50 protein-coding genes and 1 other annotated feature are annotated in these 55,302 nt (G+C 46.0%); of the genes, 12 read left to right on the top strand and 38 right to left on the bottom strand.

The annotated features are described in order from the left end of the window. From B4F99_RS00255 to infC, 4 genes are all read right to left on the bottom strand, one after another. Nucleotides 1-111: dUTP diphosphatase (locus B4F99_RS00255; RefSeq protein ID WP_290754646.1), on the bottom strand; the 111-nt coding region annotated here is incomplete at its 3' end. Between the two features lie 118 nt (nucleotides 112-229). Continuing rightward, on the bottom strand, nucleotides 230-589 hold the full coding sequence (rplT, locus tag B4F99_RS00250; RefSeq protein ID WP_012371057.1) for a 50S ribosomal protein L20: 360 nt from the start codon (nucleotides 587-589) through the stop codon (nucleotides 230-232). Nucleotides 590-626: 37 nt separating this feature from the next. Continuing rightward, nucleotides 627-821, bottom strand: coding sequence for a 50S ribosomal protein L35 (rpmI, locus tag B4F99_RS00245; RefSeq protein WP_023469015.1), 195 nt, complete (start codon nucleotides 819-821; stop codon nucleotides 627-629). A gap of 27 nt (nucleotides 822-848) precedes the next feature. Then, nucleotides 849-1,379, bottom strand: a complete 531-nt coding sequence (infC, locus tag B4F99_RS00240) for a translation initiation factor IF-3 (RefSeq protein ID WP_029342318.1) — start codon at nucleotides 1,377-1,379, stop codon at nucleotides 849-851. 432 nt (nucleotides 1,380-1,811) lie between these two features. On the opposite strand from infC, the gene B4F99_RS00235 reads away from it, so the two are divergent. Then, nucleotides 1,812-3,281 carry a catalase gene (locus B4F99_RS00235; protein ID WP_035406325.1) on the top strand — a complete coding sequence of 490 codons (1,470 nt, stop codon included), beginning with the start codon at nucleotides 1,812-1,814 and terminating at the stop codon, nucleotides 3,279-3,281. Nucleotides 3,282-3,328: 47 nt separating this feature from the next. Here B4F99_RS00235 and B4F99_RS00230 read toward each other — a convergent pair whose 3' ends face one another. From B4F99_RS00230 to B4F99_RS00170, 13 genes are all read right to left on the bottom strand, one after another. Further along, nucleotides 3,329-4,534 (bottom strand): right-handed parallel beta-helix repeat-containing protein, encoded by a 1,206-nt coding sequence (locus B4F99_RS00230; RefSeq protein ID WP_214852893.1) that lies wholly within the window; start codon nucleotides 4,532-4,534, stop codon nucleotides 3,329-3,331. A 220-nt stretch (nucleotides 4,535-4,754) separates the two neighbouring features. Beyond that, complete coding sequence (gene thrS / locus B4F99_RS00225; RefSeq protein ID WP_290754641.1) at nucleotides 4,755-6,695, bottom strand: threonine--tRNA ligase; 1,941 nt, start codon at nucleotides 6,693-6,695, stop codon at nucleotides 4,755-4,757. 312 nt (nucleotides 6,696-7,007) lie between these two features. Continuing rightward, nucleotides 7,008-7,925, bottom strand: coding sequence for a primosomal protein DnaI (gene dnaI / locus B4F99_RS00220; RefSeq protein ID WP_035406319.1), 918 nt, complete (start codon nucleotides 7,923-7,925; stop codon nucleotides 7,008-7,010). 12 nt (nucleotides 7,926-7,937) lie between these two features. Further along, nucleotides 7,938-9,299: a replication initiation and membrane attachment family protein gene (locus B4F99_RS00215; protein ID WP_290754639.1), complete on the bottom strand. Its 1,362-nt coding sequence runs from the start codon at nucleotides 9,297-9,299 to the stop codon at nucleotides 7,938-7,940. Between the two features lie 72 nt (nucleotides 9,300-9,371). After that, nucleotides 9,372-9,848, bottom strand: coding sequence for a transcriptional regulator NrdR (gene nrdR / locus B4F99_RS00210; RefSeq protein WP_035406313.1), 477 nt, complete (start codon nucleotides 9,846-9,848; stop codon nucleotides 9,372-9,374). Nucleotides 9,849-9,861: 13 nt separating this feature from the next. Continuing rightward, nucleotides 9,862-10,230, bottom strand: a complete 369-nt coding sequence (locus B4F99_RS00205) for a hypothetical protein (protein ID WP_214852878.1) — start codon at nucleotides 10,228-10,230, stop codon at nucleotides 9,862-9,864. A gap of 107 nt (nucleotides 10,231-10,337) precedes the next feature. Then, nucleotides 10,338-10,724, bottom strand: a complete 387-nt coding sequence (gene speD, locus B4F99_RS00200) for an adenosylmethionine decarboxylase (RefSeq protein ID WP_023469024.1) — start codon at nucleotides 10,722-10,724, stop codon at nucleotides 10,338-10,340. 258 nt (nucleotides 10,725-10,982) lie between these two features. After that, nucleotides 10,983-12,026, bottom strand: a complete 1,044-nt coding sequence (locus B4F99_RS00195; protein WP_035406310.1) for a glyceraldehyde-3-phosphate dehydrogenase — start codon at nucleotides 12,024-12,026, stop codon at nucleotides 10,983-10,985. A 154-nt stretch (nucleotides 12,027-12,180) separates the two neighbouring features. Further along, nucleotides 12,181-12,765 (bottom strand): dephospho-CoA kinase, encoded by a 585-nt coding sequence (gene coaE / locus B4F99_RS00190; RefSeq protein ID WP_214852872.1) that lies wholly within the window; start codon nucleotides 12,763-12,765, stop codon nucleotides 12,181-12,183. Continuing rightward, nucleotides 12,762-13,592, bottom strand: coding sequence for a DNA-formamidopyrimidine glycosylase (gene mutM, locus B4F99_RS00185; protein ID WP_290754636.1), 831 nt, complete (start codon nucleotides 13,590-13,592; stop codon nucleotides 12,762-12,764). Before mutM ends, coaE begins: the two co-directional genes overlap by 4 nt. A gap of 16 nt (nucleotides 13,593-13,608) precedes the next feature. Next, a complete protein-coding gene (gene polA / locus B4F99_RS00180; RefSeq protein ID WP_290754634.1) occupies nucleotides 13,609-16,206 on the bottom strand; it encodes a DNA polymerase I in 2,598 nt (865 codons plus the stop codon). A 212-nt stretch (nucleotides 16,207-16,418) separates the two neighbouring features. Next, on the bottom strand, nucleotides 16,419-18,152 hold the full coding sequence (pnpS, locus tag B4F99_RS00175; RefSeq protein WP_035406301.1) for a two-component system histidine kinase PnpS: 1,734 nt from the start codon (nucleotides 18,150-18,152) through the stop codon (nucleotides 16,419-16,421). Continuing rightward, nucleotides 18,149-18,868: a response regulator gene (locus tag B4F99_RS00170; protein ID WP_369792024.1), complete on the bottom strand. Its 720-nt coding sequence runs from the start codon at nucleotides 18,866-18,868 to the stop codon at nucleotides 18,149-18,151. Before B4F99_RS00170 ends, pnpS begins: the two co-directional genes overlap by 4 nt. A 211-nt stretch (nucleotides 18,869-19,079) precedes the next feature. Between B4F99_RS00170 and B4F99_RS00165 the strand changes: the two genes are divergently transcribed. Beyond that, nucleotides 19,080-19,505, top strand: a complete 426-nt coding sequence (locus tag B4F99_RS00165; RefSeq protein WP_223040684.1) for a divergent PAP2 family protein — start codon at nucleotides 19,080-19,082, stop codon at nucleotides 19,503-19,505. A gap of 59 nt (nucleotides 19,506-19,564) precedes the next feature. On the opposite strand, the gene B4F99_RS00160 is transcribed toward B4F99_RS00165, so the two are convergent. The 11 genes from B4F99_RS00160 to dnaE all read right to left on the bottom strand — a co-directional run bounded on the left by B4F99_RS00160 (nucleotide 19,565) and on the right by dnaE (nucleotide 33,842). Next, complete coding sequence (locus tag B4F99_RS00160; RefSeq protein WP_214852859.1) at nucleotides 19,565-20,704, bottom strand: zinc-dependent alcohol dehydrogenase; 1,140 nt, start codon at nucleotides 20,702-20,704, stop codon at nucleotides 19,565-19,567. A gap of 455 nt (nucleotides 20,705-21,159) precedes the next feature. After that, entirely contained in the window at nucleotides 21,160-22,098 is a 939-nt protein-coding gene (gene mdh / locus B4F99_RS00155) for a malate dehydrogenase (RefSeq protein WP_214852856.1), read from the bottom strand. Nucleotides 22,099-22,120: 22 nt separating this feature from the next. Beyond that, nucleotides 22,121-23,395 (bottom strand): NADP-dependent isocitrate dehydrogenase, encoded by a 1,275-nt coding sequence (icd, locus tag B4F99_RS00150; protein ID WP_035406288.1) that lies wholly within the window; start codon nucleotides 23,393-23,395, stop codon nucleotides 22,121-22,123. Nucleotides 23,396-23,466: 71 nt separating this feature from the next. Continuing rightward, the gene (citZ, locus tag B4F99_RS00145) at nucleotides 23,467-24,579 is read right to left on the bottom strand and encodes a citrate synthase (RefSeq protein ID WP_035406285.1); all 1,113 of its coding nucleotides are present in this window, start codon (nucleotides 24,577-24,579) and stop codon (nucleotides 23,467-23,469) included. Nucleotides 24,580-24,797: 218 nt separating this feature from the next. After that, nucleotides 24,798-25,268, bottom strand: coding sequence for a DUF441 domain-containing protein (locus B4F99_RS00140; RefSeq protein WP_035406282.1), 471 nt, complete (start codon nucleotides 25,266-25,268; stop codon nucleotides 24,798-24,800). A gap of 58 nt (nucleotides 25,269-25,326) precedes the next feature. After that, a complete protein-coding gene (gene pyk, locus B4F99_RS00135; protein WP_023469037.1) occupies nucleotides 25,327-27,075 on the bottom strand; it encodes a pyruvate kinase in 1,749 nt (582 codons plus the stop codon). 65 nt (nucleotides 27,076-27,140) lie between these two features. Then, nucleotides 27,141-28,109 carry a 6-phosphofructokinase gene (gene pfkA / locus B4F99_RS00130; protein ID WP_029342336.1) on the bottom strand — a complete coding sequence of 323 codons (969 nt, stop codon included), beginning with the start codon at nucleotides 28,107-28,109 and terminating at the stop codon, nucleotides 27,141-27,143. 147 nt (nucleotides 28,110-28,256) lie between these two features. Next, complete coding sequence (accA, locus tag B4F99_RS00125; RefSeq protein WP_290754628.1) at nucleotides 28,257-29,192, bottom strand: acetyl-CoA carboxylase carboxyl transferase subunit alpha; 936 nt, start codon at nucleotides 29,190-29,192, stop codon at nucleotides 28,257-28,259. Next, complete coding sequence (gene accD, locus B4F99_RS00120; RefSeq protein WP_290754626.1) at nucleotides 29,179-30,039, bottom strand: acetyl-CoA carboxylase, carboxyltransferase subunit beta; 861 nt, start codon at nucleotides 30,037-30,039, stop codon at nucleotides 29,179-29,181. Before accD ends, accA begins: the two co-directional genes overlap by 14 nt. A gap of 20 nt (nucleotides 30,040-30,059) precedes the next feature. Next, complete coding sequence (locus B4F99_RS00115) at nucleotides 30,060-30,578, bottom strand: FadR/GntR family transcriptional regulator (protein ID WP_290754624.1); 519 nt, start codon at nucleotides 30,576-30,578, stop codon at nucleotides 30,060-30,062. Between the two features lie 102 nt (nucleotides 30,579-30,680). Next, complete coding sequence (gene dnaE / locus B4F99_RS00110) at nucleotides 30,681-33,842, bottom strand: DNA polymerase III subunit alpha (protein ID WP_214852846.1); 3,162 nt, start codon at nucleotides 33,840-33,842, stop codon at nucleotides 30,681-30,683. Nucleotides 33,843-33,987: 145 nt separating this feature from the next. Between dnaE and B4F99_RS00105 the strand changes: the two genes are divergently transcribed. Next, nucleotides 33,988-34,182, top strand: a complete 195-nt coding sequence (locus B4F99_RS00105; RefSeq protein WP_214852844.1) for a hypothetical protein — start codon at nucleotides 33,988-33,990, stop codon at nucleotides 34,180-34,182. Between the two features lie 65 nt (nucleotides 34,183-34,247). Here B4F99_RS00105 and B4F99_RS00100 read toward each other — a convergent pair whose 3' ends face one another. Then, nucleotides 34,248-35,183: a DHH family phosphoesterase gene (locus B4F99_RS00100; RefSeq protein ID WP_214852842.1), complete on the bottom strand. Its 936-nt coding sequence runs from the start codon at nucleotides 35,181-35,183 to the stop codon at nucleotides 34,248-34,250. Nucleotides 35,184-35,246: 63 nt separating this feature from the next. On the opposite strand from B4F99_RS00100, the gene B4F99_RS00095 reads away from it, so the two are divergent. After that, complete coding sequence (locus tag B4F99_RS00095) at nucleotides 35,247-35,555, top strand: YtpI family protein (RefSeq protein ID WP_035406252.1); 309 nt, start codon at nucleotides 35,247-35,249, stop codon at nucleotides 35,553-35,555. A 52-nt stretch (nucleotides 35,556-35,607) separates the two neighbouring features. On the opposite strand, the gene B4F99_RS00090 is transcribed toward B4F99_RS00095, so the two are convergent. Continuing rightward, nucleotides 35,608-36,918 carry a DRTGG domain-containing protein gene (locus B4F99_RS00090; RefSeq protein WP_290754621.1) on the bottom strand — a complete coding sequence of 437 codons (1,311 nt, stop codon included), beginning with the start codon at nucleotides 36,916-36,918 and terminating at the stop codon, nucleotides 35,608-35,610. Between the two features lie 155 nt (nucleotides 36,919-37,073). Between B4F99_RS00090 and B4F99_RS00085 the strand changes: the two genes are divergently transcribed. Then, nucleotides 37,074-38,177, top strand: coding sequence for a M24 family metallopeptidase (locus B4F99_RS00085; RefSeq protein ID WP_290754619.1), 1,104 nt, complete (start codon nucleotides 37,074-37,076; stop codon nucleotides 38,175-38,177). Between the two features lie 46 nt (nucleotides 38,178-38,223). Here the strand turns inward: B4F99_RS00085 and B4F99_RS00080 are convergent, their stop codons facing one another. Beyond that, nucleotides 38,224-38,949, bottom strand: a complete 726-nt coding sequence (locus B4F99_RS00080; RefSeq protein ID WP_035406245.1) for an SDR family oxidoreductase — start codon at nucleotides 38,947-38,949, stop codon at nucleotides 38,224-38,226. A gap of 154 nt (nucleotides 38,950-39,103) precedes the next feature. On the opposite strand from B4F99_RS00080, the gene B4F99_RS00075 reads away from it, so the two are divergent. Beyond that, on the top strand, nucleotides 39,104-39,541 hold the full coding sequence (locus tag B4F99_RS00075; RefSeq protein WP_029342342.1) for a universal stress protein: 438 nt from the start codon (nucleotides 39,104-39,106) through the stop codon (nucleotides 39,539-39,541). Between the two features lie 107 nt (nucleotides 39,542-39,648). Here B4F99_RS00075 and B4F99_RS00070 read toward each other — a convergent pair whose 3' ends face one another. The 4 genes from B4F99_RS00070 to tpx all read right to left on the bottom strand — a co-directional run bounded on the left by B4F99_RS00070 (nucleotide 39,649) and on the right by tpx (nucleotide 43,395). After that, nucleotides 39,649-40,254 (bottom strand): 3D domain-containing protein, encoded by a 606-nt coding sequence (locus B4F99_RS00070; RefSeq protein ID WP_035406242.1) that lies wholly within the window; start codon nucleotides 40,252-40,254, stop codon nucleotides 39,649-39,651. Nucleotides 40,255-40,556: 302 nt separating this feature from the next. Further along, the gene (locus B4F99_RS00065) at nucleotides 40,557-41,768 is read right to left on the bottom strand and encodes an acetate kinase (protein WP_214852837.1); all 1,212 of its coding nucleotides are present in this window, start codon (nucleotides 41,766-41,768) and stop codon (nucleotides 40,557-40,559) included. Between the two features lie 120 nt (nucleotides 41,769-41,888). After that, nucleotides 41,889-42,797 carry a class I SAM-dependent methyltransferase gene (locus tag B4F99_RS00060; RefSeq protein WP_023469052.1) on the bottom strand — a complete coding sequence of 303 codons (909 nt, stop codon included), beginning with the start codon at nucleotides 42,795-42,797 and terminating at the stop codon, nucleotides 41,889-41,891. Nucleotides 42,798-42,897: 100 nt separating this feature from the next. Then, complete coding sequence (gene tpx, locus B4F99_RS00055) at nucleotides 42,898-43,395, bottom strand: thiol peroxidase (RefSeq protein WP_214853208.1); 498 nt, start codon at nucleotides 43,393-43,395, stop codon at nucleotides 42,898-42,900. A 165-nt stretch (nucleotides 43,396-43,560) separates the two neighbouring features. Between tpx and B4F99_RS00050 the strand changes: the two genes are divergently transcribed. Continuing rightward, entirely contained in the window at nucleotides 43,561-44,376 is an 816-nt protein-coding gene (locus B4F99_RS00050; RefSeq protein WP_023469054.1) for an NAD kinase, read from the top strand. 90 nt (nucleotides 44,377-44,466) lie between these two features. Then, nucleotides 44,467-45,240: a MerR family transcriptional regulator gene (locus tag B4F99_RS00045; RefSeq protein ID WP_214852834.1), complete on the top strand. Its 774-nt coding sequence runs from the start codon at nucleotides 44,467-44,469 to the stop codon at nucleotides 45,238-45,240. Here B4F99_RS00045 and B4F99_RS00040 read toward each other — a convergent pair. Next, nucleotides 45,232-46,791, bottom strand: coding sequence for an amidohydrolase (locus tag B4F99_RS00040; protein ID WP_214852831.1), 1,560 nt, complete (start codon nucleotides 46,789-46,791; stop codon nucleotides 45,232-45,234). The genes B4F99_RS00045 and B4F99_RS00040 overlap by 9 nt on opposite strands. Nucleotides 46,792-46,858: 67 nt before the next feature. Then, complete coding sequence (ezrA, locus tag B4F99_RS00035; RefSeq protein ID WP_290754613.1) at nucleotides 46,859-48,565, bottom strand: septation ring formation regulator EzrA; 1,707 nt, start codon at nucleotides 48,563-48,565, stop codon at nucleotides 46,859-46,861. A gap of 223 nt (nucleotides 48,566-48,788) precedes the next feature. Between ezrA and B4F99_RS00030 the strand changes: the two genes are divergently transcribed. From B4F99_RS00030 to B4F99_RS00020, 3 genes are all read left to right on the top strand, one after another. Further along, nucleotides 48,789-49,274: a GAF domain-containing protein gene (locus B4F99_RS00030; RefSeq protein WP_023469058.1), complete on the top strand. Its 486-nt coding sequence runs from the start codon at nucleotides 48,789-48,791 to the stop codon at nucleotides 49,272-49,274. 233 nt (nucleotides 49,275-49,507) lie between these two features. Continuing rightward, nucleotides 49,508-50,107, top strand: a complete 600-nt coding sequence (gene rpsD, locus B4F99_RS00025) for a 30S ribosomal protein S4 (protein ID WP_214852823.1) — start codon at nucleotides 49,508-49,510, stop codon at nucleotides 50,105-50,107. Between the two features lie 152 nt (nucleotides 50,108-50,259). Then, nucleotides 50,260-50,787 carry a biotin transporter BioY gene (locus B4F99_RS00020; protein ID WP_214852809.1) on the top strand — a complete coding sequence of 176 codons (528 nt, stop codon included), beginning with the start codon at nucleotides 50,260-50,262 and terminating at the stop codon, nucleotides 50,785-50,787. 44 nt (nucleotides 50,788-50,831) lie between these two features. Here the strand turns inward: B4F99_RS00020 and tyrS are convergent, their stop codons facing one another. After that, on the bottom strand, nucleotides 50,832-52,079 hold the full coding sequence (tyrS, locus tag B4F99_RS00015; protein WP_214852806.1) for a tyrosine--tRNA ligase: 1,248 nt from the start codon (nucleotides 52,077-52,079) through the stop codon (nucleotides 50,832-50,834). 55 nt (nucleotides 52,080-52,134) lie between these two features. Further along, nucleotides 52,135-52,342, bottom strand: a binding site (T-box leader). A gap of 148 nt (nucleotides 52,343-52,490) precedes the next feature. Between tyrS and B4F99_RS00010 the strand changes: the two genes are divergently transcribed. Continuing rightward, the gene (locus B4F99_RS00010; RefSeq protein ID WP_290754609.1) at nucleotides 52,491-55,058 is read left to right on the top strand and encodes a transglycosylase domain-containing protein; all 2,568 of its coding nucleotides are present in this window, start codon (nucleotides 52,491-52,493) and stop codon (nucleotides 55,056-55,058) included. The last annotated feature ends 244 nt before the right edge of the window (nucleotides 55,059-55,302 follow it).

Genomic DNA, 55,302 nt, shown 5'->3' with positions numbered 1-55,302 from the left:
GACCAATAAGGCAAGCAGACGCTCGTCGAATTGATTGCCTGTTAATTGATGTTCTGACTGAATCCGTTTATCCAACTGTTCTTGCATCTCAAAAAGTGTCAACCAATCCATCTTTAATTCTCCTTCTATCTAAAAAAATCATATGACCGTCTCATCGACGTGCCTTCTTATTTTATCATTAAATCGAAAAAAACGTCGGAGAATTAAATTCCCCGACGAATTGTAGAACTTAAGCGTTCAATTTTGCTTTTGCTGTGTCAGCAAGTGAAGCAAATGCAGTTGCATCTGTAACTGCGAGGTCAGCGAGCATCTTACGGTTAACGTCGATACCTGCTAATTTAAGACCATGCATCATGCGGCTGTAAGAAAGACCGTTGATACGTGCTGCCGCATTGATCCGAGTGATCCAGAGGCGACGGAAGTCACGTTTCTTTTGACGACGGTCACGGTAAGCATACATGAGAGATTTCATGACTTGCTGTTTCGCAACCTTGAAGAGTGTATGTTTCGAGCCGTAGTAGCCCTTAGCTAATTTGAGTTGTTTTTTACGACGTTGACGAGTCGTATATCCGCCTTTTACGCGTGGCATATAAATTCCCTCCTAAATCTGTATACGATTGGATAAATTACTTCGCGATCATGTGACGGATGCGTTTGAAGTCACCCGTAGATACCATGCTAGCTTTACGTAATTTACGTTTCGCTTTTGTTGATTTGTTACCGAACAAGTGGCTTGTGTAAGCACGACCACGTTTCAATTTGCCAGAAGCAGTACGTTTGAAACGTTTAGAAGCACCGCGGTGCGATTTCATTTTAGGCATGAGAGATTCCCTCCTACTTCGATTCGATTAGTCTTCTTTCTTAGGAGCAAGCACGAGGAACATGCTGCGTCCTTCCATCTTCGGTCTCTGTTCCACAACACCGAACTCACTTAAATCCGTTGCGAGGCGTTCGAGAACGCGTTTACCGATTTCCGAGTGAGTGATGGCACGACCGCGGAAGCGAATGCTCGCTTTCACTTTGTTACCATTCTCCAAGAATTTCTTCGCATTACGGAATTTCGTTTGGAAGTCGTTCTCCTCGATCGTCGGGCTAAGACGAACTTCTTTCATCTGAATCACTTTCTGATTCTTCCGAGTTTCTTTGTCCTTCTTTTGCATCTCGAAACGGTATTTACCATAGTCCATGATCTTACAAACTGGCGGTGTCGCTTGTGGAGCGACCATGACGAGGTCAAGTTCCGCTTCCTCTGCGAGACGTAGCGCTTCGTTGCGTGATTGGACACCTAGTTGAGCACCATCCGCTCCGATAAGACGAACTTCCCGGGCACGGATGCTTTCATTGATTAACAGATCTTTGCTAATGGTTAGCACCTCCATCGTGCATTGCACGAAAAATGAATGATAGAAAACGCTATAAAAAAAGCGTCGGCAGTTTTTCCCGCCCACACTCATAAGGAACGCCAAGGCACAGCATTTGCTATACATTGCGTATCTTCATGATGAACCAGTACGAGTGATCATACATGGTGAGAAGCGGGATGCTTCTGCTTTGTTGTCATTTCACTTTGCTATCATAGCACTTGTTTTCCCGTGATGTCAAGCCGCTTTCTATGTTCTTACAGAACGTTGCTCACATACTTGATTATAATAGCAATCCTTTGAGCGATAAGCAAGAAGTTTCTAACCAGTTTTTCACGGGTACATTCATAACATGAAAAAAGATTCAGAACATTCGCAAGCAAAAGTGTTTATTTAGAATGATTATTGTTTTATAATTAATTTAATCTTACATAAAGGGGAGAATAACAGATGACTGAAAAACGATTAACGACCAATCAAGGTGTCCCAATCGGAGACAACCAGAATTCACGTACGGCTGGACGTCGCGGACCAACTTTATTAGAAGACTATCAATTAATTGAAAAGATGGCCCATTTCGACCGGGAACGTGTACCTGAGCGCGTCGTACATGCTCGTGGATTCGGTGCTCACGGTGTCTTCACTGTCAAAAATTCAATGAAAAAGTACACGAAAGCTGCGTTTCTACAAGAAGAAGGGACAGAAGTTCCTGTCTTCGCCCGTTTCTCGACTGTTATTCACGGCACGCATTCTCCAGAGACGCTCCGCGATCCACGTGGATTCTCTGTCAAGTTCTATACAGAAGAAGGAAACTGGGATTTCGTCGGGAACAATCTTCCTGTCTTCTTCATTCGCGACGCCATGAAATTCCCAGATATGGTCCATTCTCTCAAACCAGATCCAAGAACGAACATTCAAGATCCTGACCGTTACTGGGACTTCATGACACTTCGTCCGGAATCGACGAACATGCTCATGCACCTTTTCACGGATGAGGGTATTCCTGCAAGCTACCGTAAAATGCGTGGTTCTTCCGTTCACTCATTCAAATGGGTGAATGCACACGGTAATACGGTTTATGTGAAACTACGCTGGGTACCAAAAGCTGGTGTTCATAATCTCTCAGCAGAAGAAGCGACAGAGATTCAAGGAAAAGACTTCAACCATGCTTCAAACGATACGTTCCAAGCGATTGAAGATGGCGATTACCCGGAATGGGATCTGTTCGTACAGGTACTTGATCCAGCTGACGTCGATCAGTTCGATTTCGATCCGCTCGACGCGACAAAGGATTGGTTCGAAGATGTCATCCCGTTCCAACACGTCGGTACGATGACATTGAACAAAAACGTCGATAACTATTTCGCTGAAACAGAATCAGTCGGGTTCAACCCAGGTGTCTTGATTCCAGGGATGTTGCCATCTGAGGATAAGTTGTTACAAGGTCGCTTGTTCTCTTACTCGGACACACAACGCTACCGTATTGGCACGAATTATCAACAACTTCCAATCAACTGTCCGTTTGCACAAGTGAACAACTACCAACGTGACGGTGCAATGCCGGTCGGTCAGCAAACGAGTCCGGTCAACTACGAACCGAACCGTTATCAAGAAGAACCAAAAGAAACACCCGAGTATACGGAAGAAAATCAACCGTTGCTTGATGATAAACATGGTCGTCTCGAAATCGAGAAGACGAATAACTTTGGTCAAGCCGGAGAAGTATACCGTCGCCTGACAGAAGAAGAGCAAGCAGCTCTCTTGAAGAACCTCGTCAACGACCTTCAGCAAGTGCGTCATGAAAATACGGTCCTGCTCGCAATCTGTAACTTCTATCGTGCTGATGCTTCACTCGGTCAGAAGCTATCAGAAGCTTTACAAGTCAATATCGAACCGTTCCTGCAACAAATGCGGTCATAACGCAAAACGAGCACCCTCGACGCTAGTCTTGGGTGCTTGTTTGTGTCTTAGTATGGAATGAAATCATAGCGCTCTGCTGTTTTATACGTGAACTCGTTCAATTTTTTGAATAAGACGATTTGATCGAGTCCAACCTGCTTGACTGTATTTTGTTGCATATACCGTTTTTGATCTGCTGTAAACGTATTATAAATGGGCGAATAGCCGTTACTTTGGAACGGTTGCATTTGAATCGCACGATCCGCGTCTTCCAATCGATTGTAGCGAATCGTCCCTCCGACAACTCCTCTACCGAGAATCGTCATCGCTTTCCCATCTGCTCGATGCACATTTCGGATCGTATTGTAACGGACCGTTGGATTCTTCCAGTTCATCATCGAAATCGCATAATCCTTCGTTCCGTCAATCGTGTTTTTTTCAATCCGGACGTTCGTGTGTAATTTGTTTTCTGTGTATTGATGTGTGCCGATCGCCACATTGATGTTACGGAACAAGTTATTACGAATCGTGATGTCTTCATTTGGAGTGCCATCTTGATTCGACCACTTCCAGTTGAAGCCCTTCGTGATTGGATCTGGAGTATCGAGATTAATCGATTCATTCGGACCTGTATTCGGTATCATGACAGCATCGACGAATTTCATGTTTTCGATGACTGCCTTCTTCGTCGCATCAAGTTCCATCGCATGTGAACCCTTTTGATTCCGTACTGTGATGCCGCCGATATATAAGTTTTGATTATGGGCAATAGCGAAAGCCGAACCACGCGCATATCGATTCAAGTCGATCTGTGCATTCCCCTTACCGATGAGTTTAACGTTCTGTGAACCGTTATATTTGCCAACTTTTTTATTCAGACGCAAAACCGATGGCGCAACCAAATCAAAGACACTTGTCGTCGAACTAATCTTTGTCGTTCCTGTCTCAGTCGTCTTTTTGATGATGACGCCATCTTCCAAGATCACCGTCGTATTGGACGGAATACCGACTCGTAGTGGAGACAGATATGTTCCTTTCGTCAAGACGAGTGTCCCTCCCCCCTCTTTTTCAAGTCGTTCCAAATAAGAGCGCATCGTATAATGGTTGCGCGTCTTTGTGTTATAGGTCGTATATTTACGGATTGCTGGGTCAATCGCTTCTGTTTTTGGTGTGATCCGGTACGTCTTTTTAGTCGTCGCCGCATCTGCTTTTCCCGGATGAACACCTATTAAAAGTGAAAAGGCGATGAAAACAGCAAGAGTCGTCTGTTTCATTTTTCTGTAACTTCCTTCCTACCCTTCAAAACATTCTATCCCATGAAGGTTTATTATAGAATTTATCCAATTAAAGGAAAAATGATTTTCGGTTATGTTGGATAGATGTAGCTGGATGATCTACCTTTATCATCGGCTTGTTGCTTCCTTCTTTTAAGAATCACATCACAAAAAAAGTCCGCCCTACATCAGCAGGACGAACTCTTTCATGAGGCTAGAATTATTTTGAACGGTTTGCGATTTCTTGCTCTAAATCTGCAACGAATTGTTCGAGTGATGCATTACTCGAGTCTTTTGAACCGTAACGACGAATGTTGACTTCGCGCGTTTCTACTTCTTTGTCACCTAAAACGAGCATGACCGGTACTTTATTGACTTGTGCTTCACGAATACGATAACCGAGTTTCTCGTCACGGAAATCTGTTTCGACGCGGATTCCCTTTTTCAACAGGATCGCTTTGATTTCACGGGCATAGTCTTCATGAACGCTCGAGACCGGAATCAATTTCACCTGAACCGGTGCGAGCCATGTTGGGAATGCGCCTTTGTATTCTTCGATCAAGTAAGCAACGAAGCGTTCCATCGTTGATACGACACCTCGGTGTAAGACGACTGGACGGTGATCTTGTCCGTCGTTCCCTTTGTATGTCAATTCGAATCGCTCTGGTAAGAGGAAGTCGAGTTGGACTGTTGAGAGCGTCTCATCTTTACCAAGCGCTGTCCGAACTTGAACGTCAAGCTTTGGTCCGTAGAAGGCGGCTTCGCCTTCTGCTTCGAAGTATTCGAGTTCGAGCTCATCCATTGTTTCTTTCAACTCACGTTGCGCCATTTCCCAGATCGCATCGTTGTCGAAGTACTTCTCTTTGTCCGCTGGGTCACGGTATGAAAGACGGAATTTGTAATCCGTGATCCCGAAATCAGCATAGACTTCTTGAATGAGATGAACGATGGCTTTAAACTCTTCTTTCATTTGGTCAGGACGGACGAACGTATGTCCATCGTTAAGAACCATGTAACGAACGCGTTGAAGACCAGTCAAGGCACCAGACATTTCGTAACGGTGCATGCCACCAAGCTCCGCGACACGAAGTGGTAAATCACGGTACGAACGTGGTTCGTTCTTATAGACCATCATATGATGTGGACAGTTCATCGGGCGAAGAACGAGTTCTTCATTGTCCATCTCCATTTTCGGGAACATGTCATCTTGATAGTGATCCCAGTGCCCCGATGTCTTGTATAGATCGACTGAACCGAGGACCGGTGTATAGACGTGCTCATACCCAAGTTCGAGTTCTTTATCGACGATATAACGCTCGACTGTCCGGCGGATCGCTGCTCCTTTTGGTAACCACATCGGGAGTCCTTGACCGACTTCTTGAGAAGTGAAGAACAATCCAAGTTCCTTCCCGAGTTTACGGTGATCCCGTTCTTTTGCTTCAGCGAGGAAGTGGAGGTGTTGTTTCAACTGATCTTTTGTTGCCCATGCTGTACCGTAAATCCGTTGTAACATCTTGTTTTTCGAATCACCACGCCAGTAAGCACCAGCAATGCTCATCAATTTGAAGACTTGTAGCTTCGCTGTCGCTGGAACGTGTGGTCCACGGCATAGATCGAAGAATTCGCCTTGACGGTAAATCGTCAAATCCTGATCAGCAGGAATCGACTCGATCAATTCAACCTTCAACGGATCATTGAGTTCTTTATAGATGGCAAGTGCCTCGTCACGCGAGACGACTTCTCGTTCGATCGGCAAGTTTTCACCGGCAATTTTATTCATCATCTTCTCGATTTCTGGAAGGTCCTCTTCTGTCAGACGACGTTCCATATCGATGTCATAGTAAAAACCATTCTCGATTGTCGGTCCAATTCCAAGATGAATCGTTTCATCCGGATACAGACGTTTGATGGCTTGTGCCATCAAATGAGCTGAAGAGTGACGAATCAAGTCGAGCCCTTCTTCTGAATCCGGCATGATCAATTCAATTGTACCGTCCTCTTCGATTGGACGACGGTAATCGATGGCGTGCCCGTTCAATTTAGCAGCAAAGGCTTTTTTACGAAGACCTGGGCTGATCGAAGCTGCCACTTCTTCAGCTGTCGTGCCGGCTGCAAATTCCTTTACGGCGCCGTCTGGAAATGTAAGTGCGATGTTTGACATGACTGTTTCCCCCTTTTACAAAATAAAAAAAGACTCATCCCTAAAAAGGGACGAGTCTTAATCTCGTGGTACCACCCTCGTTCCCGGACCATGTACTGGTTCGGCTCGAACACGCGTTAACGGGCGTGAGGCGCAAACGGATTAGCCCCGTTCGTGCTATGAGGGAGTAAAGACATGAATGATGCCATGAGAAGCTTCCACCGTTCTTCTCTCGCTAGTTTGGTTCATTTCATACTCCATATCCTCAATCGTTGCATCGTCTATTGACGTGTCATTAGTATAACGAATCCGTTGCTTCCTTGACAAGGAAAATTAGTAGCGACGTCGATTTTCACCAAGGAACTCGATTGGTTGCGTCGTCGTCCGGATTCGTTCCATCAGTCGTGCAGCCTTTAACTTATCGCCTTGATCGTTCGTGATTCCGAAATGGAGCTCGAGTTCATCATAAGATAAGTTCGAGCTGAATAATGTTGGCAGACGATGCATCATGCGATACTGCAAAATGATCCCGAACAATTCATCCCGTACCCACGGGCTGATCGATTCAGCACCGATATCGTCAATCAACAAGACTGGAATCGTTTGAAATCCTTCGAGGAATGTATCGAATGAGTCAGACCGAATCCGCCGTTTCGCTTCAGCGACAAACCCCGGGGCATGGACAAGAATCGTTGCAATCCGTTCTTTTTTCAAAGCATTCCCGATCGCAGCCAAGAGGTATGTTTTCCCGACGCCAAAGCTACCATGAAGGTATAATCCCTTGACCGTCTCCTTCGAGCGGAGATGATTGAGGAACTGAGACGCCGCACGCAAGGCAAGCTTACGGTCCGTCGTCGATAAGTCAAAATCACTGAAGTTCGCATCGCGGACTTCATCCGGCAGGAACAGGCTCTTAAATTTCTTCTCAAGCGCACGTTCATCCTCTCGGTCTTTTAACGCTTGCGACTTCTCATACGAGACGACGATCTGTCCTTTTTCGACGTGCAGGATCGGCTGGTACCCTTCGATGACTGCTTTACTTTCAATCAGTCGATTTCCGTCCATCTGTTCCGCATATTCATTCAATTTGAGCATGCCCCGCTCGATCATCCGTTGATCGATCTCCGGATGTGTCCGCAAGAACATGACGACACCTGGATGAGACAACACTCGTTGTTGAATCGCTCGAACCGATTCTGCGACGTCCGGTCGACTTAATATTTTTTCGATAGATGATTGGATATGTTCCATGTCTCGACTCCTTTAGTTCCCCTTCAGTTCTCGTAAGATCCGTTCCATTTCTTCATCATCTGGAACATCTGCTTCGAAACTCGCTTTTTTAGAGGCTTCGTACTGCTGCTGTTTTGCTTTCTCTTCTTGCAACCACTTCGGATTCGGACCGCCATTCGTGTTGCTTGTCCGTCCCCGGCGACCACCAACGGTCTGACGCGCACGTTCTTGTTTTTGCTCCTGCTTTTTTGAAATCAACTCATCCTGCTCCTGCGTCTTCGCTAATGCCTCGGATGCCGTCACGTATCCCTTCTGTTTCCAATCATCAACGATCGATAAGAGGAAGTTCTTGCTGAAGCGATTATCTTTTTTGATGACGAGCGCATAGTAGTACGCAGCATTGACGATCCCAGACGACATCTCATAATCGATGATCAATTGTTGGATCAATTCTTCATCCCGTTCAGACAACGCTTTGACCTTTCGCAACTTCGCTACATAATGCTTCGGATGGGTGCTTTCCATCGTCTCCGTCGCTTCGATGTCTCCGACCTCGATCGTGTCTAGTGAGGCGACCTTCGCTTTTTTCTCCCGGCTGAGTTTTTGTTTCGCTGACAACATCATCTGTTTGCAGCGTTCTTGCTTCTCAGCATCGGTCATCGGCAAGTACGCTTCGTGACGGAAACGGGCATTCAACAGTTCCGCCATCAATGCTTCATTCGACTGCGTGACGTAAGCAAGCTTCACGAGCAGATGATCGATTGCCTTTGAGTAAAATGTTCGTGGCAGGAAACGATCGGTCTGTCGCTTCATCTCTTCTAGATCAAAAGAATAGTCGAATTCATATACCGCACGTTCCTGTTTCGCATAAGCTTTCGGCTGATGAGCGGAAGCAAGACCAGCTTTTACGTCGAACACTTGATCAAATCGAACCGTCCGATCAACGATGTTCTTCGGAAGCGGCTCCGTCCGAAAACGATGCTGTAACGACCGGAACCGGATTTCACCGACGCGATAGAACAGCAGACTCGATAACACCCCGTCATTCAAGAAGGTGTTCGGCGCGAGCGGAACCCGGATTTGATAAATGTAACGATACGCGGCTTGGCGCGCTTCGAACGTTCGAATCAACCCGATCCCTTCTAGCTTAAATAACTCTTCCTTGAACTCATCGACGGAAAACCCGAGTAGTGTTCCGAGTTCCGCATGGGAAATATACTGGGATTTCGTTTTCCCTGGGATCATCTCACTCCAAAACGTTTGATAGAGCCCAAGCGCTTTAACACCGATAATCGGCTGGTACAAATAATATAAAGATTGATAAGCTTCACGGTCGACGACACCATTGCTCATCACTAAGCAAAGGTCGGTACCGGAAAGTTCACGTTCTATCATCTGACTCGTCCTTTCCTTAGGGAGAAAAAGAGAGGTGCGCTGACCGGACAGACGACCTCTCTTATATCACGTTCAATTCTCACGGTCATTTTCCTGATGTCGCTCCATCAGTTCAGAGAGCTCTTGGAAAAAGACATTGATGTCCTTAAATTGTTTATAAACGCTCGCAAAGCGGACATATGCCACTTCGTCAACGGATGCTAGCTCATTTAATACGAGACGTCCGACCTGCTCACTTGGAATCTCATGCTGAGCTGTCGCTCGTAATGCCTTTTCGACCCGACTGACGACTGTTTCTAGCTGTTCAATCGAAATCGGTCGTTTTTCACAGGCACGCACTAATCCGCGTAGAATTTTCTCGCGATTGAACTCGTCACGCGTTCCGTCTTTCTTTACGATGATTAAAGGGGTCTGCTCGACCATTTCGAATGTCGTAAAACGATAGCCACAAGACTCACATTCACGTCTTCTTCGAATCGAACCGAAATCCTGGACTGGTCTTGAATCCAGTACTTTTGTTCCGTTAAAATTACAGGCTGGACAGCGCATGCCGTACCTCCGTTCACGTGATTTCTTTTGTTCCAATCATCTTTAATCGATACCCTGCATCAAGTGATGTATAGATTCGCTCAATTTGTTTCTCGAGATCAGGTCCGAGAAGACTTTCACGGTGTAAGAAGAGATCGACGGCAGTACGTCCGCCTGCCACCATGATGACTGTCGCAAGTCCATCGACTTCTTTTAAGGTAAAAGCGAGTTCTCCACGTTCCGCGTCAACACGACGAACCGTTCCGCCATCTTGCTTTAAGATATTTTCTAAACCAGCAAATAACATCTCCACAGTTGCTGCGTAGTAGTGTGTGCGTAGGTTTTCGTTTTTATGTGTATCGGATGTCTCTAGCTGTTTTTGCAAACGTTCCTTCAGTCCCATGGTCATCCTCTTTTCTTTGTTTCTTCTACTATTAAGAATAACAGACGTCAGACATATTAAAAAGCCCTCGTCTGAACGACGAGGGCTTGACGAATTCGTGTGTATTGTCAGTTGACGTGCTGGACAGTAGCCGCTGGAACTTGAACAGGTCCCATACCACGTGGAATTTCGACATTTTCACGGATTTTCGCATCGAGCTTTTCAGCAATGTAGTTCGCTGCGATGGCTGGATCGATCCGATCCCCACAAGTAAAGACATCAACCGATGCATACCCGTGCTCTGGGAAACTGTGAATCGTCAAGTGCGATTCAGAGATAATGACGACGCCACTGACGCCGTGTGGTGCAAACTTGTGGAATGCTACTTCTCGTACTTCTGCACCTGCTTGAAGTGCTGCGTCAACGAAAAGTCGTTCAACGAATTCCATGTCGTTCAATTTTTCAGGATTACAATCCCAAAGTTCTGCAATAATGTGTCTTCCCATAGTATCCATTTGTGGATCCCCCCTACATTCAATGGTCTTCAAAGTAGTTGATCACTTACTTTGCGCCTGAGTCGTTCGCACCCACGGGGGAAAGTTAGTCCAGAGAGGTCCTAACCCTTTAAGCTGCGATTGCCAGACCGATTGAAGTTCACGATTTGAATTATAGCGAGTATCAAAAAGATACACAAGGATAAATTTCAAAAATTAATATATTTTAAGAAAAAAAACGGGACAGCCCCCGTCATTGCTGGGATCTGCCCGTTATAATTAATTCAATTCAAGTTCTTTTTCAACGGTTCCCATCGCCTCTAAGTGTGCCGAGACGAGGTGTACGAGATCGACGACGCGGCATGAGTAACCCCACTCATTATCGTACCAAGCGAGGACCTTCACCTGACGACCACCCATGACCATCGTCGAGAGCCCGTCGACGACCGTCGAACGTTCTTCTCCGTTAAAGTCGATTGAGACGAGCGGTTCCATCGTCATTCCGAGAATGCCATCAAGCGCACCGTCCGCTGCTTTCGTGAAGGCTTCGTTCACTTCAGCGACCGTCGTATCTCGACTGACTTCGACGACGAGATCGACGAGTGATACGTTCGGTGTCGGAACACGAAGCGCGAGTCCATTTAATTTCCCTTCCAAATGTGGCAAGACGAGCGCAATCGCCTTTGCCGCGCCTGTCGACGTCGGAATGATCGATGAGCCGCATGCCCGGGCGCGCCGTAAATCCTTATGCGGGTTATCAATGTTATTTTGATCGTTCGTAAACGCATGAACCGTCGTGACGAGACCGGATTCGATTCCGAATGCACGGTCGATGACTTGTACGACAGGTGCGAGACAGTTCGTCGTACACGATGCGTTCGAAACGATATCATCCGTTTCATGATCATACATGTCATCATTGACACCCATGACGATCGTCCGAACATCCCCTTTAGCAGGTGCCGTGATGACGACCTTTTTTGCTCCTGCCACTAAATGCTTCGCAGCGCCCGTATCCGAATTGAACTTCCCTGTTGCTTCGACGACGATATCGATGCCGAGTTCCCCCCACGGCAATAATTCAGGATTGCGTTCACTGACGATTTGAATCTCTTTTCCGTCAACCATCAACGCCCCATCGATGATGTCGACCGGGTAATTGAATTTTCCGTGTACCGTATCATACTTGATTAAATGCGCGAGTGTTTCGACTGGATAACTCGCATTGATTGCTACGACTTCGCTTTTCCCCTCAGCGATCAGACGTCGAAAGACCATTCGACCAATTCGACCAAAACCATTGACTGCCACCTTGACTCCCATGTGCGGATCCCCCTTCAATGTGACGGATGTAGCTCCGTTTACAGATAGAACTATATCACGAAATGTAAGCGATTTCATTATGTTCTCTAAAAAAAGTGAGAGAAGATGGAAACTTCTCTCACTTCATGTTTTTCATAACTTGTCATCATTTGCATCAATCACCATACCGACTTAACCACTCATCGATTTGTTGGTACAACGAATCAATACTACCGTCATTGAAGAATACATCATCTGCAAGCTCTTTTTTCTGTTCGATGCCGAGTTGCGCATGGATACGTGCATACGCTTCTGCTTCTGATAAATCATTACGTTGCATCAATCGTCTTAACTGCATATCTTCTGGGCAATAGACGACAACGACGCGTTCGAACAGGTTTCGCCAATCCCCTTCTAGCAGTAACGGAATATCAAATACGACGAGAGAATGTCCTGAACGTTCATAGGCATCTGCTGCTTCGAGCATCTGTTGTCGAATACTCGGGTGCATCAACTGATTCAATTGTTGTCGTTTTTCACTATCTTGAAAAATGATTTGTCCGAGCTTTGGACGGACAAGACGTCCTTTTTCAAACGCCTCCGGGAATGCCAGTTGGACTGCATCATATGCTCGCCCTCCCGGCTCAACGACTTCTCGCGCAATGAGATCCGCATCGATGACCGCTATTCCTTTTTGTTTTAAATAGCTAGAAACCGTACTTTTACCGGTTGCGATACTCCCTGTCAGACCGACTCTCATAAGGCAACCTGTTGGCACGTCGGACAGAAATGTGTTCCCCGTCCACCGACTTTGATTTTTTCGATGGCTGTACCACAACGAGGGCACGGTTCCCCTTTTTGACCGTATACCGCAAGTTGAAGCTGGAATTCACCTTTTCCTGACGGCGAGACATAACTCCGGATCGTACTTCCTCCTGCTTCCACCGCTTGTCGTAAAACGTTGACACCGGCTTGATGAATGCGTGAGATATCATCGAGTGTCAAGGCGCCGGCTTTCGTCAACGGGTGGACGCGTGCAGCATGAAGGGTCTCATCGACATAGATGTTACCGAGACCAAGGAAGATGGACTGGTCGAGCAGTGCCGTTTTGATTGGACTTCTCTTTTTACGAATTAAATTCTCCGCTAACACTTCTGCTGTAAATTCCGGATCAAACGGTTCACGCTCCAGTTGTGCCAGTGGAGCAGTCTGCATCGCTGTTTCCTTATTACGTAATTCCATCGTTCCGAACTTCCGAACATCATTATAGTGAAGTTCCGAACCATCCGTGAAGCGGAAAACGACATGCGTATGTTTATCCCGTTCAACCGGTTGTGGATACGGGAAGTACTTTCCTTCCATCCGCAAATGGCTGACGAGATAAAAACGATCAAAATCAAAGAGCAGGAACTTTCCGCGACGTTCGACGCGTTCGATCCTTTCTTGATGTAAGGCATCTGCAAATGGCGCCACTTCCATCCCCCGAATCATTTTCGGATGGTAGACTTTGACGGAAGAGACTGTCTTTCCAGAGACCGAACGTTCTAAACTGCGGCGAACGGTCTCGACTTCAGGTAATTCAGGCACATCTATTCCTCCTTGCTTACTTCGTTTCGTACCACGTATGCCCTGCGCCCCCCTCGACGCGTAGCGGTACGGATAGTTCGACGGTCTGCTCCATCGCTTGTTTGACAAGTGCTTGTAAAGCGTCGAGTTCTTCGTCTGGTGCTTCAAAAATCAATTCATCATGTACTTGTAATAACAAGCGTGCCTTCAGATTAGATGCTTTCAAAGCAGCATGAACATCAAGCATTGCTTTTTTAATGATATCTGCAGCCGAACCTTGAATCGGTGTATTGATCGCAGTACGTTCAGCAAAACCGCGTAAGTTAAAGTTTTTCGAATTGATATCTGGAATATTGCGGCGACGGTTCATCAACGTTTCGACGAATCCATTTGCTCGTGCCGTCTCGATCGCTGTATCCATGAACTGTTTGATTTGCGGGAACAACTCGAAATAACGATCGATGAATGATTGCGCTTCTTTGCGTGTGATGTTCAAGTTTTGAGACAATCCATAATCGCTGATTCCGTAAATGATTCCAAAGTTGACGGCTTTCGCCTGACGTCGCATGTTTCCTGTGACATCTTCCGGTTCGACACCGAAGACACTACTTGCCGTTTGAGTATGAATATCCTCATCATGGAGGAACGCATCGACAAGCGTCTGATCCTGCGACATATCGGCCATGACACGTAATTCAATTTGTGAATAATCAGCAGCGTACAATGACCAGCCTGCCTCACTCGGAACGAAGGCTTTTCGAATCTTCCGTCCTTCTTCGATCCGAATCGGGATATTCTGAAGGTTCGGATTGACCGAACTTAAACGACCTGTCTGGGCAATCGTCTGAGCAAAACGGGTATGAATCTTTCCGTCTTCCTTAATGACTTTTTGTAAGCCTTCAACATACGTCGACTGTAATTTTTGGAGCTCCCGGTATAACATGATGTGATCGATGACCGGATGCAGCGGACGCAGTTTTTCAAGGACGTCTGCGGCAGTCGAGTAGCCGGTCTTTGTTTTCTTGAAGGCGGGCAATTCGAGTTTTTCAAACAGAATCACACCAAGTTGTTTCGGTGAATTAATATTGAACGACTCACCTGCCGCTTCAAAGACCAACGTCTCAAGTTCCGTTAAACGTCCGGCAAGATCTGCTTGCATCGACTGGAGCGTCGCGACGTCGACACGAATCCCGGTCCACTCCATCTCAGCGAGGACACCTGACAATGGACGCTCTAGTGTTTCATACAGCTCATATTGCTGATTCGCCTTCAACTCTTCCCGGACTTTCGGGAACAATAACTCGATCATCCGTGCCTTTTCTGCAAGATAAGGATGTAATACGTCATCCGCTGGGGCTAGACGTTTGGCTCCCTTACCGAGGACTGCTTCTTCGTTCGGTGCCATCAATGCATAATGACCAGCAATTGAAGCGAGCGTCGTGCCGCCACTTAAGTTCAATAAGTAACCCGCTAATAACAGATCCTCATAACCGTTTAAGGTTAAGCCGTGCTTACGCAACGCGAATGCGACTTGTTTGGCATCGAGACAAATCTTCCGATGTTCCGACTCGATCCATTGGCAGAATGCCGAATCTTCGACGAGCGTTGGGGCAGCAACATAGATCGTGTCAGGCGTTGCGATCGCAAACCCGATGATGTCCTCTTCCATGTAATCCTCTCGCAACTGTTCAGCAAGCAACACCGCATCGGTGACGTCTTCAGGAAGTGAAGTGATCGTCACGACGTTCAACTGCTCTTTATCCTCTTCTTTGACGACAGGGGCGAATCGATTCGTCAACGACTTGAAACCGAGCGACTGGAACAACGAATATGGCACTTGGGTATCAACATCGCGAATTTGCAAATCATCTAGCGTCGTCTCGAGCGGGACATCGACTTTAATTGTCGCAAGTTCTTTCGATAGTCGTGCTAACTCTTCGTTCGCGATGACTTTTTCCTTCTGCTTCCCTTTTAAGTCTTCAACATGTTCATACAGTCCTTCGACAGAACCATATGCCGAAATCAATTTAACTGCCGTCTTTTCACCAATCCCAGGAATCCCTGGAATATTATCCGATTTATCACCCATCAACCCCTTCAAATCAATCATTTGAATGGGTTTGAGACCACCATACGTCTCAGCAAACAGTTCCTCTGTCATGCACTGGACGTCCGTAATACCACGCTTCGTGATCAAGACTTCGACCTTATCTGTGACAAGTTGAAGTAAATCTTTGTCTCCTGTGACGATCCGTGTCCGATCCGTTGGCATCGTTCGTGCAAGCGTACCAATCAAATCATCTGCCTCATAGCGATGGAGTTCCATCATTTGAATACCGAGTGCTTCACAGATGTCTCGGACGATCGGGAATTGTTCTCGTAGTTCAGACGGTGTTTTTTCCCGACTTCCTTTATACTCCTGATAGACATCGTGACGGAATGTTTCACTCGAAGCATCAAAGGCAACGAGCATATGTGTCGGTTGCTCTTCTTCAAGCAACTTCAATAACATCATCGTAAAGCCATAGGCTGCGTTCGTATTTCGTCCTTGCGCGTCCGTCATTGGTGGTAAAGCGAAAAACGCCCGATAAGTCAATGAGTTCCCATCAATCAATAACAATTTATTTTCCATCATCTACGCCCCTTTAATCGATTTTCTGTCCCTATTGTATCACTCTGCACACATTTGTTCGCTAAAAATGACCAAAAAAAGACGATTGACTCAAGGAGAGTCAACCGCCAAGGGCATGACGACATGGGAGCTGATCCAGTCGCCATACAGATGATGAAGAAGGTACTTTCATCATAAGATACATCTATTAAGGAATTGTGAATCCACTGTGAAATTCAGCCATGTTTTGGTAAACGAATCGTAAACGTCGTTCCTTGTTGCTCCGCCGATTCGACATCAATTTCCCCATGGTGAAGATCAACGATGTGTTTAACAATGGCCAGCCCGAGACCCGTTCCACCTGAATTACGGCTTCGCGCCTTATCGACACGATAGAACCGTTCGAAGATACGCTGCGTCTCCTTCGGATGAATACCAATCCCATCATCTTTGATGATGAGTTGGACAGACTCTTCTCCGTCCTCGAGTTGAATCCAGACGTTACCACCGTTCGGGGTGTAGTTCAACGCATTCGCAACTAAGTTGACTACGACTTGTTTCAACCGATTCAAATCTGCCCGGATGAAGACTTCCTCTTCCGTTTCGATATGAATCATCATCTCTTTTTCCGCTGCTCGTCGATGCAACAGCTCAGCGGTTTCGCGAACGAGACTCGTCACATCAACGATTGCTGTTTCAAGCTGATAGTTGTCTTGTTCCAGTCGCGATAGTTCGAGCAAGTCTTCGACCAATGTCTGCATTCGTTCTGATTCATCATGAATGATCCGCAAAAATTGTTCCCGGATTTCCGGAACATCTTGCGCACCATCGAGTAACGTTTCTGCAAACCCCTTGATGGACGTCAGTGGTGTTTTTAATTCGTGGCTGACATTCGCAACGAAGTCTTTGCGCATCTGTTCCAGCTTTTTAATTTCCGTAATATCGTTGAAGACAACGGTCGTTCCTTGCACGCGACCGTTCTTATCAAAAATCGGTGCGGCACTGACCATAAACGTCCGACTGTTGATGCCGAAACGGACACTCGATTGTTTGCGATTCGGTTTTTCTGTCAGGTAGACATCTTCAATCACCTGACTCATCTTTTCGTTCGGAAGTACGCGGTAATATAATTTTCCACTAGATGGTTCGTGAATATGGAACATCTCCCGATAGGTACGGTTAACAAGTAGTACATAACCCTTTTCATCAATCAGCATGAGACCGGCTCCCATGTATTCGATCAAGGATTCGAGTCGTGCCCGTTGCATCGCTTCACCGGATGATGCATTCTCTAGATTTCGTGCGAGGAGATTGATCGAGCGTCCTAAATCACGTGATTCATCTGGTGCCGCTAACTCGTAGACGCGTGACTTGTAATTCCCATGTGACAGTTCGTGCAACACATCGGTCGCCTCCGCGATTGGTCGTAGGAACCGTTTCGTTGAACGATAGATTGTCAAAAAGATGATTACGAGCGAAGCAAGGAGTGAGAAGAAAATGACCGTCCAAATCCGTGAATAGATAATATTCAAATCTTTAGCATAACGAATGAAACTGACGTACACTTCTCCACCATCTGCTGTTGGAACAGGCTTCGTGAACTGGACGACACTGTCATCCGTCTTCGATTCAAACGTACCATCTTTGGGAATCGCTGAGAAATTGAGCGTTGCTACTTTTAGTTTCGTGACATCAACAGGGGTACCTGCGATGATTTCCCCACGTCCGTTAAATAAGATCATGTCAAAGTTGGATTCGGCATACAATTGATTCACGTACTGTGCCATATCAGAAACTTCGCGCCCTTGTAGAATCGTCTCGACAAGCGAGGTTTCATCCATCAGTTTTTCTTTTTCATTTTGAACATAGAATTCCTTAAATGATTGTCCAAGTAGAAAACCGAGTGCAACAAGCACCAAACTAATGAAAGAAATCATTTTAAAGATGAACCGTTTCCGATACTTACTCATTCTGGTTTCGGCTCCTCCATCTTATACCCGAGACCGCGAATCGTTTTAATATAAATCGGTTTTTTCGTATTCGGTTCGATTTTTTCACGGACATGACTGATATGCACATCCACGATACGCGTATCACCGACGAAATCATAATTCCAAATCGCGGATAACAGTTGATCTCGTGTCAAGACACGTCCTTTATTTTTAGCGAGATATACGAGCAATTCGAATTCCTTAGGAGTAAGTTCAAGACGTTCTTCTGCTTTGAAAGCTTCGTAGTTATCCGGAACGATTTTGACGTCACCAATCAGAATCGTTCCGTCCGTGACCTCATCCGGGGATGCTGTCTGATGACTCATCCGTCGTAAAATCGCTTTTACACGGGCAACGACTTCGCGTGGGCTAAACGGTTTTGTCAGGTAATCGTCCGCACCGAGTTCTAGACCGAGCACCTTATCAAACTCATCATCCTTTGCCGTCAGCATCAAGATCGGTGTATTGATTTTCTGTTGACGTAGTCGTTTACATACTTCCAGACCATCGAGTTCCGGCAACATAAGATCCAGTACGATCAGTGCGGCATCTTGTTTTTCCGCTAATTTCAAACCTGACATTCCATCATGTGCCGTTTCAACGACAAAACCAGCCTGCTCTAAATTAAACTTCAATAGTGTTGCAATCGACAATTCATCATCTACCACGATAATTTTATCCTTCAAACCTTGCATCCCCCTCAAGTTTCGTTCTTTCGAATGAGGAATTCCGTGGAATCCGCTTCGTCTGTCTTCATCTTACCGACTTTTACTGGAAAATCACAAATCTTTCTGCTGTTTCTTTACATAATCTTTAAAGGAGACGATGAATCCCTCTTGATCATTCGTGTAAAAGCGATAAAAACGGGGAATCAATACATATCGTCAATCGTAGGAGGTAAAATGTATGGAATGGAATCATCCCCTTTTTGCAGCCATCACGGCATGGTTCATCGCTCAAGCAGCGAAGCTTGTTACGAGTTTGGTACGGACCCGAAAGTTCGACCTGGAGATCATGTTTGCTTCCGGTGGTATGCCTAGTTCACATAGCTCGACTGTCGTCGCGTTAGCCGTGGTCATCGGTTTTCAGGAAGGCTTCTCATCTTCGCTCTTCGCACTAGCTGCCATATTTGCCACAATCATCATGTATGACGCGACGGGTGTCAGACAAGCTGTTGGTGTTCAGGCAAAATTACTCAATGATTATTTTAAAGGAATTCGTCATGAGACCCCTCTTCTGAACGAACTCGTCGGTCACACTGAGTTTCAAGTATTCGTTGGTCTCTTACTCGGTTTAGCTGTCGGTCTTCTATGGCCCGTCTTCTTCTTTTAATCCTATGATGTACAACAGCCCATCCAAAAATCGGATGGGCTGTTTGAGTATGATATAGCTTATGGTTTCAAGACGACCTTGATGCATCCATCTGTCCGATCATTAAATGTCTGATAGGCAGAAGCAGCATCATCAAGTGCCACTCGGTGTGTCACGATATCCGTCGGATCAAATTCCTTATTGATGATTTTCTGGAACAGTTCCGGCATCAAATGGACGACGGGTGCTTGTCCCATTTTCAGTGTGATATTCCGAGTGAAAAAGTCGCCGAGTGGGAATTGGTTATATTTTTCAGCATAGACGCCCGTCAACTGTACGGTACCAAATTTCCGGACAGCGTCCTTCGCAATATTAATGGCACTCAACGTTCCACCTTGCAGACCAATCTTTTGTTCAATTTTTTCTACGGCGGACATCTTTCCGTCAAAACCGACGCAATCAATGACGACGTCTGCCCCACCTTGCGTCAATTCTTTGATGTAGGCACCACTTTCTGCATGATCTGAAAAATTCACGGTCTCGACTTTATTCGTCATTTTAGCATGATTTAATCGGTACACTTGATCATCCACCGCAATGACCCGTTTCGCACCTTGCATCCATGCGAATTTTTGTGTCATCAGTCCGACAGGTCCCGATCCGAGTACGACGACCGTGTCCCCTTTTTTCACACCAGCATGCAGGACACTCCAATATGCTGTAGGTAAAACGTCAGATAAGAACAACAACGCTTCATCTTCTAGTTCACACGATTCAGGAATCACAAGTGGCATGAAATTCCCGAACGGAACTTTTAAATATTCCGCCTGACCACCAGGATGTCCACCAAACTCTTCTGTAAAGCCGAAATACCCACCTGTATCGACATGGGGATTTCCATTCGAGTTATCGCATTGACTTTCCATATCATGTTCGCAAAAGAAACAGTGACCGCAAGCAACGTTAAACGGTAATACGACGCGGTCTCCCCGTTTGACCTTCGTCACTCCTGGTCCAACTTCTTCAACGATGCCCATCGGTTCATGACCAATGACATAGTCTTTGTGAGCCGGCATATTCCCTTGATAAATGTGTAGATCCGAACCACAAATTGCAGTCGAGGTGATCTTTACGATGATGTCATCGTTTTTATCAATCGATGGATCCTGTACTTGTTTGACTTGAACATCTTTTGCTCCTTGGTACGTTACGGCGCGCATGTGGCATCCCCCTTAGTGGAATAGAATGACGTACCTTTGTCCTTACCCTAATACAATCTTTTTTTATACATGTTTATTGAAATTGGAACTTTTCTCCTATGTGTATCGTATGTTGTGAAAAACACACTTTACACAATTAACCTATGAATGAAAGGAGGCACTCGCGTGGCACGATGCACCGTTTGTCGTCAATCCTGGTCTGCTCGAACAATCTATCGTTTAATCTGGTCTGCTCACGGACTCCCCTGTCCACATTGTCAAAACCGACAACACCTACATATGGAACATCAAGGTCACTTCCTTCGAATCGGATATTTGATTCCTTGGCTGACGTTTCTTCTTATACTGGTCTGCCCTTGGTATGCCAAGTTATCGCACTATGCTTCTCCTCATCGGTTATGACGAGACAAAAAAGACGAACTTGTCACTTTCGACAAGTTCGTCTTTTTTTAGAATCAAGATTTTAATAGGTCGAGTACCGAACGGACGGTAGACGCAGAGCGGTTCAATGCTTCTTGTTCATCGGCAGTCAGCTCGAGTTCGTAGACGTGCTCGACACCGTTCCCACCAAGAATGACCGGTACACCAAAGTACATATCGTTGTATCCGTATTCGCCTTCGAGATAAGCGATTGCCGGAAGAATCCGTCGCTGATCCTTCAAAATCGCTTCGACCATCTCAGCGATCGCCGCTGCTGGCGCATAATAAGCAGAACCGTTTCCAAGTAACTGAACGATTTCACCGCCCCCTTTACGGGTCCGGTCAACGATCGCATCGAGTCGTTCTTTCGATATGAGCTTCTCAATCGGAATTCCTCCTGCCTGAGAATAGCGCAGTAGCGGTACCATATCATCTCCGTGTCCACCGAGCACGAACCCTGATACGTCCTTCACAGAAACATTGAGTTCTTCTGCTAGAAATGTCCGGAAACGCGCCGTGTCGAGGACTCCGGACTGACCGATGACACGTTCCTTCGGAAAACCAGATGCTTGATAGACCGTATACGTCATCGCATCGACCGGGTTCGTCAAAACGATGATGATCGATTCTGGTGCATGCGCGACGATTTCCTTCGTCACAGCTGTCATGACGGCAGCATTCGTACTGACAAGGTCTTCGCGGCTCATGCCCGGCTTTCGAGCAATGCCGGCAGTGATGACGACGATATCTGCGTCCTTGATATCTGCATAATCCGATGTCCCTTTTACCGAAACATCAAATCCGAGGATTGGCGCTGCTTCTTGCATATCAAGCGCCTTTCCTTTCGTCGGATTTTCTTGCTCTGGTCGGTCGACGAGGACGATATCACCTAACTCTTGCTGGGCAAGGTAAAGTGCCGTCGTCGCGCCCGTAAAGCCACTTCCTATGACTGCGATCTTCTTCCGTCTGTTCATCGACTCATTCCTCCTGATCGGATTACATGTTTTTGATGAGTTCGTCCGCGAATTCAGAACACTTCACTTCAGTCGCACCATCCATGAGACGTGCGAAGTCGTATGTGACGACTTTTGCTTCGATCGATGTTTCCATCGATTTGATGATGAGATCTGCTGCTTCGTTCCAACCGAGGTGACGGAACATCATTTCGCCTGACAAGATGACAGATGATGGGTTTACTTTATCAAGTCCAGCGTATTTTGGTGCTGTACCGTGAGTTGCTTCAAAAATCGCGTGACCAGTCATGTAGTTGATGTTTGCTCCAGGTGCGATTCCGATACCACCCACTTGTGCAGCAAGTGCATCCGAGATGTAGTCACCGTTCAAGTTCATTGTCGCAACGACATCGAACTCTTTTGGACGAGTCAAGATTTGTTGTAAGAAGATATCAGCGATTGAGTCTTTTACGATTAACTTACCAGCAGCTTCAGCGTCTGCTTGTGCTTTGTTCGCAGCCTCAGTTCCCTCTTCTTCTTTGATACGATCGTACTGGTTCCAAGTGAAGACGTGCTCTGCGTATTCACGCTCAGCAAGCTCATAACCCCAGTTTTTGAAAGCTCCTTCAGTGAACTTCATGATGTTTCCTTTGTGAACGAGTGTCAACGAAGCGCGCTTGTGCTCAAGTGCGTATTCGATTGCTGCACGAACGAGGCGTTCTGTACCCTCTTTTGAAATCGGTTTGATTCCAAGACCAGATGTCTCAGGGAAGCGAATTTTGTTGACACCCATTTCGTTTTGAAGGAATTCAAGCAGTTTTGCAACGCCTTCGCTACCTTCTGCATATTCGATTCCTGCGTAGATATCTTCAGTATTTTCACGGAAGATGACCATATCTGTATCTTCTGGGCGTTTAACCGGTGAAGGAACACCAGTGAAGTAACGAACTGGGCGAAGGCATGTGTACAAATCAAGCTCTTGACGTAATGCAACGTTCAATGAGCGAATACCGCCGCCGACTGGTGTCGTAAGTGGTCCTTTGATTGCGATGATGTGCTCACGGATGAGATCGAGTGTCTCTTCTGGTAACCAGTTGCCTGTTTTGTTGAATGCTTTTTCGCCAGCATAGACTTCTTTCCATTCAATCTTCTTCTCACCGTTATAGGCTTTTTCAACTGCTGCATCAAATACGCGTACCGCAGCATTCCAGATGTCAGGTCCTGTTCCGTCACCAATGATGAATGGAATGATTGGAGCATTTGGAACTTGAAGTGTACCGTTCGTTACTGTGATGTTTTCGCCTTGAAGTGTAGCCATGTCTAAAAATCCCCCTTAAGTAATTGTAATCTACATCAAAAATCAGGAGAGGATTACTCCTCTCCGTCCTTTTAACGTTCTTCGATGGACACATATGTCCGGTGTGTTTCACCCGTGTAGTCTGCACGTGGGCGAATCAGACGGTTATCGCTATACTGCTCTAAAATGTGCGCCAACCAACCTGACATTCGACTTACTGCAAAGATTGGAGTGAAAAGTTCTGTATCAAGTCCAAGTGCATGGTACGTAGAAGCGGAATAGAAATCAACGTTTGGTTTCAATCCTTTTTCCGACTGGACGATCTCGTCAATCTTAACTGACATCTCATACCATTTCGGTTCCCCGATTTGAGCAGTCAGCTGACGACTCATTTCCTGAAGGTGCTTCGCACGTGGATCGCCGTCCTTGTAGACACGGTGACCAAAGCCCATGATTTTTTGCTTGTTCTCAAGTTTATTATGGACATACTCGTCAACCTTTTCAACCGAATCAATTTCTAACAGCATCTTCATGACAGCTTCATTCGCTCCACCGTGAAGAGGTCCTTTTAATGCACCCATCGCTGCCGTCACACCTGAGTAGACGTCAGAGAGTGTCGCAACACAAACACGTGCCGTGAATGTCGAAGCGTTCAACTCATGGTCTGCATGAAGAACAAGCGCTTGGTTGAACGCTTTTTCAGCCACTTCTGTCGGCTCTTCGCCTGTCAACATGAACAGAAAGTTTGCAGCGTAAGAAAGACCTGTTTTAGGTGCGATTGGTTCCTGCCCTTTTTTGATACGCGCATAAGCCGTAACAAGTGTTGCGATTTGCGCTTGTAATTTGATGGCTTTAGCGTAATTCGCCTCTGTCGACATATCTTCCGATGTTTCATCGTAAAGCGCGAGTTGAGAGAGCGCTGTCCGAATCATTGCCATCGCATTCGCCGACTTTGGTGCTGCCTTCATCGTCTCGAGAACGGCAGTCGCAACTGGTGCTTCGGAAATGAGTGCTTCCGACAGTTGCTTCAATTCCTCTTCTTTTGGTAGACGGTCGTTCCATAATAAGAAGACGACTTCCTCAAATGAGGCGTGCTCCGCCAAATCATCAATTGTATAACCGCCGTACGTCAATTGACCATCGATGATCGAACTGATTTTCGATGTCGTCGCGACGATTCCTTCTAAACCTTTAGTTTGCGTCATGACAATAATCCCCCTTTTTTTCCCCAGAAATTTAAAACGCTTTCATTTCCGTATTGAAAAAAAGACGTCCACTCAAGAGTCGTTCCCCATGCTTGTACCGCTGTACTCTTGAATAGACCATCTTGTTTCTGTTCTTAGTATAAACAAAATTACCCAAAAAGTGAATGAACTTGCATACTATTATCAAAAAATTAATTCGTATTCTTTGCTGATCCTGCTCATCCCGTGAACGTTTTTGCGATGATATCCCACATTCCGATGACAAGCGCAGCAATCCCAGCACCAATTAGTGGACCAACGGGTACTCCGCGGAAGAGTCCCACTGCGAGAATCGTTCCGGCAAGCAATGCCGTCGTGACAAGTGGGTCTTCTTTCATCAGACCAACACCATGTGCCGCGACGATCGCAACGAAGATTCCTGATAAAAATGAGATGATGCCGATATGCCCCCGAATACTTTGAATAAGTTCCTTAAATCCGATATCCCCTGCTGCGATCGGTACAAGAATCGCAGCCGTGATCAATGTGACACCCCAGGTGATTCCTTTTGCCTGCAAGGATGGAAATAATCGACCATCTAGTCCGATCGCCTTGACGATCAACAGGAAAGCAGCAGCGATGATCAATGATTTATTTTGTGCGATGACCCCGATGAAGACGAGGGCAATCAAAAATAGATAAGCTTCCATACGTCCTCCTCATGAAAAAAAGACGGACATGACCTAAGTCACGTCCGTCATGAATGGATTATGCGTTATATAGTTTACCTGTCAATGGATCGATTGAGATCATTTGACCGTCTTTGAAGACTGTCAATGCATCTTCGACACCAACGATGACTGGTTTACCGAGTGATGGTCCAACGATTCCAGCATGGCTTGTCAATCCGCCATCAACTGTGATCATCGCTGCAGCCATCTCGATTGCAGGCATCATGTCACGATCAGTTGAGTTCGTAACGAGGATCATGCCTGGCTTCGCTTTCGCGTTTGCTTCTTCTGCGTTGTTTGCGATGACGACTTCGCCAACGACTCCACGCTCACCGATTCCACGACCGTTTGCGATCTCTTTACCGACGATGTGGATTTTCAACATGTTCGTTGTACCAGCAGTCAAAGCAGGGATACCTGCTGAGATGACGACGAGATCACCGTCTGTAACGAAACCAGCGTCTTTTGCTGTGTCCGCAGCAAGTGTCAACATGTCATCCGTGTTGTCTGAAAGATGATCAACGACGATTGGGTACACGCCCCATACGATGTTCAACTGACGTGCGACACGTGCGCTTGGTGTAACAGCGACAATGTTTGGCTCTGGACGGTATTTCGAGATACGTGCAGCCGTGTAACCCGATTGTGTCGGTGTCAAGATTGCTTTTGCGTCCAAGTTGATTGCAGTGTGCGTAACCGCTTGAGCGATTGCATCCGTCACTGTGTGCTCACTACGTGTCTGACGATCTTTCAACAAGAGCTTGTAGTCGAGCATTTTTTCTGTACGTTTTGCGATCGAGTGCATCATTTGGACAGATTCGATTGGGTAGTCCCCTGCTGCTGTCTCACCTGAAAGCATGATTGCATCCGTACCATCAAGAATCGCGTTCGCGACGTCTGATGCTTCAGCACGTGTTGGACGTGGGAAACGTTGCATCGAGTCAAGCATTTGTGTTGCTGTAATGACTGGTTTACCGAAGTCGTTACAAAGCTTGATTAAGTCTTTTTGAGTTGGTGTGACTTCTTCCGTTGGAATCTCGATACCGAGGTCACCACGCGCTACCATCAAACCGTCCGAAATCGCAAGGATTTCTTCGATGTTATCGACACCTTCTTGGTTCTCGATTTTTGGGAAGATTTTGATGTGGCTCGCGTTGTTTTTCTCAAGCAATTGACGAATCGCAACGACGTCTGACGCACGGCGTACGAAAGATGCCGCGATCAAATCGATATCGCTCTTGATACCGAACTCGATATCCGCAATATCTTTTTCTGTCAAAGCAGGAAGGTTAACCTTTACGTTTGGCAAGTTAACGCCTTTTTTCGTCTTGATGACACCTTCGTTTTCGATTGAACAACGAAGCTCACGGTTCGGAAGTTTTTCAGTGACACGAAGACCGATGAGACCGTCATCAAGCATGATCATCGAACCAACTTCGACGTCATCATAGAGTCCTTCATACGTGACTGAGAATTTATCTTTCGTTCCGACGATTTCGTTTGCGTCTCCGCTAACGATGATGACTTCTTGACCACGTTCGAGAAGCGCTTTTCCTTCTTCAAACGAATGTGTCCGGATTTCTGGTCCTTTCGTATCAAGAAGAATCGTAACAATTTTGTTTGCTTCTTTCGCTGCGCGGCGGATATCCGTGATACGTGCGCCGTGTTCTTCATAATCGCCGTGTGAGAAGTTCAAACGAGCGACGTTCATACCTGCTTCAATCATTTCTGGAAGACGTTTTTCTGACGCCGGTCCAATCGTACATACAATTTTAGTTCTACGCATATTCCATAAACCTCCTACGGTGTTTGGCCAAGTTCTCTTGTCCATTCCAATCCTATCGACGTTCGTTAAATCGAAAGCTGTTTTGAAAGCTCGAGAATATCAAGATCCAGCTCATGTTTATTTTCGTCGAGTGCCTCATCGATATCGAGATCGATCATCTTACCACCACGTACACCTACGACACGTCCTTGTTTTCCTTGAAGTAGGATTTCGATGGCATGCGCTCCCATACGACTTGCAAGTACACGGTCCGCTGCCGTTGGTGCTCCACCACGTTGAACGTGACCAAGAACCGTGACGCGTGTATCGAGACCTGTTTCTTTTGCGATCGCGTCTCCCACGTCCTGGGCACGGCCTGCACCTTCAGCGACGATGACGATTGAGTGTTTCTTACCGCGATTGACACCACTTTGAATGCGATCGAGGACTTCTTTTAAATCTTCAGGACGCTCGGGAACAAGAATCGATTCTGCTCCACCAGCAAGTCCTGCATATAATGCGATATCACCCGCATCGCGTCCCATGACTTCAATGACATACGTCCGCTCATGCGACGATGCCGTATCACGGATTTTATCGATCGCTTCAAGCGCCGTGTTGAGCGCTGTATCAAAACCGATCGTATAGTCCGTTCCAGGAATATCGTTATCGATCGTACCTGGAAGTCCAATTGTCGGGAAGCCAAGTCCCGTCAATTTTTGGGCACCACGATACGACCCGTCTCCGCCTACGACGACGAGTGCATCAATTTCAAATTTCTTAAGATTGACAACCGCTTTTGCTCGTCCTTCTTCTGTACGGAACTCAGGGCAACGTGCTGAACGTAGGAACGTTCCACCTCGTTGAATGATGTCACCGACTGACCCAAGGTTCAACTGGACGATGTCCCCGTTGATTAATCCTTGATAGCCGTTATAGACACCAAATACTTCTAAGCCATGAAAAATCGCTTTACGCGTGACAGCACGCACCGCGGCATTCATACCTGGTGCATCGCCGCCACTCGTTAAGACAGCAATCCGTTTTAAACTCACGTTAATCACCTCTCCATTAATCTGAATCTAAAATAGCACGTTGTTTTCTTGTTTTACAACAGGGCAGATTGCATAAACTTTCACTTGTTTTTTCATTACCGATTCCGGAAATGAGGAATATCAATCATGATAGCGATTACATGGTGCTTATGTGCCAATTTGGTGATATTTTTCGGTCCGTTGATCGAGGAGCTCTTCCTTGGTCAGATGAACCAAAGTTTCGAGCTTCTGTATCAAGACAGATTTTAATTTATCCGCCTGTAATGACACATCAAGATGTGCTCCTCCGATGACTTCAGGAATGATAGCATCCGCGATTCCAAGGCGTAACAAATCAGGTGCTGTGATTTTCATCGATTCTGCAGCCTTTTCCGCAAGACTCGCATCTTTCCACAATAATGCTGCAGCACCTTCAGGAGAGATAACGGAATACGTCGAGTTCTCAAGCATCAAGAGTTGATCACAAACGCCGATTCCTAAAGCACCACCTGAACCGCCTTCACCAATGACAATCGAGATGATTGGCACAGTCATCCCAGCCATCTCAAACAAGTTTTTCGCGATGGCTTCACTTTGACCGCGTTCTTCTGCCGCACGTCCTGGATATGCTCCTTTCGTGTCAATGAACGTAATGATCGGTCGATTGAATTTTTCCGCTTGTTGCATGAGACGCAGTGCTTTCCGGTACCCTTCTGGATGTGGCATTCCGAAGTTACGACGAATGTTCTCTTTTGTATCTTTTCCGCGTTGATGACCGATGATCGTCACGGGACGACCATTTAGCGTTCCGATTCCACCGACGATTGCTGCATCATCATACCCATGACGATCGCCGTGCAGTTCGATGAAATCTTCACAAATCGATTCAATGTAATCGAGTGTCGTTGGACGTTCTGGATGACGTGCCAACTGAACACGATTCCACGCTTTCATATTCCCGTAAATATCGAGTTCTAACCGATGAAGGCGTTCTTCAAGAAGTTGCAGTTCTTCCTTGAAATCAAGTCCTTGCGTTTCCGCCATGTCATGAAGCTCAAGAATTTTTTCGCGTAACGCGATGACTGGTTGGTCAAATGGTTGCATGGTTCGTTCCCTCCGCATGTAGCTTTAAGATTCGCGTATAGTACGTCTTCAGATCGTGTCGTGATACGACATCGTCCAGTTGACCTGCTTGCAATAAGAATTCTGCTGTTTGGAAATCTTCCGGTAGTTTTTCACGAATCGTCTGTTCGATGATCCGGCGACCCGCAAATCCAATCAACGCACCCGGTTCAGCAATGTTGAAATCACCGAGCATCGCAAAACTTGCTGATACACCACCGGTTGTCGGATGTGTCATACAAGAAATATAGAGTAACCCTGCATCTGAATGCTGTTTTAAAAAGAGACTTGATTTTGCCATCTGCATGAGACTGACCATTCCTTCTTGCATCCGTGCTCCACCTGAAGCAGAGAATATCGTGACAGGTAAACGATGTTTCGTCGCGTAACGAACAGCTTCAGAAATTGCAGCACCAACGGCAGCTCCCATCGAGCCCATCCGGAATCGCGCATCCATGACACAAGCGACGAGTGGGTGACCATTCACATTCCCGACGCCACAGACGATCGCTTCCTTAAGACCCGTTCTGACTTGATCTCCTTTTAATTTTTCCGGATAGTCCTCAAATCCGAGGGGATCCGCTTGAACTGCCGGCAGATCAAAATATGTTACCGAACCTTCATCAAATAATTGCGTAAAACGTTCTTGCGCAGTCAACGGATGATGATATCCACATGAACAGACGCGTAGGTTCGTTTCTAGTTGTTTCGTATATTGGATCAATTTACATTTCGGACATTTTGTCATTAAGCCAACAGGCACATCGACACGTTGCTCCTTTGAAGTCAACGTGACGAACTTTTTAGGTTTTCGAAAAAATGCTTGCACGTTCAGTTCCCCCTTGTCATCTATGGGCGGTTCAAGAATTGTTCCCGTTCCACTTGCGTATAGAGTTCCCCTTGACCGAAGCTTTTATGGAAGGCATTGACTTGTCGCCAGATTCGTTCAAACAGATCGTTATCGACCGTCTGAATCAACGTCTCACGAAACGCTGCATCAGATGCAACAACTGGTGCAAGCACCGAAAGGTCATCCAGCTGCGCGAGCGCTGCTTGCTCAAGCAAGCGGAGCGTTCCTGCCAAGTCTTCAAACTTCGAATCGCCAGTCACTAAGAATTGAGCGATGATTTGAATATAGGTATGATCGTCACGGTTCAACAGAAAGCTTCCGCCTCCGTGCCGTGTCTCGATGATGCCTAAATAAGCGAGCGTCCGTAATGCTTCTCGTACGGACGGTCGGCTGATGGATAGTCGTTCTGCCAGTTCCCGTTCCGATGGGATTCGGTCTCCTGGAACTAATCCATCTTGTTCGATCATCAATTTAATCGCCGCGATATTGGCTTCAAACGCATTTCGTTTCTTCTCCATATCGATACGGCACCACCTTTCTGACCCTTCAGTCGGTTGCTTTAATCGGTGGCATTGGTCAGACCAATTACCCTTTATTATAACAAATCTTATTACCTACTACTAGTTTGAGCGAGGCACATTTTTCAGGACAACATGATCCTCACCAAACTGCATACGTAGACGAGCTAATAATTCCTCATCATGCCGAACCGCATAAAGTGACGGTAACGATTTCGTCTCGCGTGAATCAGCGTAGCGAACGACGACTGGAATATCGCCTGGCGTAGCTTCTAACAATTGTTCGAGTGTGGCTAGCTCATTTTTTGATGTTAGCTTGACGAACAATACATCTTGTCCGAGTGGCCGGAGCCGTTCCAAAATGAATTGGCGCTCCCCTTCACGATCTTGAACCTTCAACTCGATCAATAAGACATTCCCTAAGTAAAGAGAACGACGGAACCGCTCATATTGACTTGGGAATACGACGACTTCTTCATTTGAATACCCATCGACCGCTTGAATGACCGCCATCACTTGACCGCGTTTCGTCTTGAATTCTCGGATTTGATCAATATAGCAGATTAAATAATGCGTGTCTGCTCCGACACTAAGATCATGAAAATAAGCAGATTCGACCGGTGCTTTCATCGCTGTCGTCAAAGGAGAATACGTTAACCAGAATCCGAGTGCATCTCGTTCCAGGCGTGCCCAGTCGGAATCGCTTCGTTTCGATGACTTCTGTGTCCGGCGTTTCCCGAGGATTGCCAGTTCGTCCGGTAATAAGGTATTCGATGATTCCGTGAAGTACTCGAGCACCTCTTGTTCAGCGAGTCCACGATCGCCGTGCGTCGCTCGGTCTAATGCGCCACTATAAAGCAGTAATTCGATTTTTGCTCGTTCCTTTTTACCCCATCCGACATGAGTCAATAGACCGGCGATCGTCGCCGTGTGCTTCGACGCTTCTTTTAACCGTTCGAACTCTCGCTCGGAAATACCTTTAATCACATGGATTCCAAGTCGAATCCCCTTTCCCTCTAGCGAAGAACGATAATCGGAAATCCAGACGTCCGGTGATAGGACAGGGAGACGTCGTTCGCGCATCAACCGGACAAGGCGTTCCGGTTGTTCCACCGAAACGAGAAAGAAAATTTGCGGGAAATGCGCTTTGATATACCCAAGGGCATAACTAATCTTTGAGTAGGCGACTGCATGACTTCGGTTAAATCCATATCCGGCAAAACGTTCGATTTGTTCATAAAGTGAGTGCGCTACTGTATCATCGAATCCATTCGTTCGTGCACCTTCTAAAAAATGGAGACGTTCCTGTTCGAGTGAATCCGTACTCTTCTTAGAAATCGCACGTCGTAATATATCTGCTTGAGCAAGCGTAAAACCAGCCACTCGGCGTGTGATTTCCATGACTTGCTCTTGGTAGACGATGATGCCATATGTCGACGCCAGCACCTCTTCTAATACAGGATGTACCATCTGATAAGGTTGACCGGCTTTTCGTTTTGCGTACAGATCAATGAATTTCATCGGTCCTGGACGATAGAGCGACATCGTGGCGACCAAATCTTCAAATCGATTCGGTTTCACTTCTCGCAATGTTTGTTTCATGCCTGGTGATTCGAATTGGAAGATATCATCCGTCTCGGCGCGGGCAAAGACTTGGAACGTCGCACGATCTTCTTCTGGAATTTGCGAGAGCTTAAAAGAGGGGTGTTCTCTTCGAATCAATTCTTCCATCCGACGCAAACGACTAAGATTGCGCAGCCCCAGCAAGTCAATCTTCAGTAATCCTTGACGTTCTAATGCTTGCATCAGGAACTGCGTCACGTATCGCTCGTTCGGTCCTGTCTCTAAGGGTGTCGTCTCGACGAGATTCTCTGACCCGATGACGACGCCGGCTGCGTGAACCGAACGTTGTCGCGGGAGACCTTCGACTGCTTGCGCTAGCTGTAAGAGTTGTCGACGTTTTTCACTTCCAGAGAACCAGCGATACGTCTGTTTATTTTGTTCGATTCCTTGTAATGTCGTCGATTTCCCAAGTTGTTTGACTGCAGCATCCAGTTCATCTTTTGAAAACTCCAGCGTTCGTCCGACGTCTCGCAGAGCGGCTTTGGCACCAAGCGTTGATAATGTCCCGATTTGGGCGACATGGTCTTTTCCATAACGCATTACGAGATCTTCTAATACCTCTTCGCGTCGTTCATCTTCGATATCGATATCGATATCCGGCATCGAAATCCGCTCTGGATTCAAAAACCGCTCAAAGAGTAATCCATATTTCAACGGATCAACCGTCGTGATTCCAAGCGCATAACTAACGAGAGAGCCTGCTGCCGACCCACGACCAGGTCCAACATGAATGCCTTTCGCCTTTGCTCGTCGAATAAGTTCCTCGACGATCAAAAAATAATCAGCAAATCCGGTTTGTTCGATGACGGACAGTTCATAGGCGAGCCGTTCCGCCGCTTCTTTACTTTCATGACCGTGTGCCAGTAATCCTTCTTCAGCATGCGTCCGCAGCATCGCATTCGAATCTTCTGCGACGCGTGGTAATGGACGTTGCTGGAACGGTAATTCTAAGCGTTCAGATGTCGCGGCAAATTGCTCAGCCATCGTGATTTCTCGCTCCGTAAAGTCTTCGAGTAACTCTTCTCGAGTCTTTAAATGCATCAGACGATCTGTTTTTTGATCTTGGAACGTCGTTGCTTCACGGATCGCACGTATTGCTTGATAAGCTGGGGCTTCAGCTCGATGAAGATAACGGACAGGATCGACCGGGATTGTCTCTACACCGAGTGATGCGGCTACTTCCCGATAACGCATGCGACTCTCTCGCTCGACGGTCGAGCGACTCGAAGTCACTCCCATATATGTACGCGCTCCTTGAACGTGTCCCATCCACTGCACGACGGAACGACGTAGACGTGTCATATCTTCCGATGCCTGACGAAGCGGAACGAGCACCGCAATGAGCGATGAGGCTTCAATAACCGGTTGTTCACTAGCTAATCGGTACAATTGACGTAAGCCATCAGAAGAAAAAGCAAACCACAAGATACAACAGTCTTCTTCCTCGATTCGCTGTTCCCAGCCAATGACCGGTTGTAACTGTCGACGCTGACACGCCTCGATGAATGCCGGAACTCCGGTTAATGTCGTTTCACAGATGATCGCTCGTCCAAGCTGACGATGAACAAGCTCATCGAGGTACGTCTCGATTCGAATCAAACTTTGTAAGGGACTATATTGTGTCCGGACATTTAAGTGCATCTTCTATTCTCCTCTCTCTTCTGATGAAAGCTTAAAAAGTTTTCAGAACATTCATATCTAACTAACTCAAGTACTCGCCATCTGATTTATTATTCGCTACAATAAGTATAGAAATATCATGACGGGTACGGAAGGAGCATTTCTCATGATTTTGAATCGTAGTCAAATCGCACGTGAAAAGGTTGAACAACTAAAGTTAGGTGTTACTGCTTTTACTGAAACGGAAGAAATCGCTGAGAAGATTCGCAAGTCGGTCGCTGAACTTCAACTGAATGTCATTGAAGACCACACAGATCGTGGCGTATGGTTCATTCCGCAACAAGAAACAAAAACGAAATAAGCATAAAAAGGCTGTTCGCTCCGCTTCCTCACGAGAGGAATGAGACCGAGCAGCCTTTTTTCCATTTAAAACTGGAAGTTCGCAGCGACCTCATTCAGACGATTAACGACACGTTCGACTTCACTTAACTGTTCAATCGTCGCACCAGACGCCATTGGATGTCCACCGCCATTGAATTCTTTTGCTACTTCATTGATGACTGGACCCTTCGAGCGAATTCGGACGCGAACTTCCATATCTGTTTCGAGGAACAGCGCCCAGCACTTCATTCCTTGTAAACCGGCAAAACTATTGACGAGTAACGATGCTTGTTCGACCGTTGCTCCAAATTGCTTCAATGTATCCTGTGTCAAAACGACATAACCGACGCCTTGATCCGTCAATTGGATATGTTGAAGAACATATCCTTGTAGATGAAGCGCCGCCAGTTCTGTTTGGTACATATTCCGATACAACCAATCTGTATCAATCCCTACATCAATCAATTGCGCCGCGACTTCAAACGTTCGTTTCGTCGTACCACGGAATTGAAAACGTCCCGTGTCACCGACGATTCCCGCATAGAATTGAATAGCAGCTGATGCTGGAATGTCGTATTCCCATTCATTCAATAGATGAACGAGCAGTTCCGATGTCGAACTCATCGTCGTATCGACGAGTTGCACTGACGCGTATGGATCCTCATCGGGATGATGATCGATTTTAATGACGTCTTTTCCTGTCATCGCGACCTTCCCGTCAATACGTGCTTGATTCGCCGTATCCAGAATCACGACTAACGCCTCTTTGTATAACTCGTCTTCTACCTGATCGAGCTTCCCCATAAATGACAATGATGTCGCCATCTCACCTGCCGACAACACTGTTTTTTCAGGAAACTGGTGTTGCAATGTCAATTGTAAGCCGAACTGACTACCGAGTGCATCGGGATCCGGTCGTTCATGACGATGAATGATGATCGTATTTGCAGCTTCAATCATTTGTTTGATTTGCTCTTTCACTGTGCACAGCTCCTCTAATCTTGATATGATACTAGATGAAGACAAAAAGGAGGTCCTTTTAACATGCAATTCATCCTCATCGCCCTCATCGTTTTCTCGCTTGGTGGGTATTTGTTAGCAAAACGCCGCGCGTTCCATACGAAAAGCACGAACCGAAAATACTTGTTCAATACACAAGCGAGCATTTGGTTGAGTCTGTTCGTCATCCTATTCGCCGTCAATCAGTTCGTTTCCGGGAACGGATTAACGACACTCGTCGGAAAAGTTGTCTGTTCTATTTTAATCGTCGTCGGTGTTGCTTCATTCATCGCTGGATTCATCCGTTACAAAAAGATTTATCCATATGTCGTCCGTGAGATGGAGCAATCCTGAACGAGATTCAGAGGAACCGAAGTCAATCGACTTCGGTTCTTTTTGTATTCACTTAACGATCGATGAGTTGAGAAGTCACGAGCGCCTTCGCAACGATTTGTGTACCTTGATACATTTCAACATCGACTTTCCCGAATTTTCGACCAACGTCAAAGACATTAGCCCGGATCGTTACCGTGCTCTCGATCTGAACAGGTTTAATGAAATAGATGCTGACGTTTTCAATGACAAGGTCACCTTTCTTCATGTGACGCAACATTCGTGTCGCCCCTTCGACGAGAAGCGTCGTCAATACACCACTTGAAGCAGTCCCCATGAAGTTCGTCATTTGTGGAGAAACCTCAAGGGATAAGTACGGTCCCCGTTCGTCCTCTGACGCTTTAATCTGGCCTGTGATCAGATCATCGAACGTCTCCCCGACCTGCGGCTGGCGATTCGCCAGTTGCAACGCCTTGAGGACATCTTGACGGCTAATGATCCCAAGCAATCGCCCATACTGGTCGATGACCGGTAACATTTCGATTCCTTCCCATACCATCTGATGCGCAGAATTCGTGACACTCGTTCGAATGCCGACCGTAATTGGATGCCGCGTCATGACTTTTTCAACAGCCCAGTCATGTGGACGGTCAATGATGTCCTTCGCCGTCACGACACCGACGACCTTCATTTGTTCATCGATGACAGGGTAACGATTGTGTTTCGTCTGTTCGTTCAACTCGTGCCAACGTGAAATCGGATCCGTCGTCTGTAAATAGAACGTATCATGTAAAGGGATCAAGATATCCGAGACGAGTAAGATTTCCTTTTTGATCAATCGATCATAAATTGCTCGGTTGATCATCGTTGCGACCGTAAATGTATCGTATGACGTCGAAATGATGGGTAACTCCATCTCATCCGCCAATCGTTTTGCATCCTCCGTTGTATCAAATCCACCGGTGATCAATACCACGGCCCCTGCTTCAAGCACGAGTTCGTGTGCTTTTTCACGGTTCCCGATGATGACGAGACTGTCGACATCGATGTAACGCATCATCGCTTCAAGCTTCATTGCGCCAATGACGAATTTCGTCAATGTCTTGTGTAATCCGTTTCTCCCACCGAGAACTTGACCATCGACGATATTCACGACCTCCGCGAATGTCAGCTTCTCAATATTTTCTTTTTGTTTCTTTTTGATTCGAATCGTTCCGACTCGTTCGATCGTCGAGACGAACCCAAGATTCTCCGCTTCCTTGATGGCGCGATAGGCCGTTCCTTCGGATACGGTCAAGTCCTTCGCGATTTGTCGGACGGAAATCTTCGTTCCGACATCAAGATCTTCGATATGTCGAATGATCTGTTCGTGTTTCGTAGGCATACTGTATCCCTTCTTTTCCTTTTTTCTACTCTCCTGTCATTATACTGTACTACTCCAAAGATGAAAACGTGTACTAGTCTGATTTACGAGAAATGTTTTTCGAATCGGACGATGGTATACTTATGTAGAAAATGAGTAGAGAGGTGGAGTCACATATGAGCGAACGTACGAATTACATTAGTGCTTTCTTGAAAGAACAAGGAATCGATTTAGCCGTCATTACTTCAAAGGCAAATGTCTTTTACTTTTCAGGAGTCTACGCAGAACCTCACGAACGTGTCATGGCAGTCCTCGTTGATGTAACCGGCAAACATGTATTATTCTGCCCAGCACTCGAAGCAAGTATCGTTGCAGCGAGTCCTTGGGAAGGAGACGTCGTCACGTATGAAGATCATGAAAATCCATTCGATCGTTTAGCTGAATTATTCAAGACATTTGAACATTCGAACAATCGGATCGGTATTGAAGGTGAACATATGACGTTTAGTCGATATCAAGAACTGAGCTCACATCTTGAAAATGCAGCCATTTTTGATATTGGTGAGTCCTTACAAGCGCTTCGCTTGAAGAAAACACCGGAAGAAATTGCTATCCTTCAAGAAGCAGCAGCACTTGCGGATGAAGCGATCGAAATCGGTAAACAAGCGATCCGTCCAGGTATCACGGAAATCGAAGTCATTGCGGAAATCGAATATGAAATGAAGAAAAAAGGCGTCCGCGAGATGTCGTTCGATACGCTTGTCCTATTTGGTGCAAACAGTGCTGATCCACACGGTGTCCCAGGTGACCGCGTCATCCAAGAAGGCGATTTCGTCCTATTCGATCTCGGTGTCATTTGGAAAGGCTACTGTTCAGACATTACACGGACCTTCATTTATGGTCAGGCAAGCGAAGAACAGACGAAAATCTATGAAACGGTCCGCCAAGCACTTGAAGCCGCGACAAAAGCGAGTCAGATCGGTACGACACTCGGCTCGTTGGATAAAGCAGCCCGCGACGTCATCACAGAGGCTGGCTACGGTCAGTACTTCACACATCGCGTTGGTCACGGACTCGGAATCGAGGTTCACGAATTCCCGTCCCTCGCTTCAAACAACTTACTGACGGCTGAAGCTGGTATCGTCTACACGCTCGAACCAGGTATCTATGTTCCCGGAGTCGGCGGCGTCCGGATCGAAGATGATATCCATCTTACTGCGGAAGGTCCGGTTGCGTTGACTCGCACACCAAAACACCTTCAATCGATTCCATCATCTTAAATCAGTAAAAACACCTAATCCAAGCGATGGATTAGGTGTTTTTTATTTACTTACGGGATTGATGGACGACATTGACGCCCCCTGTCACATCAAGAATCGCACCTGTGATCATACTTGATTCTTCTGCGAGTAAGAAGGAGATGGCGCGAGCGATATCTTCCCCGACACCCGTTCTTCCGACCGGTGTTTCTTCATCTTGCTCTGCTTCGGAAATCCGTTTCGTCTTGTTATCACCGACGATGTTCCCCGGATTGACCATGTTGACCGTAATGCCGTGCTCTGCCTCTTCAAGCGCCACACTCTTCGTCAAACTCACCATCCCGCTTTTAGCAGCAGCGAACGCCGCCCGGCACACCCATCCTGGCGCTGTCGCACTTTCCGGAAAACCATACGTGATGATTCGACCATAGGCTTGCTTACGCATGACGGGTAATACTTGACGTAACAACCAGAAACTAGCGGTCAGATTCCCGGTAATGACTTCATTCCATTCTTGATCGCTATAATCTACTAATGCTTTCCGCTCGAATATATATGGTCCTGCATTAAGTATCAACGCATCAATCCGACCTTGCTCGTTAATTGCTTGTTGAGCTGCGTGTTCCACTTCTTCTTGGTTCGTCACATCTGCTTGAATCGTCACAAGATTCGGATGTGTAAACTCGGGTTCGGAACGATGGAACGCCGTTACTTTCCATCCTTCTTCCAATAACTGGCGTGTTACTCGCTCTCCCAGTCCTTTTGTACCTGCTGTAATTAACGCGTGCCTCATCTTGGCATCGCCCCCTTTCACTGACTCCATTTTACGATGGAATAGAAAGGTAGGACAATTTTTAGAACTCGTTGAATGTTTCGTCCGCTTCCAGTAAGAGAATGGTATAATTAGGGTGTACTCATCATATCGATTACGAAGGGATGGATTCATCATGGCAATCGTCTATCATAATGTACTTGTAGCAGTAGATGGCTCAAAAGAGGCAGAACGTGCCTTCGAGACGGCAATCGATGTTTCATTGCGAAATGATGCAAAATTGATCATCGCACACGTCATTGATACACGGACGTTCGCAACAGTAGAAGCATATGACCGTACTATCACGGAACGTGCTGAATCTTACGCGAAGGAATTGCTAGACGAATATGTCAAGACCGCTCAAGATCGCGGTGTACAGGAAGTCGAAGTTGCAATTGAATACGGTTCTCCAAAAGTCACGATTGCCAAAAAACTTGCTCCTAATCACGATGCTGATTTAATCATTTGTGGCGCGACCGGCTTAAACGCTGTTGAGCGTTTCTTCATCGGTAGTGTCTCTGAAAGCATTACGCGTTACGCAAAATGTGACGTCTTGATTGTTCGTTTATGAACCACTCTTCCATCAAAAGCCTCTCTCCCTTCATCTCAAAGGAAGAGAGGCTTTTTGATGACCTGCTTAAACAAAAAACCATCGAACCGATGTCCGATGGTTTGAAATCATTTGTATTTTACTGTAACGGTACGACGACCCCAGTTGAATGCTTCTGAACGAGAGTAGTAAAGGATATCCATCTTCTTACCTTTGATGGCACCGCCAGTATCAGCAGCTGTATATGTCCCTTTCAATTTCCCTTTATAATACACTTTGACTGTCGAACGAAGTGGAATGACACGTGGATCAACAGCTACGACTTTCTTTTTCGAGCTTTTGATGTTCCAACCGATTGCTGTCAGGTTGCCACTGCCTGGATCATACGGTGTATAGGCTGTCGCACTCACATTCGTGACTGTTTTCCAACCGCCCGTAGATTGTTTTTTTGATCCGCTTGACGTCACGACTTTCGAGTAACTCGCGCTAAGATAAGCCGTCTTACCTTTGTAGCTTACTTTGTACCAGTTCCCTGTTTTTGCTTTGTACGATAACGTTTGGTTCTTATATAGAAGACCGAGCTTCTTCGAAGAAGTAGTAGCTTTTTGACGAATGACTAGGCTATCGACTGTTGACTTGACGCTTTTCTTAGTTGCAGCCTCTGCTTGAAGACCTGCGAACGAACTGAGTGCTAACACGACCGTTAAAACACTTGCGAGCATTCGTTTCATCATGTATTTTCTCCTCCATCATTGTTTCGTGTTTGTTAACTGAGATTAATATACATGACAAAAGCAGGTAGTGCCGTTACATATAGACCACAAAAATATGTCTGTACTATTACCGTTATGTTACAAAAGACTAATTTTTTTAAGAAACGACTCTTTTTTAGGTTTATTTTTACGATGATGACGCTTCTTTTTTCGTTGTATGACAATCGTCGTAACAATAGATCATACGTTCGTGTATCACTTTTCTGGGATTTCATCAAAAAAAGGACTAAATCGTCGTATTAACGATTCAGTCCTTTTTAAAATTATGCGTTTTGAGCAACCAATCCACCAACACGAACTGTATCACGTGCGATCATCAATTCTTCATTCGTTGGAATGATAATGACTTTGACTGGTGAGTGTGGATAGTTAATGAAGAGTTCTTCTCCATGAGCTCCATTGTTGAGTGATGGATCCCAGTAAACGCCCATGAATTCGAGACCACGTAGGACACGCTCACGGATTGAATCTGAGTTTTCTCCAACACCAGCTGTGAAGATAATGGCATCAACACCATTCATCTCAGCAGCATATTGCCCGATGTATCCGTGGATACGGTTCGCGAAGATACGGAGTGCCATCTCTGAACGGTGGTTTCCTTCCTTCGCAGCCGTTTGGACGTCACGCAAGTCACTTGAAAGACCTGAGAGTCCGTAGATTCCAGACTCTTTGTTCATGACGTTCAAGACTTCTTCCGCTGTTTTCCCTGTTTTCTCCATTAAGAATGGAATCAAAGCTGGGTCGAGTGAACCAGAACGTGTTCCCATCGTGATCCCTTCAAGCGGTGTGAAGCCCATCGTCGTATCGATTGATTCGCCACCCGAAACTGCTGCGATTGATGCTCCGCTACCTAAGTGACATGAGATCAAACGAAGGTCTTTTAATGGACGACCGAGTAATTCAGATGCACGTTCCGTAACATATTTGTGGCTCGTACCGTGGAAACCATATTTACGGATACCGTATTCTGTGTAGTAATCATACGGTAAGCTGTAAAGGAAGTTTTCTTCTGGCATCGTTTGATGGAACGCCGTATCGAAGACCGCCACTTGCGGCACTTCCGGAAGCAATGCTTGGAATGCCCGGATTCCGATCAAGTTTGGTGGAATGTGAAGTGGTCCGAGTTCTGTATACGACTCGATATCTTGCATGACTTCATCCGTGATCAATACAGAGTCTGCATATTTTTCTTTACCATGAAGAACACGATGTCCGACACCTTTAATCTCATCGTAAGACGAGATGATTCCGAACTCCATTAATTTTTCGAGTGATAACTCGACTGCTTCTTTATGTGTTGCAAGCGGGAGGACATCTGTATACTTTTGTCCTTCACCATATTTAATCGTAAAGATTGCATCGTCTTTACCGACACGTTCAACGAGTCCGACTGCAGTCATCGTTTCGTTCGGCATTTCGAGCAATTGGAACTTCAAAGACGAACTACCTGCGTTTACCGCCATAATTTTTGCCATGATTTTTCCCCTTTTCCATTTGAATCCAATGAACATTCACATCTGTTTAGGTTTTCTTCTATTTCTGTTCTACAACTAGAATAGTCAAATTAACGACAGATTTCAATCACTTTGCGTAATTCATTTTAATTCTGTGTTAATCCATTCATCAATCTGTTTCACCATACCACCAAACGCACGGGCATCTGTGAAAGATGGTAGTTCAGCAAGTAACGCTTGTTTTGGCATCTTCATACCGGCTAAATGATTACGGACGATCAAATAACTTTTTGCTGCCTGTTCTTGTTTGAACATGGTTAACGGCAATTGTAAAATGCCAATGACGTGCGCTTTTGATTCAAAGTACTGTTTCAACTTGCCTTCCGTATCATGCTGGAACAAACCGTTCGGAATGACAAAAACACCGAAGCCACCTGGTTTGACGTATTGCATCGCTTGTTCGATCAATAAGAAATGACTATAGCTCATGCCCTCATCTCGTTTCAAGATGTAAGAAGCAGCAGCCTCTTCATCCGGATAATAACCGACTGGGAGATCAGCCATCGCAAGATCAACTGGATCTAGCAACAAAGGTCGTAACGCATCTTGATGCGTATACGTAACAGGGTAGTCGAGTAATTCCGTTACAGCTGCCGATAAACGAATTAACGTCTCATCTACCTCAACTGCTTCAGCAGATGTGCCCGTCGAAAGCTGACTCAAGACAGCGTGTAACATACCACCTGTTCCACTTCCTAATTCAAGTAGTCGGATGTCCTCCTTACCTACCAATTTCCCGATTAGATAACCAGCAAACAAAGCGACGCTGTCTGGCGTCGGCAAATGGTTCGGTTGCGCTTGTTTCATCCCTTCTAAAATAGCAAGCGATACTGCCTTTCGAATGACCTCTTTGTCTACATTTTCAGTATGGCGATCGTTCAACCGGTCAATCACAGTCGTCAACGCTTCTAGGTAAGGCATATCAAGATCACGTTCGATTTGTTTTGTTTGACGTGTTAATTCCTTATATAACTTTTCTAACGGCTCCATGTACGTCATCCTCTCCAAAACGAAACGGCCCCCCGTAGAGCGGGAGCCGTTTCTATCATTAGTTCCATTGTAACGCTTCAGCGTCGTTTGTAAACTATTCTTACTTCGCTTCACGTGCTGCAGCGAGTGCTGCTTCGAAATTTACCTCATCCGTTGATTCTTCGAGGTATTCGACATACGTGATTTCGTTGTTCGAATCTAAGACGAAGACAGAGCGAGCAAGCAGACGTAATTCTTCGATTGCCACGCCGTACTGTGTACCGAATGAAAGATCACGGTGATCAGACAATGTCACGACTTGATCAAGACCACTTGACGCACACCAACGACGTTGCGCGAACGGAAGGTCGTTTGAGATCGTCATGACCGTCACACCTTCGATTCTAGCTGCTTCTTCGTTAAATTTACGAGTCTGTGCATCGCATACCCCTGTATCGATTGATGGGACGACACTGATGATTCGAACACCTTGGTATGTATCACGTGTTACAGGCGATAAGTCGTTAGCTAACACTTGAAAGTCCGGTGCTGTTTGTCCGACTTGAACCGCTGTACCTTGAAGTGTGATTGGATTTCCTTTAAACGTTGCCATATGAATTCCCCTTTTCCCCTGATTGGATATACTGTATTTTCTATTTAACTATAGGAATGATCTGCGAAGATGGCAAGTATTCTGCCATAATTGATGGACTTCAGTACCCGTCTTTCTAAAAAACAGGTATAATAAAAGAGTTCATGAAACGCTTTCAAGGGGGAATTGACCATGGCTCGAAATAATGTCTACCTGTACTACCGAAATACACAAAGACACGAGACGCAGGTGCGAAAGTTGATCGATGTCGGTACACGATACGGACTGAATGTCGTCCAAGATCATCGACAAGCAAACATCATCGTCTCGATTGGTGGAGATGGGGCTTTCTTGCAAGCGGCACGCTTCACAGGTTTCCGTGATGATGCGATCTATGTCGGATTCGCTGAAGGACCAAACTCGTTCTACTGTGATTTTGATATCAATGATCTTTCTGCGGTCGAAGCAATCTTTAAAGAGACGGGCAATCGTGTCTCGGATGGCGAAATCGAAGTACGTCGTTATCCACTACTTGAAGCATCCATCAACGGTGGACCACCGATGCTCTGTCTGAACGAATGTTCCGTAAAGTCGAGCATCATCAAATCACTCGCAATCGAAGTCTATATCGATGACTTCCTGTTTGAGACATTCCGCGGGGATGGAATGGTCATCTCAACACCGACGGGATCTACGGCTTATAACAAGTCACTTTCTGGTGCGATTGTCGATCCATTGATCCACTGTCTTCAAGTCAGCGAGATCGCTTCCGTTAACAATAACCGGTACCGGACACTCGGTTCTGCTTTCCTATTGAACCGCGGACGTAAACTCTCGTTACGCATCATTGAGGACGGAAACGATTATCCGATCATCGGGATGGATAACGAAGCACTCAGCCTGACACGAACGGATTCAGTCGATATCCAGCTCTCTGAAAAAGAACTTAAAACCGTCAAATTAACGAACAATACATTTTGGCATAAGATTCAACGCTCATTCTTATGACAATAAAAAAATCTGCCCTGAAGAGGCAGATTTTTTTATTGCGTCTTCCGTTACGTCACCCCTTATACTCCAATCAAAGGAGGTACACAGATGATGTATTCCACTCAGGAAATCGCCAAACTTACCGGAGTCACAAAACGAACGCTTTATCATTATGAGACGTTCGGTCTCCTTGTGCCAAAGCGCAACGATGCCGGTCACCGATATTATAGCAGTGAGGATCTTTTACGTTTACAACAAATCCTTCTCTATCGCTCTCTTGATTTTCCGCTGTCAGAAATCCAAAGATTACTTACACAATCTGACTCCAGTCATCACACGATGATATTGAAAAAACAAATTGTACTACTTCAAGAAAAAGCTTCGCATTATCAGATGCTCGCTCAACTCGCTGAACAAACATTACTCACTTTAATAGGAGGACTCCCCATGAAAGATGAACAATTATTCCGCGGTTTACGTCACGAAGAGATCGTCATGCACGAAAAACAACATGCAGATGAAGTCCAACAACACTACGGTGACACCGACGCCTATCGAATCAGTGCAAAAAGACAAAAACAACGTACCCCGAATGAGAAAGAACAACTGAGCGCCATGCATAAGCAACTCGATCAGCGCTTGACGACCCTCTACCGCGACGGGCACAAGGCGACAGATCCAGACGTTCAACAAATCGTGAAAGAACAACATGACTTCATCGATACGTACTATTATCCATGTGAGTTATCTATTTTTGCCTCACTCGGCCAGATGTATGTGTCCGACGACCGGTTTCGTGCCTACTATGATGCGTATGCACCTGGACTATCTTCTTTCTATTCGGAAGCTATTTCGCACTATGCAGAAGCAACATCAAATTAAGGCTGCTTCTGCCTGATAGACGGTTTTACCAGCTTGGACAGTCTCCACTAAACGGTTATTCAAGATGGCTTCCCCACGCAAGCGATAGAAGTCTTCTTCAAAGATGACGAAATCGGCATCGTATCCTGGTAGGAGTAATCCTTTGCGTCCATGTGTCTCGGTCGCGAGATGTGGATTTTTCGTAAAGAGTAACAAGGCTTCGTACATCGATAACGTCTCATTCGCCTTATTGACACGTCCCGCTGTTCCTTCCGTCGCTGCATACAGGGAACGCCGGACATCGGGGTCAGAGATCGGTGCATCTGCCCCACCGCATAATAATGCGCCGGTCTCAGCTAACGAACGTAAACGATAACTCCAGTCTAAGCGGTTCAATCCGAGTCGATCGACGATGAAGTCTGCGTCATCCAGTAAAAAGACCGGTTGAACGTCAATCAAGACCGGTAACTTCCGAATTCGTGCAAGCGTTTCTGGTCGAACGACCGTCGCATGAATGATCCGATCCCGCTTGCCTTTTGGTGCTGGATATTTCTCGAGCACCTGTACGAATCGTTCAATCGCTAAGTCACCGATGACATGTGCCGCAACTGTGAACCCGTAACTACGTGCACGCTTGACGAGTTGTTCGAGTTGTTCTGGCGTATGCACTTCGATGCCACGTGTCGTCGGATCATCAGAATAACCACGACCAAGTAGAGCTGTCCGTCCTCCGAGTGCACCGTCGACGAATAGTTTCATCGCACCAATTGACATCGTTGATGGCAAAATTGGTTGCTGTTGCACGAACTCATCGATGACAAGATGATGAACGAGTAGATGTGTATGGAAGCCTGTCTCTTCTGTCACTTCTTTATATGCTTGGAGGATTTCCGCGACATCTCCGTGATACGATAAATCTTCTGTGTGTGCCGCAATGATGCCGTATTGATATAAGTTCTTAATTGCTGACCGGAGTGACGATTTGTTTCGCTCTAAGTTTCCAGCTTGTAACGCATACAAAGGTTCAAGCGCCGCATCGTACAAAAATCCGTCAGCTTCGCCGTTATCCGATAAGCCGATCTTTCCACCATCGATGACAGTCGATGCTTTATAGCCGAGCTGTTGGAATAAAACATCGTTGACAAGTGCGGTATGCCGGTCTGTCCGTTTTAATAAGGCAGGAACGTCCGGGAACAACTGATTCAGCCATGCTTTTGTCGGCGCACGGTCAAGTTTCGTTTCGTCATATCCTTCCGCCACGTGAATCCCATTGATTGGTTCTGCCTTGAGGAAAGCTTGTCCTAATGCTTCAAGCGTCGTATAACGCGAGGCATCGACACGGTTGATCGCTTCCCCGTAGCCAATCAGATGAATATGTGCGTCTGTGAAGGCTGGATAAACAGCTTTTCCGTTCAAGTCTTGAATCTGTTCAATACGTCTACCGAAACGTCGACGTAGTTTTCCTTCCTCCCCCATTGCGATGATCCGCGTCTTCTCGACGAACATCGCTGAATGGACGTCCTCTTCATGTGCCATCGTCCGAATCAATCCGTTTACGTATAGTGTTCCCATTCTACTCACTCCTCTTTTTACAAAAATAGGGTGACCATGACGGTCACCCTGAATTGTCGATCCTGATTTAAACGTGCAACGTTTCCTCTGGTGCACACGATCGTTTAATGCGTTCGATCGCGTCCGGATCGTATTCATTTAGGACACGTTCCGCTAAGATGATCGTACGTTCATAGTCTCCCGCTAAGAACTTCGTTTCCGCGATCGTCAGCGACATATGTATCTCATTGTCGTGGCGACGGTATCGGTTCGCATACTGGACGAGCCGTTCGGCATACGTGACTTCGAACACTAATGTATCTAACCGTTCTTGCACATGTTTAAACGTTTCTTGGACGTCTTGACTTTGTGCAACGATCGATCGGACATTAAACGGTAACTCTTCGAGCCGTGTCTCAAGCGTCTGTAGCGAACGATTCGCATTACGTAGTGCTTCTTCGACTTCCGTTGGTAAGTTCGGTAATCCAAGTCGTTTCAGACGAAGACGTGTTTGCGAGAGCTGATGACGCCATTCGACGATCCGTTCGCGCACTTCTGTCTCTTCTTTTCGAAGCGCTTGAAGTTCGACCGTAAAGCGTTCGTACTGAATCATCAACTGTTCCTCTAAGCGAATCGCATCGCGCATTTGATCTTCGAGCATACTGAACGGAATGATTTTCCCAGCAATCGACTCATCGAGATCTTTTGCCGCTTCAAATAGTAGCTCTTCGTCACGTTGGATCGTTTCGTAGTGAATTCCAAGATCTGCTGAGATTTCATACTTTTCACGTAAAATGCTGAACTCTTGTGCTAACTGATGAATCCGTTCGCGCATCCGTAATGCTTTTTGTTTCAAGGATTGATTTTCTTTTTTTACTTGATGACGTGCATCAACTTCACGACGGAACGTATCGTACATTTGATCAACGTCGGCTGATAACTGTTGAATCGCCTCTTCCAAACTATCGACTTCAAGTCTCTCGATTTTTTCAGCAAGACTTAAACGTTGTTCCTCGAACCGTTTGATCTCAGATTGAAGACCGAGGGGCTCAAGTGGATACCCATCTAACGACATTTCCTTATAACCCGCTCCGAGCTGATCAATCCGTTGACGCAATTCATGAGCGAGAATCTTCCATTGTTTCGGTACGAGCTCGACAAGGTGACGTGTCGTCGCTACTTCTTGCTCGAGTAACAAGCTTGTTTCATACGCCTTCGTCACTTCACCCGAAGCTTCGTACTGACACATCTCATTCCAGTGCGCGTCGATTTGTTCACTTCGTTCTTCCAGACGCGCGAGCGCCGGACCGAATGAGTTCGCTTGGATCAATAACGATTTCCGAACTTGCCCTGAATCGGCTTCCCCTTGCGCTTTCAACTCCGCTAGAACCGATTGATTCGTTTTGAACGTCGACATCTCGACGAGCATCTCATCGATCAATCCTTCGAGTTCCGCAATCAATTGTTCCGTTACTTCAAGGTCATTCTTGACGGCGATGAACCGGTATTTATCGAGCGCTTCTTCCGCTCGGTAAAGGGTTTCATCGATTTGGGCGACGTGGACCGTTAACAACTCTTCCCACGCTTGATGCCAGGAGCTGAACTTCGTCTCCGTCTCACCCGCCATCGGTAGTTGCTTTAAGTCCTGCAACTCCTTCGGAATCGATGCACTGACGATGCCTTGCTTGCGCATATCAAGTTCATCGATTTTCGTGTAGTATTTTTTTCGACTGATCATGCTGAATAGCATGACGAGTAATACGATGACGATGACTCCGATCACCCATGCCCACATTTGTCACGACCTCCACTCTGTCGTACGACTTTAGATTTTCTCTAAATCGCAATAATCTTATCCTTATAATAGTATAGCGCAACCGTTTTGCATAGATTTACAAAGGCTTTTCCTGATTTCTTCCGCTGTTTTGAATCCTTTTTCCAAAAATCAATTGTTTGTCAGCTACACGAAAACTCGTTAAACTAAAAAAAATACGCTTTTCACGGGAGGAATTTTTATTATGTTCGAAACAAAGACATATGAAGGTGACCGGACGAAACAATATGACATGCTATCAAAACAACTGGATGCTTTATTAATGGGAGAAGACAATCAAGTCGCGAACTTATCGAATGCGAGCGCGTTACTCAATCAGTTCCTTGACCGTATCAACTGGGTCGGTTTTTATTTGACGGATACCGAGCAAAACCAACTCGTCCTCGGACCATTCCAAGGACTTCCAGCATGCGTCCGTATTCCATTCGGTCGTGGTGTTTGCGGAACGTCCGCAGCAGAACAGACGACACAACGCATCGAAGACGTTCATCAATTCCCAGGTCACATCGCATGTGACGCGGCATCGAATTCTGAAATCGTCATTCCACTCGTCAAAGACGGCCAAACGATCGGCGTCCTCGATATCGACAGCCCAGAATTCAACCGTTTCGATGAAGTCGATCAAGCTGGTTTAGAAGCATTCTGTACGACGCTGCTTCGTCATCTGTAATTCTGATTGACAGTCGATTGTCCACACCGTATACTTGTAAAAGTGCAGAAATGATAACGATAGCGGTCAAATCGCTTACGTATCACATTTCATGACTCGGTGAATAACCGGAGGGGCATCGTGTAACTTTGCTATCAAGCGAGGGTGCCACATCATGAAATGGGCGTAACGTGGGTTTGATGGCGTTATTATTTTTATGCAAATAATAACGAACAATAAGGAGGAGTCTTATTATGGCTCGCTATACAGGTCCAGCTTGGAAACTCTCACGTCGTCTCGGTATCTCACTTACTGAAACAGGAAAAGAAATCGCAAAACGCCCTTACGCACCAGGTCAACACGGTAACAGCCGTCGTAAAATGTCTGAGTACGGTCTTCAACTTCAAGCGAAGCAAACACTTCGTCACATGTACGGAGTAAACGAACGTCAATTCAACCGTATCTTCAACGATGCTGGCAAAATGCCTGGTATCCACGGTGAGAACTTCATGTTCTTACTTGAAGCACGTCTTGATAACGTCGTTTACCGTATGGGTATGGCTCGTACACGTCGCGCTGCTCGTCAGCTCGTCAACCACGGTCACATCCAAGTTGATGGACAACGCGTTGATATCCCATCATTCCGCGTGAAACCAGGTCAAACGATCTCAGTTCGCGAAAAATCGAAGAACTTTGTCGTTATCAAAGAAGCACTCGAAGTTGCTCCAGCAACTAAAGACTTCGTTACTTTCGATGCTGAGAAGCTCGAAGGAACGTTCGTCCGTCTTCCTGAGCGTTCTGAATTGAACGATCAAATCCAAGAACAACTCGTCGTCGAGTACTACTCACGTTAATCGATTGTTCCAGCACCCACTTCGGTGGGTGCTTTTTTATACCTATGACTAAAATGTATACCTGGTCTTAAGAAAATAGTGACGGCTTCCATCCATTTGTGTTAACCTATAAATATACATAGTTAACACAAATAGAAAAGAGGACTTCATTCATGAAAACAAGAGATTTAACGTTCATCGCCCTCGGTGCTGCCATCATTGCAGCCGTCAGTTCTATGCCACAAATCCAACTCGTCGGTGCTGTTCCAATCACACTCCAGATGCTCGCCATCATGACGGTCAGTGCCATTCTCGGTGGAAAACGCGGTGGACTTGCTGTCTTGATCTTCTTATTGCTCGCAGCTGCTGGTCTCCCTGTTCTCGGCGGAAAAGGTGGACTTGCTCCGTTTGTCGGACCAACTGCCGGTTATTTGATTGCCTTTCCGATTGCCGGCTTCTTCATCGGTCTCGTCGCTGAAAAAACGCGTCGCTTCGTGCCACTCTTTATTGGAATGATCGTCTTCGGACTTGGTTTAGTCTACTTGCTCGGGACATTTGGTCTGATGGCTGTACTCGATCTGTCGTTTAAAGATGCTTTTGCGATCAACTACCCCTTCATCCTATGGGATACGATCAAAGCCGTCATTGCCACGACGATCGCCGTTCGTTTGTTACCACTCCGCTTATTCCGGACAGCTTAAAAAACGCTCTCTGCATCTATGTGCAGGGAGCGTTTCGTTTATCATCAAGCATGCTCGACGACGAAGTATTTTTTCTTTCCGCGACGTACGATCGTAAAGCGACCGATTGCATCTGATTCAGTGATTTCTTTCGTTAAGTCTTGCTCGCGTTCTCCGTTCAGGTAGATCGCACCGTTCGTGACGTCTTCACGTGCTTGACGTTTTGACGGACTGATCTTCGCCTCAACGAGAACATCGACCAGGTTCTTCGCTTCGCCGAGTGTAAAGCGCGGCATTCCTTTAAACGCATCTTCGATATCTTCGACTTGCAACGATTTAATATCTCCGCTAAAGAGTGCCGTCGTAATACGTTGTGCTTGTGTCAGACCTTCTTCACCATGGACAAGAACTGTCATTTCTTCTGCGAGACGCCGTTGTGCGACGCGCTTCTCTGGTGCTGCCTTGACTTCTTCTGCAAGCGCATCGAGTTCTTCGTGCGTCAAGAACGTGAAGTATTTTAAGAATTTGATGACGTCGAGGTCGTCTACGTTGAACCAGAACTGGTAGAACTCGTACGGAGATGTTTTATCAGCATCTAACCAAACCGCACCGCCAGCTGTCTTACCAAATTTCTGACCATCCGCTTTCGTAACGAGCGGTACTGTCAATCCAAATGCTTTTTCTTCATGACCAGCACGACGAATCAGCTCCATCCCTGCTGTGATGTTCCCCCACTGATCGCTACCTCCTACTTGAAGACGGCATCCTTTGTCTTCGTAAAGTTTCAAGAAGTCAAACGATTGAAGTAACATGTATGAGAACTCAGTGAATGAGATACCGTTTTGAAGACGTGAATCAACAGAGTCCTTCGCAAGCATGTAGCTGACCGGGAAGTGTTTTCCGATATCACGTAAGAAATCGATGATTGTCAAATCTTTCGTCCAGTCTAAGTTATTGGCAATCGTGACCGGATTTTCACCTTCAAGTGGTAAGAAACGTGACAGTTGATCTTTAATCCGATTCGCGAACTCTTCGACGATATCCGATGTGTTCAATGACCGTTCCGTTGCGCGACCACTCGGATCCCCAATCATCCCAGTTGCCCCTCCAACGAGACCTACGACATGGTGACCCGCTTGTTGGAATCGTTTTAAGACTAAAATCGGCAACAAGTGTCCGATGTGAAGTGAATCTGCTGTTGGATCGAAGCCTGTGTAAAGCGTCGTCGGATTCTCGAGTAATGTTTTCAGCCCTTCTTCATCTGTCATTTGGTTAATTAACCCGCGAAATTCTAAATCCTCTAATAACGTCATTGTTTCTCCTCCTAAAGTTCACTATTAACAAAAAAAACCGTCCCTTCGTCTAAAACGAAGGGACGGAATATTCCGTGGTACCACCCTAATTGTCCTTTTGTGTAAAAGGACCACTTGGTTCGTCGATAACGGGACGGACCGCTTGATTTCTCAAGAAACTCCTGGAAGCGTAATTCGTAAGTTCACTGTGTCCTAGTTCGCAGCACCACTAGGTCTCTGTCACAGGGAGTGACTTACTACTATATTCCGATCATGGTTTAGCGCAATATACGAAAATAAGATGATTTCATGATACGTTGAAGGCGAATCCGCTGTCAAGTCCGATTTCATTAGTAGATTTATGGTATAATACGTCTATCTGTGATTTAATATTAATTTACACCTAAGTTTAAGATGCAAAGGAGATCATTTATGCGCGAGAACTGGTTCAAGTTTTGGAATCATCCCCGGACGAAAGCCGTTCGGCACTGGTCAAATATCACATATGATGTTTCATGGAACATCATTTTGTTCCTCATCATAGCTGTCTTACTCGTTGGTAGTTTTTCTGTTGGTGCAGCGGGCGGCTATTTCGCTTCGCTCGTCAAGGACACAAAAGCACCACCATTGACTGAGATGAAACAACAAGTCAATAGCTATGCCGTCACAAGCCAAATTTATTGGGGAAGTGGTGAAAAGCTGACGAACATCTCAACAGATGAAGAACGTCAGCCTGTCGATATCAAGAAGATTTCTCCTTACTTGATCGATGCGCTTTTATCAACAGAAGATGTAGACTTCTATCAACACGATGGTGTCGTTCCAAAAGCGACATTACGAGCAGTTCTACAAGAACTAACGAATTCTGCGTCGCGCACAGGCGGAAGTACGCTAACACAACAATTAATCAAAAACCAAATCTTGACGAACGAAGTCTCATTCGAACGGAAAGCGAAAGAAATTCTTTTAGCATTGCGCCTTGAAAACGCGATGTCAAAAGATGAAATTTTACAAGCGTACTTGAATGTCGTCTCATTCGGTCGCAATTCACTCGGTCGTAACATCGCGGGGATCGAGGCTGCATCACAAGGAGTTTTCAACAAATCCGCGAAAAAACTGACGTTACCACAAGCAGCTTTTCTCGCTGGGATTCCTAAAAACCCTTATTACTACACCCCTTACCTTCAAGGTGGCGTCGTCAAAAAGGACTTGACGCCAAGCGTCAACCGGATGAAAACAGTATTGAAGCGGATGTATGTCGCGAAAAACATCACGAAGGAACAGTACGAAAAAGCAATCAAGCATGATATTACGAAAGATTTCGCGAAACAATCAAAACGTTCTCGTGATACGTATCCGTATGTCTACGATTTAGCCGAACGTGAAGCGACGAAAATCATGACGAAGTATCTGATGAAACAAGATGGCGTGAAAGAAGATGAAGTGAAACCGTCTGAACTGGCAGAAGTGCGTGCCAACTATCAAGATCAAGCACTTGTTGCACTGCGCCAAGGCGGCTACAAAGTTCACTTGACACTTGATAAAAAAATTCATGAAGCGATGCAACAACCTGCGAAGAACAGTGCGAACTTCCCAGGAAGCATGCAATACAAACAAGTCGTCGATCCAAAAACGAAAAAAAGCGTTTCGAAACAGGATCCAGAAGAAACAGCAGCAGTCATGGTTCAAAATGAAACGGGACGTATCCTCGGATTCGTCGGCGGACGGTATATCGATGGAAAAGCTGACGATTTCAACCGGGCATTCCAAGCCAAACGTCAAATCGGGTCAACGGCAAAACCAATCCTCGTTTACTCGAACGGGATTGAAAATCGCTTGATCACACCAGGGTCTACCGTTAATGATGAAGAGTACTACTACCAGACTGTACCACGTCAACCTGGCGACCGTCCGATCAAGAACGAAGGTGGACGTTACCGTGGTAATGTAACGGTTCGTACGGCATTAGAACTATCATTGAACGTACCGGCCGTTAAGATTTACGAGAAGATGAACATGTCGAATTCGATTCAAAAACTCGTCGATATGGGAGTTGAAGTACCTGATGCGATCCGTTATGCCCCTTCTGCGGCACTCGGAACGATGGAAATCACACCTGTCGAACTCGCAGGTGCTTACGCGACACTTGCCAACTATGGTGAATTCGTCCAACCGTACATCATCTCGAAAATTACGAAAGACGGAAAAGATATCTATAAAGCAAAACCGAAGAAAAAACGGATCTATGAACCACGAACAGCTTACCTGACACTTGATATGATGCGTGGTGTCTTCACGAAAGGTACAGCGACGTTCGCTAAAGCTAGACTGAACGTACCGGGAGATTGGGCCGGTAAGACGGGTACGACCAACGATGTCAAAGACTCTTATCTTGTTGGTTCTACTCCTGGCGTAACCCTTGCCGTCTGGACAGGACACGACCAGAACAACTCACTTATCGGTCCGTCAACGTACTACCAACGTACGCAGACGCTCTGGTCACAGATGGCGAATGCATCGTATGGTGCGAACAGCAGTTACTTCAAATCTGGCGCCCGCTTCACGCAACCATCTTCTGTAACAGCAAATGACTTCCAAAACAGTGGTCGCTTCAAAGAAGAAGATAAGAAGAAAAAAGCAGAAGAAGCAAAGAAAAAAGCAGAAGCGAAGAAACAGAAAGAAGTAGAAGAAAAGAAAAAAGAGGCAGACGCACAGAAGAAAGAAGATCAACAAAAACAACAAGATCAAGCTAAAGAAAAAGCAGATGCTGAGGCAAAGAAAAAAGCAGCAGATGACGCAAAACGTGCTGCCGATGCAAAAGCAAAAGCCGATGCAAAAGCAAAAGCCGACGCAAAAGCAAAAGCCGATGCAAAAGCCGAAGCCGATGCAAAAAAGAAAGCTGAAGCGGACGCTAAGAAAAAAGAGGCAGATGCAAAGAAACAGCAAGAGCAACAAAAGAAACAAGATGAAAAGAAAAAAGATGATGCTTCTGAAAACTAACAAAAAGAGGCTGGGACATAACTCAGTTTCACAAACGAAAGGCCCTCGAAACGTGTAGTCGTTTCGAGGGCCTTGTTCTATGACGAAAAACCGATTCTGAATAAACAAATAAGGACAACCTCTGATAAAGTTAAAGTGACCAAACCATAACCATCGGAGGTGCCCTTATGTTTAAAGATTATAACATGAACCAGCTGGTTCTGCCCTTAGATTTAGAAGTTCGTCTTCAAGAAAATGATATCGC

It is taken from the genome of Exiguobacterium sp. UBA3491 (assembly GCF_002377745.1).
Taxonomy (GTDB): Bacteria; Bacillota; Bacilli; order Exiguobacteriales; family Exiguobacteriaceae; genus Exiguobacterium_A.
This window is presented reverse-complemented; position numbering and strand designations above follow the sequence as displayed.

Excerpts from the sequence above, each read along its gene's own strand:
- citZ (WP_035406285.1), bottom strand. The coding sequence starts at position 24,579 with ATGACGCAAACTAAAGGTTTAGAAGGAATCGTCGCGACGACATCGAAA.
- B4F99_RS00050 (WP_023469054.1), top strand. The coding sequence starts at position 43,561 with ATGGCTCGAAATAATGTCTACCTGTACTACCGAAATACACAAAGACAC.
- B4F99_RS00160 (WP_214852859.1), bottom strand. The coding sequence starts at position 20,704 with ATGCGCGCCGTAACGTACCAAGGAGCAAAAGATGTTCAAGTCAAACAA.
- B4F99_RS00080 (WP_035406245.1), bottom strand. The coding sequence starts at position 38,949 with ATGAGGCACGCGTTAATTACAGCAGGTACAAAAGGACTGGGAGAGCGA.
- B4F99_RS00030 (WP_023469058.1), top strand. The coding sequence starts at position 48,789 with ATGTTCGAAACAAAGACATATGAAGGTGACCGGACGAAACAATATGAC.
- B4F99_RS00215 (WP_290754639.1), bottom strand. The coding sequence starts at position 9,299 with ATGATAGAACGTGAACTTTCCGGTACCGACCTTTGCTTAGTGATGAGC.
- B4F99_RS00045 (WP_214852834.1), top strand. The coding sequence starts at position 44,467 with ATGATGTATTCCACTCAGGAAATCGCCAAACTTACCGGAGTCACAAAA.
- B4F99_RS00170 (WP_369792024.1), bottom strand. The coding sequence starts at position 18,868 with ATGCAAGGTTTGAAGGATAAAATTATCGTGGTAGATGATGAATTGTCG.
- pnpS (WP_035406301.1), bottom strand. The coding sequence starts at position 18,152 with ATGAGTAAGTATCGGAAACGGTTCATCTTTAAAATGATTTCTTTCATT.
- B4F99_RS00060 (WP_023469052.1), bottom strand. The coding sequence starts at position 42,797 with ATGGAGCCGTTAGAAAAGTTATATAAGGAATTAACACGTCAAACAAAA.
- thrS (WP_290754641.1), bottom strand. The coding sequence starts at position 6,695 with ATGTCAAACATCGCACTTACATTTCCAGACGGCGCCGTAAAGGAATTT.
- B4F99_RS00085 (WP_290754619.1), top strand. The coding sequence starts at position 37,074 with ATGAGCGAACGTACGAATTACATTAGTGCTTTCTTGAAAGAACAAGGA.
- nrdR (WP_035406313.1), bottom strand. The coding sequence starts at position 9,848 with ATGCGCTGTCCAGCCTGTAATTTTAACGGAACAAAAGTACTGGATTCA.
- mdh (WP_214852856.1), bottom strand. The coding sequence starts at position 22,098 with ATGAACAGACGGAAGAAGATCGCAGTCATAGGAAGTGGCTTTACGGGC.
- B4F99_RS00140 (WP_035406282.1), bottom strand. The coding sequence starts at position 25,268 with ATGGAAGCTTATCTATTTTTGATTGCCCTCGTCTTCATCGGGGTCATC.
- speD (WP_023469024.1), bottom strand. The coding sequence starts at position 10,724 with ATGGATACTATGGGAAGACACATTATTGCAGAACTTTGGGATTGTAAT.
- B4F99_RS00010 (WP_290754609.1), top strand. The coding sequence starts at position 52,491 with ATGCGCGAGAACTGGTTCAAGTTTTGGAATCATCCCCGGACGAAAGCC.
- B4F99_RS00115 (WP_290754624.1), bottom strand. The coding sequence starts at position 30,578 with ATGGAGAAGAAACGAAATGCGTTTGAAGCCAATATCGCGGCGATTAAA.
- coaE (WP_214852872.1), bottom strand. The coding sequence starts at position 12,765 with ATGAGAGTCGGTCTGACAGGGAGTATCGCAACCGGTAAAAGTACGGTT.
- B4F99_RS00235 (WP_035406325.1), top strand. The coding sequence starts at position 1,812 with ATGACTGAAAAACGATTAACGACCAATCAAGGTGTCCCAATCGGAGAC.
- ezrA (WP_290754613.1), bottom strand. The coding sequence starts at position 48,565 with ATGTGGGCATGGGTGATCGGAGTCATCGTCATCGTATTACTCGTCATG.
- accA (WP_290754628.1), bottom strand. The coding sequence starts at position 29,192 with ATGCAACCATTTGACCAACCAGTCATCGCGTTACGCGAAAAAATTCTT.
- icd (WP_035406288.1), bottom strand. The coding sequence starts at position 23,395 with ATGGCTACACTTCAAGGCGAAAACATCACAGTAACGAACGGTACACTT.
- B4F99_RS00065 (WP_214852837.1), bottom strand. The coding sequence starts at position 41,768 with ATGGCAAAAATTATGGCGGTAAACGCAGGTAGTTCGTCTTTGAAGTTC.
- tyrS (WP_214852806.1), bottom strand. The coding sequence starts at position 52,079 with ATGACGTTATTAGAGGATTTAGAATTTCGCGGGTTAATTAACCAAATG.
- rplT (WP_012371057.1), bottom strand. The coding sequence starts at position 589 with ATGCCACGCGTAAAAGGCGGATATACGACTCGTCAACGTCGTAAAAAA.
- pyk (WP_023469037.1), bottom strand. The coding sequence starts at position 27,075 with ATGCGTAGAACTAAAATTGTATGTACGATTGGACCGGCGTCAGAAAAA.
- B4F99_RS00105 (WP_214852844.1), top strand. The coding sequence starts at position 33,988 with ATGATTTTGAATCGTAGTCAAATCGCACGTGAAAAGGTTGAACAACTA.
- B4F99_RS00165 (WP_223040684.1), top strand. The coding sequence starts at position 19,080 with ATGGAATGGAATCATCCCCTTTTTGCAGCCATCACGGCATGGTTCATC.
- B4F99_RS00205 (WP_214852878.1), bottom strand. The coding sequence starts at position 10,230 with ATGGGACTGAAGGAACGTTTGCAAAAACAGCTAGAGACATCCGATACA.
- rpsD (WP_214852823.1), top strand. The coding sequence starts at position 49,508 with ATGGCTCGCTATACAGGTCCAGCTTGGAAACTCTCACGTCGTCTCGGT.
- B4F99_RS00040 (WP_214852831.1), bottom strand. The coding sequence starts at position 46,791 with ATGGGAACACTATACGTAAACGGATTGATTCGGACGATGGCACATGAA.
- B4F99_RS00230 (WP_214852893.1), bottom strand. The coding sequence starts at position 4,534 with ATGAAACAGACGACTCTTGCTGTTTTCATCGCCTTTTCACTTTTAATA.
- B4F99_RS00070 (WP_035406242.1), bottom strand. The coding sequence starts at position 40,254 with ATGATGAAACGAATGCTCGCAAGTGTTTTAACGGTCGTGTTAGCACTC.
- B4F99_RS00020 (WP_214852809.1), top strand. The coding sequence starts at position 50,260 with ATGAAAACAAGAGATTTAACGTTCATCGCCCTCGGTGCTGCCATCATT.
- dnaI (WP_035406319.1), bottom strand. The coding sequence starts at position 7,925 with ATGGAACATATCCAATCATCTATCGAAAAAATATTAAGTCGACCGGAC.
- infC (WP_029342318.1), bottom strand. The coding sequence starts at position 1,379 with ATGGAGGTGCTAACCATTAGCAAAGATCTGTTAATCAATGAAAGCATC.
- rpmI (WP_023469015.1), bottom strand. The coding sequence starts at position 821 with ATGCCTAAAATGAAATCGCACCGCGGTGCTTCTAAACGTTTCAAACGT.
- B4F99_RS00090 (WP_290754621.1), bottom strand. The coding sequence starts at position 36,918 with ATGCCTACGAAACACGAACAGATCATTCGACATATCGAAGATCTTGAT.
- B4F99_RS00195 (WP_035406310.1), bottom strand. The coding sequence starts at position 12,026 with ATGGGAGTCAAGGTGGCAGTCAATGGTTTTGGTCGAATTGGTCGAATG.
- B4F99_RS00095 (WP_035406252.1), top strand. The coding sequence starts at position 35,247 with ATGCAATTCATCCTCATCGCCCTCATCGTTTTCTCGCTTGGTGGGTAT.
- B4F99_RS00075 (WP_029342342.1), top strand. The coding sequence starts at position 39,104 with ATGGCAATCGTCTATCATAATGTACTTGTAGCAGTAGATGGCTCAAAA.
- dnaE (WP_214852846.1), bottom strand. The coding sequence starts at position 33,842 with ATGCACTTAAATGTCCGGACACAATATAGTCCCTTACAAAGTTTGATT.
- polA (WP_290754634.1), bottom strand. The coding sequence starts at position 16,206 with ATGATGGAAAATAAATTGTTATTGATTGATGGGAACTCATTGACTTAT.